At 71.9% G+C, this 45984-nt stretch carries 48 protein-coding genes, 1 tRNA gene and 2 pseudogenes (1 of these 51 cut by a window edge); 25 read left to right on the top strand and 26 right to left on the bottom strand.

Going from position 1 to position 45984, the window contains the following annotated elements:
* Positions 1 to 95 (top strand): annotated as a pseudogene (locus tag ACFYZL_RS26790) (lytic transglycosylase domain-containing protein); the annotation flags it as partial.
* A gap of 100 nt (positions 96 to 195) precedes the next feature.
* On the opposite strand, the gene ACFYZL_RS26785 reads toward ACFYZL_RS26790, so the two are convergent.
* Positions 196 to 1188, bottom strand: coding sequence for a DUF4344 domain-containing metallopeptidase (locus ACFYZL_RS26785; protein ID WP_388682424.1), 993 nt, complete (start codon positions 1186 to 1188; stop codon positions 196 to 198).
* 363 nt (positions 1189 to 1551) lie between these two features.
* Here ACFYZL_RS26785 and ACFYZL_RS26780 point away from each other — a divergent pair, with 363 nt between their 5' ends.
* Positions 1552 to 2010 (top strand): DUF3995 domain-containing protein, encoded by a 459-nt coding sequence (locus ACFYZL_RS26780; protein WP_388682422.1) that lies wholly within the window; start codon positions 1552 to 1554, stop codon positions 2008 to 2010.
* Positions 2011 to 2181: 171 nt separating this feature from the next.
* Here the strand turns inward: ACFYZL_RS26780 and ACFYZL_RS26775 are convergent, their stop codons facing one another.
* The 6 genes from ACFYZL_RS26775 to ACFYZL_RS26750 form a co-directional block, all read right to left on the bottom strand.
* Positions 2182 to 2688 carry an NUDIX domain-containing protein gene (locus ACFYZL_RS26775; protein ID WP_384758613.1) on the bottom strand — a complete coding sequence of 169 codons (507 nt, stop codon included), beginning with the start codon at positions 2686 to 2688 and terminating at the stop codon, positions 2182 to 2184.
* Positions 2685 to 4106: a phosphotransferase gene (locus tag ACFYZL_RS26770; RefSeq protein ID WP_388682420.1), complete on the bottom strand. Its 1422-nt coding sequence runs from the start codon at positions 4104 to 4106 to the stop codon at positions 2685 to 2687. Before ACFYZL_RS26770 ends, ACFYZL_RS26775 begins: the two co-directional genes overlap by 4 nt.
* Before the next feature lie 330 nt (positions 4107 to 4436).
* On the bottom strand, positions 4437 to 4859 hold the full coding sequence (locus tag ACFYZL_RS26765) for a YjbQ family protein (RefSeq protein ID WP_388682418.1): 423 nt from the start codon (positions 4857 to 4859) through the stop codon (positions 4437 to 4439).
* Positions 4860 to 4902: 43 nt separating this feature from the next.
* Positions 4903 to 5256, bottom strand: coding sequence for a UBP-type zinc finger domain-containing protein (locus ACFYZL_RS26760; RefSeq protein WP_384754668.1), 354 nt, complete (start codon positions 5254 to 5256; stop codon positions 4903 to 4905).
* Positions 5253 to 6728, bottom strand: a complete 1476-nt coding sequence (locus ACFYZL_RS26755; RefSeq protein ID WP_388682416.1) for an ATP-binding protein — start codon at positions 6726 to 6728, stop codon at positions 5253 to 5255. The genes ACFYZL_RS26760 and ACFYZL_RS26755 overlap by 4 nt, the downstream gene beginning before the upstream one ends.
* Entirely contained in the window at positions 6725 to 8401 is a 1677-nt protein-coding gene (locus tag ACFYZL_RS26750; RefSeq protein WP_388682414.1) for an FAD-dependent oxidoreductase, read from the bottom strand. The genes ACFYZL_RS26755 and ACFYZL_RS26750 overlap by 4 nt, the downstream gene beginning before the upstream one ends.
* Before the next feature lie 329 nt (positions 8402 to 8730).
* Here ACFYZL_RS26750 and ACFYZL_RS26745 point away from each other — a divergent pair, with 329 nt between their 5' ends.
* From ACFYZL_RS26745 to ACFYZL_RS26730, 4 genes are all read left to right on the top strand, one after another.
* Positions 8731 to 9015 (top strand): hypothetical protein, encoded by a 285-nt coding sequence (locus ACFYZL_RS26745; RefSeq protein WP_384754677.1) that lies wholly within the window; start codon positions 8731 to 8733, stop codon positions 9013 to 9015.
* Between the two features lie 65 nt (positions 9016 to 9080).
* A complete protein-coding gene (locus tag ACFYZL_RS26740) occupies positions 9081 to 9341 on the top strand; it encodes a GNAT family N-acetyltransferase (RefSeq protein WP_388682411.1) in 261 nt (86 codons plus the stop codon).
* Between the two features lie 193 nt (positions 9342 to 9534).
* Positions 9535 to 10602, top strand: a complete 1068-nt coding sequence (locus ACFYZL_RS26735; RefSeq protein ID WP_384754682.1) for a M4 family metallopeptidase — start codon at positions 9535 to 9537, stop codon at positions 10600 to 10602.
* Positions 10603 to 10761: 159 nt separating this feature from the next.
* Positions 10762 to 10923, top strand: a complete 162-nt coding sequence (locus ACFYZL_RS26730; protein ID WP_384754713.1) for a hypothetical protein — start codon at positions 10762 to 10764, stop codon at positions 10921 to 10923.
* 101 nt (positions 10924 to 11024) lie between these two features.
* On the opposite strand, the gene ACFYZL_RS26725 is transcribed toward ACFYZL_RS26730, so the two are convergent.
* Entirely contained in the window at positions 11025 to 11429 is a 405-nt protein-coding gene (locus tag ACFYZL_RS26725) for a PPOX class F420-dependent oxidoreductase (protein ID WP_384754685.1), read from the bottom strand.
* 109 nt (positions 11430 to 11538) lie between these two features.
* Entirely contained in the window at positions 11539 to 12399 is an 861-nt protein-coding gene (locus ACFYZL_RS26720) for an MBL fold metallo-hydrolase (protein ID WP_384754688.1), read from the bottom strand.
* Between the two features lie 212 nt (positions 12400 to 12611).
* Between ACFYZL_RS26720 and ACFYZL_RS26715 the strand changes: the two genes are divergently transcribed.
* The gene (locus ACFYZL_RS26715) at positions 12612 to 14204 is read left to right on the top strand and encodes an alpha/beta hydrolase (protein WP_384754691.1); all 1593 of its coding nucleotides are present in this window, start codon (positions 12612 to 12614) and stop codon (positions 14202 to 14204) included.
* On the opposite strand, the gene ACFYZL_RS26710 is transcribed toward ACFYZL_RS26715, so the two are convergent.
* Entirely contained in the window at positions 14116 to 14580 is a 465-nt protein-coding gene (locus ACFYZL_RS26710) for a serine hydrolase (RefSeq protein ID WP_388682437.1), read from the bottom strand. The two genes, ACFYZL_RS26715 and ACFYZL_RS26710, sit on opposite strands and share 89 nt — an antisense overlap.
* On the opposite strand from ACFYZL_RS26710, the gene ACFYZL_RS26705 reads away from it, so the two are divergent.
* From ACFYZL_RS26705 to ACFYZL_RS26695, 3 genes are all read left to right on the top strand, one after another.
* The gene (locus tag ACFYZL_RS26705; RefSeq protein ID WP_388682441.1) at positions 14539 to 14724 is read left to right on the top strand and encodes a hypothetical protein; all 186 of its coding nucleotides are present in this window, start codon (positions 14539 to 14541) and stop codon (positions 14722 to 14724) included. The two genes, ACFYZL_RS26710 and ACFYZL_RS26705, sit on opposite strands and share 42 nt — an antisense overlap.
* Before the next feature lie 120 nt (positions 14725 to 14844).
* Positions 14845 to 16119 carry an MFS transporter gene (locus ACFYZL_RS26700; RefSeq protein WP_388682407.1) on the top strand — a complete coding sequence of 425 codons (1275 nt, stop codon included), beginning with the start codon at positions 14845 to 14847 and terminating at the stop codon, positions 16117 to 16119.
* An 89-nt stretch (positions 16120 to 16208) separates the two neighbouring features.
* On the top strand, positions 16209 to 16976 hold the full coding sequence (locus tag ACFYZL_RS26695) for an IclR family transcriptional regulator (RefSeq protein WP_384754699.1): 768 nt from the start codon (positions 16209 to 16211) through the stop codon (positions 16974 to 16976).
* A 99-nt stretch (positions 16977 to 17075) separates the two neighbouring features.
* On the opposite strand, the gene ACFYZL_RS26690 is transcribed toward ACFYZL_RS26695, so the two are convergent.
* Together ACFYZL_RS26690 and ACFYZL_RS26685 are read right to left on the bottom strand one after the other, a co-directional pair.
* The gene (locus ACFYZL_RS26690; protein WP_388682405.1) at positions 17076 to 18335 is read right to left on the bottom strand and encodes a serine hydrolase domain-containing protein; all 1260 of its coding nucleotides are present in this window, start codon (positions 18333 to 18335) and stop codon (positions 17076 to 17078) included.
* 20 nt (positions 18336 to 18355) lie between these two features.
* Entirely contained in the window at positions 18356 to 19306 is a 951-nt protein-coding gene (locus ACFYZL_RS26685; RefSeq protein ID WP_388682403.1) for an alpha/beta hydrolase, read from the bottom strand.
* A 53-nt stretch (positions 19307 to 19359) separates the two neighbouring features.
* Between ACFYZL_RS26685 and ACFYZL_RS26680 the strand changes: the two genes are divergently transcribed.
* Complete coding sequence (locus tag ACFYZL_RS26680) at positions 19360 to 20412, top strand: helix-turn-helix domain-containing protein (RefSeq protein WP_388682401.1); 1053 nt, start codon at positions 19360 to 19362, stop codon at positions 20410 to 20412.
* A gap of 80 nt (positions 20413 to 20492) precedes the next feature.
* Complete coding sequence (locus ACFYZL_RS26675) at positions 20493 to 20846, top strand: PRC-barrel domain-containing protein (protein WP_388682399.1); 354 nt, start codon at positions 20493 to 20495, stop codon at positions 20844 to 20846.
* 40 nt (positions 20847 to 20886) lie between these two features.
* On the opposite strand, the gene lysA is transcribed toward ACFYZL_RS26675, so the two are convergent.
* The 3 genes from lysA to ACFYZL_RS26660 all read right to left on the bottom strand — a co-directional run bounded on the left by lysA (position 20887) and on the right by ACFYZL_RS26660 (position 24037).
* Positions 20887 to 22221: a diaminopimelate decarboxylase gene (lysA, locus tag ACFYZL_RS26670; RefSeq protein ID WP_388682397.1), complete on the bottom strand. Its 1335-nt coding sequence runs from the start codon at positions 22219 to 22221 to the stop codon at positions 20887 to 20889.
* Between the two features lie 18 nt (positions 22222 to 22239).
* Positions 22240 to 22614: an SAV_915 family protein gene (locus ACFYZL_RS26665; RefSeq protein WP_388682395.1), complete on the bottom strand. Its 375-nt coding sequence runs from the start codon at positions 22612 to 22614 to the stop codon at positions 22240 to 22242.
* A gap of 292 nt (positions 22615 to 22906) precedes the next feature.
* Positions 22907 to 24037 carry an NADH:flavin oxidoreductase gene (locus tag ACFYZL_RS26660; RefSeq protein WP_384754789.1) on the bottom strand — a complete coding sequence of 377 codons (1131 nt, stop codon included), beginning with the start codon at positions 24035 to 24037 and terminating at the stop codon, positions 22907 to 22909.
* A 146-nt stretch (positions 24038 to 24183) separates the two neighbouring features.
* Here ACFYZL_RS26660 and ACFYZL_RS26655 point away from each other — a divergent pair, with 146 nt between their 5' ends.
* Positions 24184 to 24687, top strand: coding sequence for a MarR family winged helix-turn-helix transcriptional regulator (locus ACFYZL_RS26655; RefSeq protein ID WP_388682435.1), 504 nt, complete (start codon positions 24184 to 24186; stop codon positions 24685 to 24687).
* A gap of 29 nt (positions 24688 to 24716) precedes the next feature.
* Here ACFYZL_RS26655 and ACFYZL_RS26650 read toward each other — a convergent pair whose 3' ends face one another.
* The gene (locus ACFYZL_RS26650; RefSeq protein WP_388682393.1) at positions 24717 to 25262 is read right to left on the bottom strand and encodes an adenylate kinase; all 546 of its coding nucleotides are present in this window, start codon (positions 25260 to 25262) and stop codon (positions 24717 to 24719) included.
* Between the two features lie 155 nt (positions 25263 to 25417).
* On the opposite strand from ACFYZL_RS26650, the gene ACFYZL_RS26645 reads away from it, so the two are divergent.
* Positions 25418 to 26326, top strand: a complete 909-nt coding sequence (locus ACFYZL_RS26645; protein ID WP_388682391.1) for an aminoglycoside phosphotransferase family protein — start codon at positions 25418 to 25420, stop codon at positions 26324 to 26326.
* 33 nt (positions 26327 to 26359) lie between these two features.
* Here the strand turns inward: ACFYZL_RS26645 and ACFYZL_RS26640 are convergent.
* A tRNA-Trp gene (locus tag ACFYZL_RS26640) sits at positions 26360 to 26434 on the bottom strand.
* A gap of 91 nt (positions 26435 to 26525) precedes the next feature.
* On the opposite strand from ACFYZL_RS26640, the gene ACFYZL_RS26635 reads away from it, so the two are divergent.
* From ACFYZL_RS26635 to ACFYZL_RS26620, 4 genes are all read left to right on the top strand, one after another.
* Positions 26526 to 28049, top strand: coding sequence for a GMC family oxidoreductase (locus tag ACFYZL_RS26635; protein WP_388682389.1), 1524 nt, complete (start codon positions 26526 to 26528; stop codon positions 28047 to 28049).
* A gap of 234 nt (positions 28050 to 28283) precedes the next feature.
* Positions 28284 to 28790: an ATP-binding protein gene (locus ACFYZL_RS26630; protein ID WP_388682388.1), complete on the top strand. Its 507-nt coding sequence runs from the start codon at positions 28284 to 28286 to the stop codon at positions 28788 to 28790.
* Positions 28791 to 28983: 193 nt separating this feature from the next.
* Positions 28984 to 29154 (top strand): hypothetical protein, encoded by a 171-nt coding sequence (locus ACFYZL_RS26625; protein ID WP_388682387.1) that lies wholly within the window; start codon positions 28984 to 28986, stop codon positions 29152 to 29154.
* Between the two features lie 4 nt (positions 29155 to 29158).
* A complete protein-coding gene (locus ACFYZL_RS26620) occupies positions 29159 to 30304 on the top strand; it encodes an isocitrate/isopropylmalate family dehydrogenase (RefSeq protein ID WP_388682386.1) in 1146 nt (381 codons plus the stop codon).
* Between the two features lie 24 nt (positions 30305 to 30328).
* Here ACFYZL_RS26620 and ACFYZL_RS26615 read toward each other — a convergent pair whose 3' ends face one another.
* Complete coding sequence (locus ACFYZL_RS26615) at positions 30329 to 31972, bottom strand: carboxylesterase/lipase family protein (RefSeq protein WP_388682384.1); 1644 nt, start codon at positions 31970 to 31972, stop codon at positions 30329 to 30331.
* Between the two features lie 293 nt (positions 31973 to 32265).
* Here ACFYZL_RS26615 and ACFYZL_RS26610 point away from each other — a divergent pair, with 293 nt between their 5' ends.
* Genes ACFYZL_RS26610 through ACFYZL_RS26590 form a run of 5 tightly spaced genes read left to right on the top strand, consistent with a single transcriptional unit; the run spans position 32266 to position 36760 of the window.
* Entirely contained in the window at positions 32266 to 33444 is a 1179-nt protein-coding gene (locus ACFYZL_RS26610; protein ID WP_388682382.1) for an ABC transporter substrate-binding protein, read from the top strand.
* Between the two features lies 1 nt (position 33445).
* On the top strand, positions 33446 to 34324 hold the full coding sequence (locus ACFYZL_RS26605; RefSeq protein ID WP_388682381.1) for a branched-chain amino acid ABC transporter permease: 879 nt from the start codon (positions 33446 to 33448) through the stop codon (positions 34322 to 34324).
* Positions 34321 to 35298: a branched-chain amino acid ABC transporter permease gene (locus ACFYZL_RS26600; protein ID WP_388682379.1), complete on the top strand. Its 978-nt coding sequence runs from the start codon at positions 34321 to 34323 to the stop codon at positions 35296 to 35298. The genes ACFYZL_RS26605 and ACFYZL_RS26600 overlap by 4 nt, the downstream gene beginning before the upstream one ends.
* Positions 35295 to 36056 (top strand): ABC transporter ATP-binding protein, encoded by a 762-nt coding sequence (locus ACFYZL_RS26595; RefSeq protein WP_388682377.1) that lies wholly within the window; start codon positions 35295 to 35297, stop codon positions 36054 to 36056. Before ACFYZL_RS26600 ends, ACFYZL_RS26595 begins: the two co-directional genes overlap by 4 nt.
* Positions 36057 to 36070: 14 nt before the next feature.
* The gene (locus tag ACFYZL_RS26590) at positions 36071 to 36760 is read left to right on the top strand and encodes an ABC transporter ATP-binding protein (RefSeq protein WP_388682433.1); all 690 of its coding nucleotides are present in this window, start codon (positions 36071 to 36073) and stop codon (positions 36758 to 36760) included.
* 136 nt (positions 36761 to 36896) lie between these two features.
* Here the strand turns inward: ACFYZL_RS26590 and ACFYZL_RS26585 are convergent.
* From ACFYZL_RS26585 to ACFYZL_RS26565, 5 genes and pseudogenes are all read right to left on the bottom strand, one after another.
* Positions 36897 to 37627, bottom strand: a pseudogene (locus ACFYZL_RS26585) (phytanoyl-CoA dioxygenase family protein).
* A 38-nt stretch (positions 37628 to 37665) separates the two neighbouring features.
* A complete protein-coding gene (locus ACFYZL_RS26580; protein ID WP_384745056.1) occupies positions 37666 to 38073 on the bottom strand; it encodes an ectoine synthase in 408 nt (135 codons plus the stop codon).
* 35 nt (positions 38074 to 38108) lie between these two features.
* Complete coding sequence (gene ectB, locus ACFYZL_RS26575) at positions 38109 to 39377, bottom strand: diaminobutyrate--2-oxoglutarate transaminase (protein WP_388682375.1); 1269 nt, start codon at positions 39375 to 39377, stop codon at positions 38109 to 38111.
* A complete protein-coding gene (ectA, locus tag ACFYZL_RS26570; RefSeq protein ID WP_388682373.1) occupies positions 39374 to 39997 on the bottom strand; it encodes a diaminobutyrate acetyltransferase in 624 nt (207 codons plus the stop codon). Before ectA ends, ectB begins: the two co-directional genes overlap by 4 nt.
* A gap of 229 nt (positions 39998 to 40226) precedes the next feature.
* Positions 40227 to 41153 carry a GyrI-like domain-containing protein gene (locus ACFYZL_RS26565; protein WP_384745061.1) on the bottom strand — a complete coding sequence of 309 codons (927 nt, stop codon included), beginning with the start codon at positions 41151 to 41153 and terminating at the stop codon, positions 40227 to 40229.
* Between the two features lie 94 nt (positions 41154 to 41247).
* On the opposite strand from ACFYZL_RS26565, the gene ACFYZL_RS26560 reads away from it, so the two are divergent.
* On the top strand, positions 41248 to 42405 hold the full coding sequence (locus ACFYZL_RS26560; protein ID WP_388682371.1) for a serine hydrolase domain-containing protein: 1158 nt from the start codon (positions 41248 to 41250) through the stop codon (positions 42403 to 42405).
* Here ACFYZL_RS26560 and ACFYZL_RS26555 read toward each other — a convergent pair.
* Both ACFYZL_RS26555 and ACFYZL_RS26550 read right to left on the bottom strand, forming a co-directional pair.
* Positions 42374 to 43099: a hypothetical protein gene (locus ACFYZL_RS26555; protein ID WP_388682369.1), complete on the bottom strand. Its 726-nt coding sequence runs from the start codon at positions 43097 to 43099 to the stop codon at positions 42374 to 42376. The genes ACFYZL_RS26560 and ACFYZL_RS26555 overlap by 32 nt on opposite strands.
* 16 nt (positions 43100 to 43115) lie before the next feature.
* The gene (locus tag ACFYZL_RS26550) at positions 43116 to 44360 is read right to left on the bottom strand and encodes a hypothetical protein (protein WP_388682367.1); all 1245 of its coding nucleotides are present in this window, start codon (positions 44358 to 44360) and stop codon (positions 43116 to 43118) included.
* 486 nt (positions 44361 to 44846) lie between these two features.
* On the opposite strand from ACFYZL_RS26550, the gene ACFYZL_RS26545 reads away from it, so the two are divergent.
* Positions 44847 to 45329: a DedA family protein gene (locus ACFYZL_RS26545; protein ID WP_388682365.1), complete on the top strand. Its 483-nt coding sequence runs from the start codon at positions 44847 to 44849 to the stop codon at positions 45327 to 45329.
* A gap of 39 nt (positions 45330 to 45368) precedes the next feature.
* Here the strand turns inward: ACFYZL_RS26545 and ACFYZL_RS26540 are convergent, their stop codons facing one another.
* Positions 45369 to 45984, bottom strand: the end of a protein-coding gene (locus ACFYZL_RS26540; protein WP_388682363.1) for a sensor histidine kinase. 872 nt of this gene lie beyond the right edge of the window; only the last 616 of its 1488 coding nucleotides appear in the window; the start codon falls outside the window, past its right edge — the gene reads right to left on this strand; its stop codon occupies positions 45369 to 45371.

The raw sequence follows: 45984 nt of genomic DNA, 5'->3' as shown, positions 1-45984 counted from the left end.
CCACCCAGATCAAGTGGGGCCTGGACTACATGAACTCCCGCTACGGCAGCCCCGTCGAGGCCTGGAACTTCTGGTCCGCCAACCACTGGTACTAAACCGGCGGCAGCACGCGCAGCACACGCACGAAGACGCTCGGCAGGGAACCCCTGCCGAGCGTCTTCTGCGTACGCGACCGCCGACTCGCGGCGGGACGGGTCATTGGCTCTGGCGGAGCTCGTCGAGCACCTTCGTGAATGCCTTCGTCTCCGCGACCAACCGCGCCCGCGCCCGCTTCTGGTCCTGGTCTCCCTGGGGCTTGAACGCGGTGCCGAAGTGCGGTTGGAGCTGCGTCCACCAGCCGTAGTCCAACATCGCCCACGCCTGCGGGCAGAGGGGCGCGCGGGTCTTCGGGAGGTAGCCGCCGTCGACCAGGGGCTGCTTGTACTTCTTCGGGTCGCTGCCTTCCAGGTAGCAGAGGAAGTTGAAGACCCTCGCCTGCGTGACGGGGTGGTCACTGGCCAGGTTCTCCAGGGTCAGCCGGCCTTCCTTGCGGGCGATCTCGTCGAAGAGGATCGCGGCGGCCAGCGACGGGCCCGGCCCGACCTCGTTGACGGTGTGGAAGGACGCGAAGCCGTCCGCCGCGTCCTCTTCGAGGCCGAGATTGGCCAGGAGGAGCTGCCTCTGCAGGGCGTGGCCCATTTCGTGGCCGAAGATGAACTCGGTGGCCAGTACCGTCAGGTCGTCGGTGTTGTACTCGGACGCGGGAAACGGGGCGGGCCGTTTGACGGTCTTCACGACGTCGGCGAAGGAGTCCTCGATCTGGGCCAGGAACGACGGCGGGATGTAGATCGTCCGGCCGTCCGGCTGAGTGACGGCGTCGGTGACGCCGGGCGGCACTTCGGCGGTGACCTTCACGACCATGTCGTACGGGAGCGTGAGCGTCCTGTTGACCCAGTCGGCCGTGCGCTCCAGCACACGGGAGTCGCGGATCAGCGCCACGACCTGCCGGTCCGCCGGAGGGACCGTCCGGTCCTCGTAGACGACGGTGACCTTCCCGGAGCGCGCCGCCTGGGGGCGAGGCCCCGCTCCGGCCGCCTGTCCGGCGTCGCGGTGCGCGCTCCCACAGCCGGTGACGGTGACCCCGGCGAGGACCAATACGCCGGCCAGGGCGCTGCGCACCCGGTGCGACTGCCTGGCGGTGTGCGGCATGTCCGTCGGCTCCCGTCGCGCGTTCCCGTTCCCGCCCTCATCGTCCGGCCGGCCGTAGGCCGCTGCCCGTCGAGTCGTCCGTTCGAGGGACCGTTCGCCGCCCGGCACCGGCACTCGGCATGGGGTGCGCAGTCGGAGGAGGGGGAGGAGCAGGGGCAGCTCACCGAGTAGGAGAGGGCCTCCCCCGTGCGGGGGAGGCGGGTTGGTCCCGGTGACCGAGGCGCCCGCGCGACCGTTCCGACAGAGTCTTCTTAGGCAGCGCACGGTGCGCCGCACGAGACCTCGGGGGACGACACGACGACCGTTACGGCCACGGCGGAACCGGTACGGCGGCGCGGGTGGCGGCAGACCTGGCCGGGCCATGTGGCGGCCGGGGCGGCACTCGCCTACGCGGCGCCGCACTTCTGGTGGGGCGCCGGGATCGGCGCGACCTTCCCCGGAGACTTCGCCTCCGCGCCGCACGGCACCTGGGAAGCCGCGATCGGCTACTGGGTGATGGGCGCGGTCGCCGTGTCCGGTGCCGTCGTCGCGCTCGCCCTGGTGCGGCCCTGGGGCCGCCGGCTGCCGCGCCGTACGCTCTGCGCCCTGTCCCTGACCGCCTCGGTCGGCATGACCCTGTGGGGCTTCACGTACTTCGCGATGCAGGGCCTGCTCGCCGCCGGCCGCGTCGTCTCGGCGCCCGCCTTCGCGGCCAAGGACGCCCACCCGCAGGCCGCTTGGGGCCTCTTCTGGTACGGCCTCTTCGTCCTGTGGGGCCTGATGCTCGGCCTGGCCGCCCGGAACCGGCTGCGCAGGGACGACGACGCCGTCGCGTCCGGATGACCTCGTACGAGGAGAACCGGGCGTACGGCGGCCCGTTCCGGTCTCTCTACGGCCCGGCGTTGCCCGTGGGCCGGGGCGTGTGGTGCGCGGCGACGATCGCGACACCCTCCATCGCGGCCGGCTTCGGAGTCCGTTTCTCGCTCCAGGCGACCGGGTCCGGCCTCGGGCCGGTCACCACGCCTCCCAGTCCCACGTGTCGAAATACGCGGGCCGGCCGGTCCGGCGGGCCGTCATGACGGCCTCCAGGCGGGCGTGGTCGCGGGCCGGCATGAGGTCCCGCCACTCCGGCACGGTCAGGGCGCGGACGTCGTCGTGTTCGTCGGAGTCCAGGACGATCGTGGCGAGTTGGGCGGACGAGAGGCGGCCGCCGTCGAAGACGACGCCGACCGTGCTCAGCGGCCAGTCCTTGCCCGGCAGCCCGAACACCGTAGCCAACAGCAGTGGCGGTCCCGGTACGTGGAGCCCCGTTTCCTCCCGGCACTCGCGTACGGCCGTGTCCCACGGGCGCTCGCCGGCTTCCGCGACGCCACCCGGCCACTGCCAGGGGTGGGCGCTGGAGTAGGTGGCCCGCAGCTGGACGGGACGGTCGTCCTCGTCGGTGAAGAACACGGCCCCGAACACCGTGGCCTTGGGGAGGGTCGCCGCGAACTCCTCCGGGGGCAGCAGCTGCTTGCTCACGACGGGTACCCCTCGGTGGGAGTGGCGGGATCGGCAGGGCGGGGATCTGACACGGGAGTCCTTCCCGACAGGACGGTGTGGAGGCGGCGCAGGGTGCGCCGGCCGCGTTCCGTGACCTCGGGGTCGTCGTGACCGGTGCCGTAGGCGATGCCGGAGACGGCGTCGAAGGCGGCCTCGCAGTCCAGGCGGAGTTCCTCGTCGGGAGTGAGCGGTCTGCCGTAGCCGGCGAGGAACGCGGCACGCAGGTCGGGGCGGCCGGTCCAGGTGTCGCCGATGCGGACCATGTCCCGGGTCGCGGTGGCGTACTCCGCCCGCTCGAAGTCGAACAGCAGGGGTTCGCCGCCTTCGGTGAGCAGGACGTTGCGGTACTGGAGGTCCCCGTGGGTGGGTACGAGGGCGGGCCGCGGGAGCTCCGCGTAGGTGCCGGCCAGGGCGAGGACCAGGTGCTCGTCCCCGTCGGCGAGGTGCGGCCGGGCTTCCTCCAGGTGACGCTCCACCTCGTCCGCGGCTGCCGAGGTGCCGCCGTTGCGCTCGGGCGCGCTGCGGTGCAGGGCGCGGGCCAGCCGGCCCAGCGAGTGCTGGACGCGTGCCTCGGCGGCCGCGTCGAGGACCATGCCGTGCAGGGGGTGCCCGGCCAGGGCGGTGACGACGACGGCCCGCGCCGCCGTGTCGGCCGCGACGAGCCGGGGAGCCCGTGGCCCGAGCGCCGGCACCCACGTCCGGTACGCGGCCACCTCCCGGGCGTGGAACTTCGGCCCGCGGTGCCGCTTCAGGTACCAGGTCCCGCCCCCGGGCCCGCTCAGACGCCACACCCGGCTGCCGGTGCGCACCCGGGACACCTCCGTCGCCCGCGTGATCCGCCCCACGGCCCGCTCGGCGAACACCCGCAGCCGGTAGGGCATCTCGGACCGATCGGCGGTCGGGCCGATGAGCAGGCGGGTGCGGTCCGGGCCGCCGGGTGCGTGTGCGACGGGGTCGTCCGGCCGCTGGAAGTGCACCGCGGCGGGGACTCCGGCCCGGTAGGCGTCCAGCCCGGCCCGGCAGTACGCCACCATCGGCCCCGGGAGCTCGTCCATCGGGTACCAGCCCAGGGCGTCGCAACGGTCCGGTTCCATGATCCGGGGCCGTCCGGACCACCGGCGGACCTCGAAGAAGACGCCCAGACGGGAGCGGGAACCCGTGGGGGGACGGTGGTGCACGGTGACGGCGGCGGTCACGTCCTCGTCGTCGATGAGCACGCCGGTCTCCTCGCGAGCCTCCCGGATCACCGCCTCCACCATGTCCTCGTCCGGGTCGAGGTGCCCGGACGGCAGGTGCCACAGTCCCGTCGCGTAGACCGGCCCGGCCCGCCGGGACAGCAGTACCTCCGGGCCGGCCACGCCGTCGCGACGCAGGACGAGATGGACGTCGATCGGCACCGTGTGCCGGGGTCCGCCGCTCACCTCGCGGGGCCGGGACGACGGGAGTCGGGAACCTGGGGCAGCCAGGCCACGGCGGTCTCGCGTTCGATTGCCACGGGGGGTGAGAGATCGGGCTGCGGCGGGTGCACGGGGTCCTCCGGATGGGCGCACGACCGGTACTGGTGCTCCGGGAACGACTCCCGATCGGGGCACGTCACGGCCGGATCCGCGGAGAACCGCGAACGAACGTTCCGGCGGGTCGTGGTGGCCTTGGAGGGCCTGCGGTGGTGGTGCTGAAACTCGCTCGAACAGGGTCGGGTCACCCGGTCGGCGGATTGCCGATGGGTCTCAGGCGAGGAAGGACAGCCGTACCGTGCGCCGTGGGTTGTCCACGTTGGTGTCCACCAGGACGACCGACTGCCAGGTCCCCAGGTCGAGTTCACCGCCCACGACCGGAAGGGTCGCGTGCGGCGGCACGAGCGCCGGGAGCACGTGGTCCCGGCCGTGACCGGGGGAGCCGTGCCGGTGGCGCCAGCGGTCGTCGGCGGGCAGCAGCGTACGAAGGGCGTCCAGCAGGTCGTCGTCGCTGCCCGCGCCCGTCTCGATGACGGCCAGCCCGGCCGTCGCGTGCGGGGTGAACACGTTGAGCAGCCCGTCGCGGCCCCGGGCGACCTCGCCGAGGAAACGGGCGCAGGCGGCGGTCAGATCGTGGACGGTCTCGGTGGTGCCGGTGGTGACGTCGATCGTCCGGGTGGTGAAGGTGTCCGTCATCCCTCCATCCTCGCGTCCCTCCACGCGACGGGCCACGCGTGCGTCAGCGGTGCAGCCGGGTCGTCCAGTCCTGGGGGACACGGTCGGCCGGTCCCGGTGCCGACTGGTCCGCCGGGTGGCCGTGCGGCGGTGTCAGCTCGGGCCCGGACTCGTACAGGGCGTTGGTGTCGAAGTTCCAGAACCACTCCTCGCCCGGCTCGAAGCTCTGCACCAGCGGGTGGCCGGTGGACTTCCAGTGGGCCGTGGCGTGTTGCGCGGGTGAGGAGTCGCAGCAGCCGATGTGGCCGCACTGGGCGCAGCGTCGCAGGTGGAACCACCAGCCGCCCACCGCGTCGCACTCCGCGCAGCCGGTGCCGCTGGGCGGGACGCTCGGGTCGATTCCTTCGACGTCGGTCATGCGGGCTCCTCGGTGCTCTGGGTGACGGTGGCGGATTCCTCGGGCGGGGCGGTCAGCGGCAGCAGCACCCGGAAGCGGGTGTCGCCCGGGGCGGATTCGACTTCGAGGCTCCCGTGGTGCTTGTTGACGACGATGCGCCAGGAGATGTCGAGGCCGAGGCCGGTGCCCTCGCCGACCGGCTTGGTGGTGAAGAAGGGATCGAAGATGCGGCTGCGGATGTCCGCCGGGACGCCGGGACCGGTGTCGCGGAACTCCACCAGCAGACGGTCCCCCTCGCGCGCCGTGCGGACCGTCAGCGTGCCGTCGCCGCCGGTGCTGCCGATCGCGAAGACGGCGTTGTCGATGAGGTTCGTCCACACCTGGTTCAGCTCGGCCGGGTAGGCGGGCACGTCGGGCACGGAACGGTCGTACGCCTTGACCACCCGCACCTGGGGGCCGATCTTGCCGGACAGCATCAGGAGGGTGCTGTCGAGGAGTTCGTGGACGTCGACGACGCGGTGCGGGGCGCGGTCGAGCTGAGAGTACTGCTTGGCCGCGTCCACGAGGTGGGAGATGCGGGCGGTGGAGTCGTCGATCTCGTCCATCAACAACTCGGTCTCGACCGTGTAGTTGAGCCAGCCGATGGCCGCCGGCAGGATCTCCTCGGCCACGGTGGCCGCGACGTGCTCCAACCAATCCGTGTCCAGACCGGCCTGTACGAAGGTCGGCGCGATCCGCCAGCCCTCCGGGATGCCGTGGTCGTCGAGCCAGTCGGCGAGCTCGTCCTCCCGGTCGGACGCCTCCAGGGGGCTGAGCGCCGTCGCCTTCGCCACGCGCTCGACGGTCCGCTCCTGGATCTCGATCAGGTCGGCGATGGCCTCGCGCGAGTACTGCCCCTGGGAGATGTGGGCCAGCTTGTGCCGCATCTTGCCGACCCGTTCCCGCAGTGTCGCGGTGGCCCTGACGGCCGCCGCGGCCGGGTTGTTGAGCTCGTGGGTGAGACCGGCCGACAACGACCCGAGCGCCAGCAGCCGTTCACGCTGCCCGATGGCCCGCTGCGTCTGCTTCGAACCGAAGAAGAGCCCCTCCAGCAGGTGCGCGGCCATCGGGAACCACTCCCGCATGATGTCCGCGAAGGACTGCGCGGGCAGGACGAAGAACCGCGTCGGCTCCGTCACCCGCATCGTGTTGTTGTACGTCTGCGGCACGCGGTCGCCGAGGTAGGCCTGCATGGCACCCGCGTACACGCCGCGCTGCGAGGTGCGGCTCACCTCGACGTCGTCGCCGCCGACCCGGCGGTAGAGGACGACGGTGCCCTCGATCATCACGTAGAAGCAGGTGGCCGGGTCCCCCTCGGTGTAGACCGGTCCGGCCTCGAACCGCTCCACCCGCCCCTCGCGGCACAGCCACCCGAGCTGCTCCGGGGAGAGCTTCTCGAACAGGAACAGCGAGGTGATCTCCTGCGGGCTGCACGGCATGACCTCGCCGCTCATGACTGTTCCAGGTAACGGTGGACGAGCATCACGGCCATGGCTCCCTCTCCGACGGCGGACGCGACGCGTTTCGCGGACCGGGCGCGCGCGTCGCCCGCCACGAACACGCCGGGAACGTTGGTCTCCAAGTGGTAGGGCGGCCGGTCCAGTTCCCAGTCGGCCGGCGGTCGCCCGTCCGGCGTGAGGTCCGGCCCGGCCAGGATGAAACCGTGCTCGTCTCGGAGCACCGTACCGTCCAGCCAGTCGGTGCGCGGGGCCGCGCCGATGAACACGAACATCCACTGGGCGTCGACGAGTTCGGTCGCGCCGCTGTCCACGTCCCGGAGCGTCAGCCGCTCCAGGTGCCCGTCCCCGCTCGCCGCCTCGACGACCGTGCGGGTCCGCACCGTGATGTTCGGCGCCTCATCGATCTGCTGGATCAGGTAGTACGACATCGACGCCGTCAGGGACTCCCCGCGCACCAACAGCGTGACCGACTTCGCGCCCCGCGCCAGGTACATCGCGGCCTGACCCGCGGAGTTGGCCCCGCCCACGATGTACACGTCATGGCCCTGGCAGGAGGACGCCTCCGTGAGGGAGGAGCCGTAGTACACCCCGCAGCCGGTCAGGTCCTCGCAGCCCGGCGCCTGGAGCTGCCGGTACGACACGCCCGTCGCCAGGATGACGCTCTGCGCGGCGATCGCCGACCCGTCGGAGAAGCGGACGACCCGCGCCGCGCCGTTGACCTCCAGCCCCGTGACCTCGCGCGCGGTGAGGATCTCGGCGCCGAACCGGCCGGCCTGGCGGCGGGCACGGTCCGTGAGCTGCGCCCCCGACACGCCGTCGGGGAAGCCGAGGTAGTTCTCGATGCGCGAGCTCTGCCCGGCCTGCCCGCCGGTCGCCGACCGCTCGACCAGAACGGTCCGCAGCCCCTCGGAGGCCCCGTACACGGCCGCGCCGAGCCCGGCCGGGCCGCCGCCGATCACGACGAGGTCGTAGAAATCGGCGGTCGGCGTCGTCGCGAGTCCGACGTGGGCGGCCAGTTCGGGCGCGTCCGGCTCGATCAGCACGGTGCCGTCCGGAGTGACCACCACGGGCAGTCGCTGTCCGTCGGCCCCGGCGGCCTCCAGGAGCCGCCGGCCCTCGGGCTCGTCGGACGAGTACCAGCGGTACGGCACCTGGTTGCGGGCCAGGAACTCCCGTACGTACGAGGAACGCGCCGACCACCGGTGCCCGACCACCTTGGTGGCGGGCACGGGCCGGTGGTCACTGGAGCGCCAGGCCGCGAGCAGGTCGTCCACGACGGGGTAGAGCTTCTCCTCCGGCGGGTCCCAGGGCTTGAGGAGGTAGTGGTCGAGGTCGACGACGTTGATCGCGTCGATGGCCGCGTTGGTGTCGGCGTACGCGGTCAGCAGCACGCGCCGCGCGCCCGGGAACACCTGGAGGGCCTGTTCGAGGAACTCGATGCCGTTCATCTGCGGCATCCGGTAGTCGGCCAGGATCACCGCGACCAGGTCGCCCCGCAGCTTCAGCTCGCGCAGCGCCTCCAGCGCGGACTCACCGGACTCGGCGCGCACGATCCGGTACCCGGCGCCGTAACGACGCCGCAGGTCACGCGCGACGGCGCGGGAAACCCCCGGATCGTCGTCCACCGTCAGGATGACGGTCCGCCCTGCATCGGCAGCCTGTGCCATACGTCTCCACCCCACGTGCTCTGGGCGGCCGGCAGCGGGAGCCGTCCGCGCCGGTTCCCGCCCATCGTATGTTCGATGGCCCGGCGACGCTCCGGGACGCAGCGGACCGTGCACCGCTGGTACATACGCGGTCGCTGCCGGTCAAGCCTTCCTCCTCCGCCCCGTGCGGATGCCGCCTGCCGATACCCGGTGTGGATCACCGGTGCATCCCCGGTGCATCCCCGGTGCGCCTATCCGAGTGCCTTCCGGACGCCCCGCGAGCGGGAAACGGGCAGCGGGGGTATGTCGTTCCGCGCGAGCCGACTTTGGGACGAATGAGGAGATCAGCCGTGTACGCAGTGGTTCGACGGTACGAAGGCGTGACCGATCCCGCCGAGGCGGGACGCCGGGTGGACGAGGGCTTCGTCCCTCTCCTGCGCCGAGTCCCCGGTTTCGTGGCCTACTACTGGATCGACGCGGGGGATGGAGTGATGGTCTCCACCAGCGTCTACGAGGACCGGGCCGGGGCCGAGGAGTCGGTCAGGAGGGCGGCCGAATTCGTCCGGGACAATCTCGCCTCGCTGCTGCCCAACCCTCCCCAGGTCACGGCCGGCGAGGTCATGGCGGCCGGGTAGCGACCCCGGGAGGGCCGCCTCACCCATTTGCCACGCCAGGGGGATCGACCCCTGTCGGCGCCTACGTGCACTTCGTCGGCGTCGATCCGGCCCTGCACGGCCAGGGCGTGGGGCGTTCCCTCTACCGGGCCTTCTTCGCGCTCGCCCGGTCGCACGGGCGCCGTTACGTGCACTGCATCACCAGCCCGGAGAACACCGCGTCACGCGCGTTCCACACCCGGCTCGGCTTCGTTCCCTCGGCCGTGAAGCCGGACTACGACGGCCCGGGACTCGACCGGGTCGCCTTCACCATCGACCTTTCCGCGGCTCCGGGAGCCGCCCTCTAGAGCAGCGCCGCCGCGCAGCCCCCCGCCGGGGCCGCGGTACGGCCATCCGGCCGTCGGAGCGGCAGGACTTCACCCTCCGGATTCCTTGGTCGCCCCCGGGCGGCATGTTTGCATCGTCCACGCGGTCGCTGCGCACGGGAGTCCGGTCGACGGGGCCGCCCTCGTGCCCGAGGACCCACCCAGGAGGATGTCGATGGCTCGCCGTACCACCATCCGCGGCCTCGTCGCCGCGGCCACCGCCGGCGCCGCGCTGCTCGTGCCGGCCGGACCGGTCGGCGCCGCCCCCGCCGCCGGTACCGTACCGCCCGCCGGTGCCGCAGCCCTGCCCCAGGCGCGGATCTTCATGGTCAACCCCGTCCAGTCCACGGGCGACCAGAGCCTCACCGACCAGCGGGACTCCCCTTCGGCCGTGCCGAACTCCGCTTACACCCTGGCCGAGTTGCGCAACCTGGACACGAGTGGGCGCCTCTCCGGGCGGTGGGCGTACGTCCGCTCCGAGACCGGCGCCCCCGCCTCGGTTTCCGCGGCCGCCACGTACAACCGCGGCAACGACCAGTTCGAGCAGGTGATGGCGTACTTCTGGGTCAACGAGGCCCAGGAGTACCTGCAGGGCCTGGGCTTCGGCAGCGAGCTCCCCGGCGTGAACAACCGTCCGCAGGCGGTGCGGATCAACCAGTACGGCCTCGACAACTCCTTCTTCGCGGGCAGGAGGGGCGAGATCCGCTTCGGCAAGGGCGGTGTCGACGACGCAGAGGACGCCGAGGTGATCGTCCACGAGTACGGGCACGCCGTGCACCAGGCGCAGGTTCCCGGCTTCGGCCGGTCGCCCGAAGCGGGGGCGATCGGCGAGGCGTTCGCGGACTACCTGGCCGTCGAGGTGGGGGAGAACGCGGTACAGGCGAACGGCTGGCCGCGCCGGGCGGACCTGGCGTGCGTGGCGGACTGGGACTCGGTCCCGTACACCACCGCCCCGCACTGCCTGCGCCGGGTGGACGGCAACAAGGTGTACGGGGACATCGAGGGCGAGGTGCACGCCGACGGCGAGATCTGGTCGCGGGCGCTGTTCGACATCCGGAACGCGCTGGGCGCCCGCACCGCCGACCGGATCATCGTCAACGCGCAGTTCGGCTTCGCACCCGACACCGACTTCCAGGACGCGGCGCTGACGACCATCGAGACGGCGCGTCAGATGTACGGCGCCACGGCGGCGGACGCGGTGCGGGCCGCCTTCGCGGCCCGGCAGATCCCCGGCGTCGTGTAGCCCCCCACACCCTGCGGGACCGGTCCGCCCACTCCGATCGACCGATGCCCCGGCCGTCGACGACCCGACGGCCGGGGCATCTTCACGTCTCCGTCACCGCCCCTTCGGGCGTCCTCGCCGCGATGTGTGACGCGAAGTGATCCTCTGGCAAGGTCTCCGATGTACTACGTCGTGACGCTGATGGAGAAGGCCACCGGTCACTTCCTGGACGTGAAGGACGCCCGACTCACCCTCCACGACATGCGGTTCCCGCTGATGTGCTGGGCCTGGAACCAGGAGTTCGTGGAGAAGGGCCACCCCTGGAACCGCGGAGTCCAGTAGCGCGGCCGACGGCCGGAGCACCACGTCACGGGAGTGGGGCCGCACCCGTGCCCCGTGGCCGATCCGGGGCACGGGGCACGGGGTTCCGCGGTCGTCGGGGCTCAGAGTGCCCCGACGATCTTTCGTGCGGCGATCCGGACGACCACGCGTGGGGCGTCGTCGACGGACGCCGGGTTGAAGTCGCGGTACTTCTTGCCCGTGTACTTCACCGAGAGCTCGTCGATCAGCTCCTGGCCGCCCTCGGTGCTGAGCTCGGCGGTGCCACGGATCTCCGCGTACTCGTACGGGGAATCGAAGGGCTGGAGCAGTACGGTGACGCGCGGGTCGCGGCGCATGTTCTTCTCCTTGCGCCGGCCGACCGTCGTCGAGATCAGCACGTCGTCGCCTTCGCGCTTCACCCAGACCGGTGACACCTGGGGGCTTCCGTCGGGCTGGATGGTGGCGATGGTGACGAAGACGGGGCTGTCGAGCAGTTCCTTGAGCCTGTGGCTGAGCTCGGCGGACATGGTGGGTCCCTTCGGACGGGGTGTGGATGTCGCCCCACCTACTACCGCAGCCCACCGCGTTTTCGCGGGAACCCGCCGATCACCGCCGTGGCGCCCCCGCCCTTCTCCGTCAGTCCCGGTACACGAGGATGAACTCCGGGTAGGGGTGCGTGCCCTGGCGGTCCGCCGTCTCGTCGAGGGCCCTGCGCAGGGTCCGCAGGTGGGCCGCGGTGAGCTGGAGCGGCGGCTCGTCCGGCTGGTGCGTGGTGCCGCGGGGGTAGTCCTCGCCCGGCGTGGTCGTCATCTCGATGTGGCATCCGAGGACGTGGCGGATCGGGTGGGTGGCGCAGAAGTCCAGCAGCCGGTCGACGGTGGCCGAGTACGCCGTGCGGTCCTCGATGTAGAGCCGCCCCGGGTAGAGGGAGTCGCCGGTCAGCAGGAGGCCGGTGTGGCGGTCGTGGAAGACCACCGCGGCCGGCTGGTGGCCGGGGCCGGGGATCAGGTCGAGGATCCGGCCGCCCAGGTCCAGCGTGCCGGTGCGGTGCGGCCAGTCGGTGAGGCCGAAAGCGGCCGTGACCTCGTCGGGGCCGGGCCCCACGACCGTGGTGAGGGGCCGGTCCGTGAACTGCGAGTCCGCCGCGATGTGGTCGCCGTGTCCGTGCGTGTGGGCGACCAGCAGCGCGTACGAGGGCCTCGGGTGGCGTTCCAGCCAGTCCGCGACGAGCCGGTCGACCGTCTCCCGCAGCGGGAAATGGGCCGGGTCGGCGGACGCGCCCGTGTCGAGGAGCAGCGCCCGCTCATTGCCGAAGAGGAGGAAGAGGAACGGGGCTTCGTAGTGCACGGATTTGTTCTGGCGCAGGATCACCGTGTGCTCGGAGTAGGCGTGGACCTGGATCTCCGGAGCCGGGTCGTGCTTCGGGGAGGGCCAGCCGGCGTGCCAGACGACATCGAGACTGCCTGCGACCGGGGCGCCCCGGAGAAAGTCGATCACGTGTCCAACCTACCCGCGCAGCCGGGCGCGGGGGAGTCCGCCGCCGGTCGGCCTGCCCCGCGCCCGCCCCGCCCCGCGCCCGACCGGCCCGCCCGCCCGCCCGGCTCGCGCGCGCCGCAGAATCGCGGTTTCGTGGTGGCATGGGCGTGCGTACCGATACGGCGGCATCGAGCGCCGGACCGGTCCCTCGCCGTGACCGAGGAGGGCGGAACATGTCCGCACCGGGTCCCACGGCCGGCCGCCGACTCCGGGCGGCGGTCCTCATCGCGGCGCTGGCCTGCTCGGCGCTGCTCACGGGCACCGGTCCCGGACTCGGGCCCGGGCCCGCCGCCGCGCAGAGCACGCCCCCGTCACCCTCGGCGACCGTACCGAGGCTGGACTGGAGCCCGTGCAAGCCCGGCAGCCCCTGGGAGTGCGCCACGGCGAAGGTGCCGCTCGACCACGCCGCCCCCGCGGGCCGCACCATCGACCTCGCGGTCGTCCGCCGCCGGGCCACCGATCCCGGCCGGCGCATCGGCACCCTCTTCGTGAACCCCGGCGGTCCCGGCGGCCCCGGCACCGTGCAGGTTCCGCAGAACTACGACGCCTTCCCGAAGGAACTGCGGGAACGGTTCGACATCGTCAGCTGGGACCCCCGCGGGATCGGCAACAGCACGGCCGTGAACTGCTTCGACACCCCCGCGGAGGCCAAGAGCTGGGCGGCCCGCCCACCCGGGGGCTTCCCGGTGGGCGAACAGGAGCGCAAGGCGTGGATCGACGCCTACGCGGACCTCGGCCGGCTCTGCGAGAAACGCGACCCGGACCTGCTGCGCCACGTGTCGACCGCCGACACCGCCCGGGACCTCGATCTGCTCCGGCGGTCGGTGGGCGAACCGAAGCTGAACTACCTCGGCGTCTCCTACGGCACGATCCTCGGCGCCACGTACGCCAACCTCTTCCCCGGCAGCGTCCGCGCCATGGCCCTCGACAGCAACATCGCCCCCCGGGCCTGGATCGACGGCGGCCCGCAGGCCGATCCCCGCACCACGACCCTCCTGCGCATGGGCTCGGACCGCACCGCCGCCGCCACCCTGGACCGGTTCCTCACCCTGTGCGGATCGGCGCCCGCGGCGCGCTGCGCCTTCTCGGCGGGCAGCCCCGAGGCCACCCGGAAGAAGTTCGACGTACTGATGCAGCGGCTGCGGGAGCGTCCGATCGGCCCCTGGACGTACGCCAAGACGGTCGCCGACACGGTGAACAGCCTCTACATCGTCGACCCCGGCTGGACGGCCCTCGCGGGCAGGCTCCAGGAGCTGTCGCAGGGCCGTGTCCCCACGCCCGCGGCGTACCCGCCGCCACCTCCCGTGGACCGACCGAACCCGTACCTCGGGGACGAGCAGGCGTCCGCCGTGTGGTGCGGCGACAGCCCCAACCCACGTGACCCCGCCGCCTACCACGGACTGGAGGAGGACAGTGCCCGGCGGGCCGGCGACGTCGGACGCTACTGGACGTGGGCGGCGGAGCCCTGCGCCGACTGGCCGGCCCGGCCCGCCGCCGGGTACGAAGGCCCGTGGAACAAGCCCACCGCCCACCCCGTCCTGGTGATCGGGACCCGGTACGACCCCTCCACGCCGTACACGGGCGCCCAGGCCATGGCCCGTGAGCTGGCCGACGCCCGACTCCTCACGAACGACGGGCACGGGCACACCGCGCTGTTCAACAACGGCAGCAGCTGCATCAGCGCGTACGAGAGCCGCTACTTCGTCGACGGGACGCTCCCGCCCCCCGGCACGGTCTGCCGCCCGGACCGGATCCCCTTCTCCTGACGGATGGGGCGTCGGCCCAGCGCGGCGACGACGGCTTCGGCGGCTCGCGCGATGAGGCGGTCGTCGTGCCCGGCGTCCGGAGCGGTGCGGCTGGACAGGACGGCGACGACGATCGGCGCGCGACGCGGCGGCCACAGGACGGCGATGTCGTTGCGGGTGCCGTACTCGGCGGTGCCGGTCTTGCGTGCCGCTCGGTGACGGGCGAGTGGGTGACCAGGTCGTCCCGGGTGTAGTGGACGACCCGGTCCAGGCCCGCGGGGGAGTTCTTCCTCACCACCGCCGCCGCGGCCAGGGCCTTGTACGTGGAGGCGAAGGCGAACCGCTCGTCCGCGCGGTGCTCGGCGACGCGCCCGCTGCCGGTGTCGAGTGCGTACACACCCAGCCGGGCGTCGAACTCCCGCTCCAGGCCGGCGAAGGCGTCGTCCGCCGGAGCGACGGACGGTCCGGCCGTGGCGTCGGCCTCGGCGGGGACGCCGCCGAGCAGCGGCGCGAGCGCGACGGTGGACAGCGCGGCGAGTGAGGCGCGTCGGGTCAGGACCACGGGAAAGTCCTTCTCCTCCGGATTTGACGGACTTTAACGAGGCTATCGGCATCGGGCACCCCGGCCGGGCGTCGTAAGGGCCGCTGTTAGTCTGCGCCCATGACCAAGGGGAGAGCGTCAGGTCGGATGGCCACCATGGCGGGGAGCAACAGGGCAGAGCGCGTACTGATCCTGGCCAGTTTCGTGAACCGGGTCGGCAACGGGCTCTTCAACACGGCGTCCGCGCTCTACTTCACCTTGGTCGTGGGACTCCCGGCGGCGCAGGTGGGCGCCGCCCTCACCGTCGCCGGCCTGGTCGGCCTGCTCGCGGGGATACCGGGTGGCCACCTGGCCGATCGACGCGGGCCGCGCACCGTCATGATGCTCGCCCTGGCGGTCCAGGCGCTGGCGATGTCCGCCCTCGTACTGGTCGAGAGCTGGTCCGCCCTCACGGTCATCGCCACCGTCGACCAGCTGGCGGCGGCGGTCGGCGGTGCGGCCTGGGGAGCCCTCGTGAGGCGGGTCGGCACCGACCGCCCGGCCCTGTTCAGGGCGAAGCTCCGGACGTACGTCAACCTGGGCGTCGTCCTGGGAACCGCGGGTGCCGGATTCGCGGTCGCGGCGAACAGCCGTTCCGCCTACTTGGTGTTGATCGTCGGCAACGCCGTCAGCTTCGCGCTCTGCGCCCTCCTGCTGCTCCTGCTGCCCCACTACGAGCCGTTGCCGCGGCCGCCGCAGCAGGGCCGTTGGGCGGCCCTCGCCGACCGGCCGTTCGTGACCTTCACGGTCCTGTACGGCGCGATGGGGCTGCAGTACGCGACGGTGTCCCTGCTCCTGCCCATCTGGATCTCGGAGCACACGGAAGCACCACGCTGGACCGTGGTGGCGGTGTCCGCGATCAGTGCCGGGGTCTGCGTCCTCCTGCAGACCAGGATCGGCTCGCGCATCGAAACCCCTCGCGACGGCGGCCGGGCCTTCCGCACGGCGGGACTGCTCTTCCTCATCAGCTGCCCGATGATGGCCCTGACCGCGCACACCCCCGGGTGGGCGGCGGCCCTCCTCGTCGTCGCGGCGATCTTCGTCCACAGCCTCGGGGAGATCTGGGAGTCATCGGCCTGCTTCGCCCTCGGCTTCGGCCTGGCACCGGAGCACGCCCAGGGCCAGTACCAGGGACTCCTCGGGCTCGGCTTCAACGCGGGCCAGGCACTCGCCCCCGCCATCCTCACCACCGTCGTCCTGGGAGCCGGCACGACCGGATGGCTGCTCCTCGGCGTGTTCTTCGCCGCCGTCGGCGCCGCCGGACCCCCGCTCGAACGCTGGGGCACGCGCACCCGACCCGGCCGGGGGACCGCGGACGCGGAACCCGGCAGGGAACCGGAGGAGGCGCGCGCCTAGCCGAGCACCCGCTCGCGGTCTCCTTGGTGCGCGGCGGAGCGCACGGCGTGCGACGCGGGCCCTCGACGGCGGTCTGCGAGACTGACCGCGTGAGCACAACCCGCAGCACCGCAGCTGGAAAAGTCCTCGAGGTCCTCTCGGCCTTCGACCGCGAACACCCGTCGCAGACCCTGTCGGAGATCGCCCAGCGCACCGGTCTGGCCCTGAGCACGACGCACCGGGTGGTCGCGGAACTGGCCGACTGGGGGGCGCTGGAGCGCGCGGAGGACGGGTCGTGGCACGTCGGGCTGAGGCTCTGGGAGATCGCCTCGGGATGCCCGCGCACCCAGATCCTGCGCGATGTGGCGCTGCCCTTCATGCAGGACCTCTACGAGGCGACCCACGAGAACATCCAGCTCGCGGTGCGCGAGGGCACGGAGCTCGTCTTCGTCGAGCGGATCGCCGGGCACCGGTCGGTGGAGCTGCTGACGATGGTGGGGAGCCGGTTCCCCATCGGCTCCACCGGGATGGGGCGCGTCCTGCTCGCGCACGCGCCGCTCGACATCCAGCACGAGGTACTCGAATCCCCGCTGCGGGCCTGGACCCCGCACACCGTCACCGATCCGAAGACGCTCCGTGCGCAACTGGACCGCATCCGCCGCGAGCAGGTCTTCGTCAGTGACCGGCAGCTCTCGCAGAGCACGGTCGCGGTCGCCGCGCCGGTGAGGATCGGTCGGAGCGGGCCGGTCAGCGCCGCCTTGGGGGTCGTGATCGCGAGGCACAGCGCGGATCGGGCGCGCGGGCTGCGCGAACCGCTGTTGAGGGCCGTCCACGGCATCTCCGACGAGCTCGGGCGACGCACCCGCCCGACCGCCTGAGACCCGATCGGACGTCCGCCCGACGGAAACGCCGCGGACCGAACCGGCGCTCCCGGCCACCGCCGGGCTCCGGGCACGGTCCGTGACGAAAGCGACGACCTAACCGGCCGGCGCCGGGCGGGTCCCGGGGGCGCCGCACATCGCCCGGTCGTACAGGGACGACAGCGCCGCGTCGATGGGGTGGGGCTGCGGGGTGCCCGAGGCGTCGATGACGTTCCAGCGCTGGAGGTTGACGGCGACGGACATCTGGCGCACGCCGTCGGCCCGGGTCAGCGAGATCGTCCCGGCGCCCCACACCGTGCCGTCGTGACCCCAGAAGGTGCCGCAGCGGGTCTCGACCCGGTGCAGTCCGAGGCCGTACCGGATGGGGGAGCCGTCCAGCGCCCGCACCGGGACCGTCCGCTGCATCTCTGCCAGCGACGACCGGCTGACGATCCTGCCGTCGAGCAGGGCGGCGTAGAAGCGGTTCAGGTCGTCCATGGTCGACACGAGCGCGGCGCCGGTGCCCGTCCAGGACATGTTGTAGACGCTGTAGTCGCGCGGCGGGTCGAGGAGGCCGTAGAACGCCTCGTACATCCGCGCGTGCGGTCCCTCGATCCACGGCCCGGTCGGGAAGGACGTCTCGCGCAGACCCGCCCGCTCGATGACGTCGTGCGTGATGTACGCCTCGGCCGTGGTGCCCGTCACCCGTTCCAGGAGCCGCCCCAGCAGCAGGTAGTTGGTGTTGGAGTAGACGCCGGGCGTGGCCCCGGGCTCACCGGCGGGCGGAGCGGACAGCCCCAGCTCGATCAGCTCCTCCGGGCTGAACTGCCGGAAGCGGTTGTCGTCCAGGCTCCGGGAGGACATGTCGGGCAGGGACGGGAAGCCCTGGAGCGACGGGAAGGCGTACGGGATGTAGTCGGGGATGCCGCTGGTGTGGTTCAGCAGCATGCGTACGGTGATCCCCCTGCCGCGTTCGCCCGGCACCAGCTCCGGCAGGTAGTCCCCGATCGGTGCGTCGAGGCGGATCCGTCCCCGCTCGACCTGCTGGAGGACGGCCGCGGCGGTGAACGTCTTGGTGACGCTGCCGACGCGCTGGCGCATGCCCGGTGTGACGGGGCGCCCGGTCGCGATGTCGGCGACCCCGGAAGCTCCGCGCCACGTGCGGCCGCCGTCGCGGACCTGCGCGAACACGCCCGGGACACCTGCCCGGTGGACGCCCTCCAGGGCGGTGCCGAGCGCCGTCGCCCCGTCCACGCCGGGCTCGGGGGCCGCCGTCGCGCTCGTGCCCGTGCTCACGCACACGCACACGCCCAGCGCGACCGTCGCCGCGCACACCACCAGCCGGATCCTCTTGGCCTTCGTGCTGGTCTTCGTCATGGTCTTCTTCCCTTCCCCGGTCACGGGGCCAGGGCGCGCCGCAGGGCCGCGCCGACATCGGTGATCTGACGCTGCGACACCTCGGCGGACAGGATCGCCTGCGAGCCGTGGAACGTGCCGGGCCACTGGTGGAGCTCGACCGATACGCCCGCGCGCAGCAGACGCAGCGCGTACTCGATCCCTTCGTCGCGGTTCGGGTCGAGCTCGGCGGTGGCGATGTAGGCCGGCGGCAGTCCGGACAGGTCGGCGGCCCTCGCGGGAGCGGCGTACGCGGTCGCGGGCCGTGCGCCCAGGTAGTGCCGCCACGAGGCGCGGAGCTTGTCCCGCGTCAGCCAGGGGGTGTCGGTGAACTGCCGCTGTGACCAGGTTTCCTGGCGGTCGTCGAGCCCGGGTTCGTTCAGCAGCTGGAAGTGGATCGCCGGGCCCTGTTCGTCGCGTGCCCGCAGGGCCACGGCGGCCGCGAGGTTCGCGCCGGCGCTGTGGCCGCCGACCGCGATCCGCGCCGGGTCGACGCCGAGTTCGGCCGCGTGGTCCGCGGTCCAGCCCAGGGCCGCCCACACGTCGTCCAGTGCGGCCGGGTGGGGGTGTTCGGGGGAGAGCCGGTAGCCCACCGAGACCACCACCGCGCCGGTGGCCACGGCGATCCGGGCGGCCCATCCGTCCTCGGTGTCCAGGTCGCCGACGACGTGCCCGCCGCCGTGCATCCAGACGACGGCGCCCTGCGGCCGGTGCGGTCGGTAGAGGCGGACCGGCACGGGCGGTTCGGCGGGCAACAGCCGGTCCTCGACGAGCAGGTCCGACGATTCGTGGGCCGGCCGTGCCGTGGCGAGTTCCGCGTAGACCTTGCGGTCGGCGACCGGGTCGGTCCAGTCGCAGAGCGGGAACAGCGGTACGAATGCTTCGAGTTCGGGGTCCATGGCGACCATCCTGTCGGCCGCCGCCCGCAGCGTCGCCCGCCATCCGTCGCGCATCGCACGCCCGACACGCACCGAACGGCGCGGCCCCTGCCTCCTATCCTTCGGGCATGGAGGCATTGGCCGTACGGCTCTCGGGACTGGATCCATACGTCGACGGCGCGATGCGCATCGTCGCCTTCTACGACACGCTCATGCGCCGCAGGGTGGACCTGCCGGCCCTCGGTCGGGCCTCGGCCGCCCTCGCCGAATGCGTCGTGGGGATCCGGCTCCACGGCACGGGGCGCGTCGTACGCGTGACTCCGGACGGGCGGCCCGCCCCCGCCCTCCCCGCGCCCGCGTCCACCACCGTCCCGATCACGCTCGACGAGGAGGAGATCGGCACGGTGTGGCTGGAGCGGCCCGGCCCGGCCGGCCCGCTCGACGAACTGCTCCTCGACCGGCTGGCGCTCGCCGCCGCCGGGGTCGTCGAGCGGTACGGTCCGGCCCGGACCACCATGGCCGACCCCGCCCTCGTCGAGCTGGCCATCAGCGCCGACACCGACGAGGCCGACCGGGCCCGGGCGTTGCGGCTGCTGGGCTTCGCCGCCGGGGTGCCGGTCCGCGTCCTCGCCGTCCGCTCGCCGCTGCCGCTCGACCGGGTCGGAGCCCTGGTCTGCCCGGCGGGGCCCGTCAAGGCGGCGCTCGTCGGCGACGTGGGCGTCGTCCTGGCGACCGCGGTCGACCCGGGCCGCCTCCCGGCGGACGCCCGCGCGGGCATCGGCGCCGACGGCGGCCCCGACCGCTCCTGGCGCCAGGCCCGCGCGGCCCTCCGGTTCACCGGCCCGCGCGAACCCGTCGTCCACTACGCGGACCTGGGCGCGCTGGCCCTGCTCGCGGAGATCCCGGAGGAAGCCGTACGGGACAACCCGGACGTGGCCGCCATCGCCCGGCTCGCGGCCGACCCGCACGACCTCGAAACCCTGGACGCCTACTGCGCCACGGGCTCCCTGCGGCGCGCCGCCGAGATGCTCCACCTCCACCACAGCAGCGTCTCCCGCCGCCTCGAACACATCGGCCGGAGCCTCGACATGGACCTCACCGCGCCCGCCGGCCCGCTCCGGGCCAGGCTCGCCCTCACGGCATGGCGCCTCCTCGCCGACGGGCCGCCGGCCACCGCGTGAAACCACCGCACGTGTACATCCGGCGAGCCCGGGCAGGCGGGCCATGAACGCACACGGAACGACGAAGGGAGCTGTTCTCCATGACCGAGAACGTCTGGACCTACCGCGCGACCGTCGCCCGCATCGAGGGTGCGGACCTGGCCGGCTACAAGGTGGAGGCGACCGACGGCAGCATCGGGAAGGTCGACAAGCACTCCGACGAGGCCGGATCCGCCTACCTGGTCGTGGACACCGGACCGTGGATCTTCGGCAAGGAGGTCCTCCTCCCGGCGCGCACCGTCATCGGCATCGACCTCGAGGACGAGAAGGTCCACGTCGGGCTGACCAAGGAACAGATCAAGAACGCCCCCGAGTTCGTCCGGGACAAGCACCTTCAGGACGAGGGGTACCGCCACCAGATCGGCGGCTACTACGGCGGCATGCCGCACATGTGAGCGCAAGGCCGCAGGCCGGCGGCCCGCCCGGCCCCGGACGCTACGCGCCGATGTCACGCCGTCGCAGGTCCTCCAGGGTCTCGCGCCGGACCAGGAGCCGGGCGGCGCCCTCGTGGACCGCGACCACCGGCGGCCGGCCCACCATGTTGTAGCCGGAGGCCATGGACAGCTGGTACGCCCCGGCCACCGGTACGGCGATCAGGTCGCCGGGTCGGACGTCGCCGGGCAGTTCCACCCCGGCCGCGAGGACGTCCCCGGCCTCGCAGTGCCGGCCGACGACCGTGGCGGTACGGGTCGCGGCGGCCGAGGCGCGGCCGATCAGCCGGGGCGCGTACCGGGCTCCGTACAGGGCGGGCCGGGGGTTGTCGCTCATGCCGCCGTCGACGGCGACGAACACCGTGTCGCCGGTGTGCTTGACGGCCAGGACCCGGTACAGGGCGATCCCGGCCGGCCCCACGACGGCCCGGCCGGGCTCGACGGCCAGTCGCGGGACCGGCATCCCGGCGGCGGAGCAGCTCGCGACCAGCTCGCTCCGCAGCCGCCGCGCCAGCGTGGTGACGTCCAGCGCCGCTTCGCCCGGCCGGTACGCGATGCCGTGCCCGCCGCCCAGGTCGAGCTCGGGCAGCGCGATGCCGTGCGCGTCGCGGATCCGGGCCATCAGCCCGACCATGCGGCGCAGCGCGGTGAGGTAGGGCTTCACCTCGGTGATCTGGGAGCCGATGTGGCAGTGCAGCCCGGTCAGCTCCAGCCGGGGCTGGGCCAGGATCCGGGCCACGGCGTGCTGCGCGGACCCGTCACTGACGGACAGCCCGAACTTCTGCCCCTCCGTACCCGTGCGGATCTTGTCGTGGCCACCGGCGGAGACACCCGGCACCACCCGCACCAGCACCTTCTGACGCCGCTCGGGCCCGATCGCGGCGGCGATGCGGGCGATCTCCGACGGGCTGTCGATGACGATCCGCCCGACGCCCAGCCGCAGCGCACTGGTGATGTCGTACGGCGATTTGGCGTTGCCGTGCAGCACGATCCGCTCGGGCGGGAACCCCGCCGCCACGGCCTGCTCCAGTTCTCCCGCCGAGCAGACGTCCAGGCCGAGCCCCTCCTCGTGGACCCAGCGCACCATCGCACGGGAGAGGAACGCCTTGGCCGCGTAGACGACCTCGGCCTCGGGGAAGGCGGTCCGGTACGTCCGGCAGCGCTCGCGCACCTCGCCCTCGTCCAGGACGTAGACGGGGGTGCCGAACCGCCGTGCCACGTCCGTGAGCTCCACCCCGCCGACGGTCAGGCCGCCGTGCGCGTGCCGGGCCGTGGACCTCGGCCAGACGGAGAGGTCGTCCGTGCCCGGTTCCGACGTGCCCATGACCGCAGTGGTCATCGTGTGCCCTCCCTTCGCTCAGGCGGCCGAGGCCGGGGAGACGGGCCCTGCGGCGGGCACCGGGGCACGACCGGTGCCGGCGGTGTCCGCGGTGACGGACCCGGTGACCGCGGGGGCGGTGAGGGTCGGGTCGACGGTGAGCAGTTCCGCGCCGAGCGGCTCGGACATGCCCCTCAGTGCCGCCTCGGAGAGCCGGATCCACGGCTGCTCGGCCCCGAGGGCGGCGGCCAGCCTGCCGGGATCGGTGAAACCGACGGCGGTACGCGCGCCCAGCGGGGTGCGGAACATGCGCACCACCACCCGCTCCGTTCCCGGCCGGACCGGGACGTAGAGGAGTCCGGCCGGGACGCGTTCCTCGGGCTCGGGGTCGTCGTCGTACTGGAACAGGCACATGGGGTCCTCCAGGAGGAGCCGTGAACGTCGGACGGTGCCCCGGGTGCGGGGAGGCGTTCCGGGGCGGTACTCGGAAGCTATCCCCGTACCGACGCCCGGGTGGACCGTCCTTGACGGAGCCTTGACGACGACCCCCGGAGTCCATACGCCTCGCTGACGCCCCGACGCGCTCCGCTCGCCCTCCGCCGCTCGGGGGCGGCCGACACCGGCGAGGCACGGCCCTCCTCGACCGGAACGCGAACGCCCCGTGACATCGGCGAACCGATGTCACGGGGCGTCCCGGGGCCGGCGGCTACCGGCTGAGCGACCCGAGGGCGGCCGGGTCGTACGGCTTCAGCTCGTCGAAGCGGTTGCCGAGGACCTTCGCCGCCCACTGCGGGTCCTGCAGCAGTGCCCGGCCGACGGCGACCATGTCGAACTCGTCGCGTTCCATGCGGTCCAGCAGGTTGTCGATGTCGCCCAGCGCCGCCCCCTCGCCGGCGAAGGCGCGGATGAAGTCGCCGTCCAGGCCGACCGAGCCGACGGTGATGGTCGGTCGGCCGGTGAGCTTCTTGGTCCAGCCCGCGAGGTTCAGGTCCGAGCCGTCGAATTCGGGGAGCCAGTAGCGCCGGGTCGAGGCGTGGAAGACGTCGACGCCCGCCGCCGCCAGCGGGGCCAGGATCGCCTCCAGCTCCTGCGGGGTCTGCGCGAGCCGTCCGTCGTAGGCCTCCTGCTTCCACTGCGAGTAGCGGAAGATCACCGGGAACTCGGCCGAGACGCGCTCGCGGACCGCGGCCACGACCTCCGCGGCGAACTTCGTACGGGCCACCGCGTCGCCGCCGTAGGCGTCGGTGCGGCGGTTGGTCCGCTCCCACAGGAACTGGTCGAGCAGGTAGCCGTGGGCGCCGTGCAGTTCGACGCCGTCGAAGCCGATCCGCTCGGCGTCCGCGGCGGCGTCGGCGAACGCGCCGATGACGTCGTCGAGGTCGGCGCGGGTCATCGCCTTGCCGGCGCCCTCGGTCCCGTCGACGCGGATGCCGGAGGGGCCGACGGCGGGCGCGTCGGGGTACGGCGCCTCGCCCTGCTTGCGCACCATGCCTATGTGCCACAGCTGCGGCACGATCGTGCCGCCCGCCTCGTGCACGGCCGCGGCGACCTTCGCCCACCCCGCCAGCTGGTCCTCGCCGTGGAACCGCGGCACCCGGTCGCTCTGCCCGGCGGACTCGTGACCGACGTAGGTGCCCTCGGTGACGATCAGGCCCACACCGGCGGCGGCGCGGTTGGCGTAGTACGCCCGCACGTCCTCGCCGGGCACGCCGCCGGGGGAGAACATCCGCGTCATCGGGGCCATCGCGATGCGGTTGGGGACGGTCAGGCCGTTGAGCGTGACGGGCCGGGAGAGGATCTCGGCCGCGCGGGAGGCGGTGGACGTGGTGAGGGTCATGCGGGTCCTCCGGGTTGAGGCTGTGGCTCGTCGGGTGACAACGAGAAGTGCATCCTACACACGATATGTATCATGCATATTGCGGCGCTCCCGGCGGCCCACGGGTCGGCGATAATGGATCGCCGGAAGGATCGGGAGGCGCAGTGCTGGAGAAACTGGAGCGGGAGCTGATGCTGCTCTCGCGGCACCAGGTGCTCGCGCGGCGCGAGCGCGACCCCGAACGCCTGGACCGGTCGGCGTACCTGCTGCTCAGCCGGATCGACACGCAAGGCCCCATGTCCATCGGACAGTTGGCGGAGGCCTTCGGGCTCGACACCTCGACCGTGAACCGTCAGACGGCCGCACTGTTGCGCTGCGGACTGGCCGAGCGCGTCGCGGACCCGGACGGCGGCATGGCCCGCAAGCTGCGCATCACCGACGAAGGCGGGCGCCGGCTCGCCGCGGACCGCGAGGCCAACCGGTCCTGCCTGGCCCAGGTGGTCGCCGGCTGGTCCCCGGAGGAGGTACGGGAGCTGGAGGACGTCCTGGTCCGGCTCAACCGCAGCGCCGAAGCCCTCGAAGGGCGGTTCTGGCCGCGCACGGAGGAAGGCGACACCCACGCCGCGTGCCACCCGCAGACTCCGCGGGAAACCTCGTCCCCCGCCCCCTAGCGGCCCCCGCGACCGACCCCAGGCGCGGCCTACGTCGGCGGCTGCCGCCCGGCCGGGCGCTGCGCCCGCAACCAGGCGTCGGCGGCCCGTGGCGAGCGCAGGCGTACCACTCTCAGCGGGGCGAACCGCGTGTCGCCGGCGAGCCGGCCGATCTCCGCGCGCCGTGACGCGTACCTCGACCAGGCCCACCAGGCCGGGTGGTCGGAGCGCAGCCACTCCCGCCACCGCTCCCGGTTGCCGCCGAAGAGCCGTTCCCGCACCAGGCTCCGGCGCAGGGACCGCAGAAGGACCCGGCGCATCACGACACGGCGCGGATGGTCGAGCCACACCACGGTGTCGGCCCGCCGCCACAGGAACTCCCGCGCGGCTTCGGGCCCGTGGGAGTCCAGGACCCACCGCTCGCCCGCCCCGATCGAGGCGACGTCCGCGGCGTACGACGGATTGACGGCCCACCGCGGCCCCGAGAAGTGGAGGGCGTCCATTTCGTGGTACGGAAGCCCGAGTTGCCGTTCCAGCCCTCGGGCCAGGGTCGACTTGCCGGCGCCACTGATGCCGACCACGAGTACACGGTGCATCGGTGGAGCCTACCGACGGGCCGGTTCGAGGAGGACGCGGCACCGGCCGGGGCGGGGCGCGGGGCACGCCGTGAGCCCGTTTTCGCGCAGGCCGCCGTGTACGGGGCCGGCGAAATTCGCCGGCCCCGCTTCCGGCCGGCGGTGACACTTCCGGTGTGACGCTTCACGAGGACGAGATCCCGGTCGACGAGACGCTGGTTCGGGCACTGCTGAAGGCGCAGTGCCCGGAGTGGGCCGATCGGCCGCTGGCGCCCGCGGGCGCGGGTACCGACAACACCATGTACCGACTGGGCGACGACCTGCTCGTGCGACTCCCGCGAACCGCGGGCAACGCACGGTCCGTGCGGAAGGAACAGGAATGGCTGCCGCGCCTGGCGCCCCACCTTTCGCGTCCGATTCCCCGGCCCCTCCACGCCGGTACGCCCACCGCCGCCTTCCCGCTGGCCTGGTCGGTCTACCGCTGGATCGACGGGGACGAAGCCGGCCCGCACACCGTCCGAGACTGGGCCGCCTTCGGATCCGACCTGGCGGAAGTCGTGGGGGAACTCCACGGCGTCGACCTCATGGGAGCGACGCGCGCGGACGACCTCAGCTGGTACCGCGGAGGCACCCTGGAGCCGTGCGACCAAGGGGTCACCGGGTTTCTCGACGACTGCCGGTCCTTCGTGGGCTCCGAGCTCGACGTCGACACCCTGGAGCGGTTGTGGCGGGCCGCACTGGCACTGCCCGAGCCCTCCGGCCCCCACGTCTGGCTCCACGGGGACCTCAAGCCGACCAACCTCCTGGTCAAGGACGGCAGGCTCCACGCGGTGATCGACTTCGGCGGACTGTCGGTCGGCTTTCCCGATGCCGAGCACTCCACGGTCTGGGACCTGCCGGCGCCCGCACGCCAGGCCTACCGGCACGCCCTGGACCTCGACGACGCGACCTGGACCCGCGCCCGTGCCTGGGCCGTCGCGGTGGGCGTCAGCGGAATCGCCTACTACTGGCGGACCTTCCCCGCCTTCGTCGCCGAATGCCGAGCGCGCCTCCAGGCCGTCCTCGCCGACGCCGCGGCCCGCTGAAGGGAGACGTACACGGCATGGCGGGCAGGCGGGCGGGTCCGGCCGGATTCGAACCGGCGTCCTCGCGATTTTGGAGACCGCGCGCGTCGACCTCTGCGCTACGGCCCCGCCCGCCGGGAATCCTACGCATCACCCGCGCCCCGGGCAGAGAACCGGGCCCGCACTTTCCGCCCACCTCCCCCGGGCGTACCGTCGAGGCATGGTCGACGGGTACGACCTGGTGATCGTGGGCGGCGGGGCCGCCGGATGCGTCCTCGCGGCGCGGCTGAGCGAGGACTCCTCGACGCGGGTGCTGCTGCTGGAGGCCGGGCCGGACTACGTGGAGCTGCCGCCGGCCCTGCGGGACGGCTCCGGACCGCACACGGCCACGCACGACTGGGGATTTTCGAGCGAACCGGGCAGGGTCGGCAGGGCGCTCGCCCTGCCGCGCGGGAAGGTGATCGGCGGCTCGTCGACCACCAATGCCGCCTTCGCGCTGCGCGGTTCGCCGTACGACTACGACGCCTGGGCGGCACGGGGGAACCCCGGTTGGGGCTGGGACGACGTACTGCCCTGGTTCGTCGCGATCGAGAACGACCTGGACTTCGGCCACGAGCCGTATCACGGCGGCCACGGGCCGATTCCCGTCCGCCGGTACACGGGCGGGGACCGCAGCGACATCGCCTCCGCCGGGCAGGCGGCGATCGCCTCGACCGGGGTACCGGAGATCGCCGATCACAACGCCCCGGGTGCCGTGGGGGTGGGGCCGCTCCCCGTCAACGAGGTCGCGGGGGAACGTCTGGGCGCGGCATCGACGTACCTGGCGGTCGCCCGGGCCAGGCCCAACCTGACCGTACGGGGCGAGGCGCCGGTCGACCGCGTGATCCTCGACCGCGGGCGCGCGGCCGGAGTGCGCCTGGCGGACGGCGAGAACGTGTTCGGCGAGCGCGTGGTCGTCTCGGCCGGCACCTACTGCACCCCGCCGGTCCTGTTGCGCTCGGGGCTCGGCCCGGCCGACGAACTCCGTGCGCTGGGCATCGAGCCGGTGCTCGATCTGCCGGGCGTGGGACGCGATCTCGCCGATCACCCGGCGGTTTCCGTCGACGTCGCCCACGCGGGGGCGGGGCGCCCGCCGCGTCCCTTCCAACTCGTCGCCACCCTGCACAGCGCGCGCGCCGACGCACACCGAGAGCCCCCGGACCTGCAACTGATCGTCGGCGGCCCGTTCGACAACACGGGCGCCGCGACCGGCGCCACGTACTTCGTCGGCGGTGCGCTGCTCACACCGCGATCGCGGGGCCGGGTGTGGCTGCGCTCACCGGACCCCCTCGCGGCGCCACGCGTCGACCTCGGCTACTTCTCGCACCCCGCCGACCTGCCCCGGCTGGTGGAGGCGGCACGTCGCGCGTGGCGCGCGGCACGTGCGAAGCCGCTCGACCCCCTCTCCGCCGGCATGGTGAGCGCGCCGGACGAGGACGGTGACGCGGTCGTCGAACGATTCGTCCGCGACCACGTGTGGACCTACCACCATCCGGTCGGCACCTGCGCGATGGGCCCCGACCCGGAGGCCGGCGCGGTCGTCGATCCGACCGGCCGGGTGCACGGAGTGGACGGCCTGTGGGTGGTCGACGCCTCGATCATGCCGGACGTGCCGTCGGCGAACACCCACCTGCCGACGCTCATGCTCGCCGAGCGCATCGCGGCACTGCTCCGGGGCCGGCCGGCGGCGCCGGCGAACGGCTGACGCACCGGCCCCCTGTGCCGACGCCGTTCCCCGTACACGGTGTCGGTGTCCCCGGCCTTTGTGGTTTCTGACGAATGTCCGAAATGCCTTGCGTGCTCAAGGGGCTCGCCCTAAGCTCTGTTACACGTGTAACACCATCACGCGCAACACAGTCTGTGCAAGAAGCCGGATGGTGTGGCCGTGAGGTCGCACGAGAACTCGCGGTGTGCGTCGCCTACTTGCCGGGGAGTCCTCATGCTCGTTCCCACGCCGCCCGTGACCGCTCCGTCCGCCCGTCCCGGTCGTGCGGTGCCCGCCCCTGCGGCGCCTCTCGCTCCACCTCCGGGTCGCCGCCTCGCCTGCTGGGCGATGAAGGCGGTGACTTCCGGGGTTCCCCGGGTGCGGGCCTCCATGCGCCACGCGCTCGGAGGGTGGGGCGTCGCCCCCGAGCGCATCGAGGTGCTGCTGCTCGTCGCGACGGAACTGCTGTCCAACGCCGTCCGACACGCGGGAGGTCGTGCGGCGGACCGGGTGTGCGTCACCGTCGCGCTCCACGGCGGCCGGTTGTGGCTGGAGGTCGCCGATGGCGATCCCTGTCTGCCGTGTGTCGGGCCGAACGTCGATCCGGAGGTCGGCATGGATGCGGAGAGCGGCCGCGGCCTCTTGATCGTGAACTTCCTGGTGGGTGAGGCCGGTGGTCGACTGATGGTGGTCCGGGCCGAGTTCGGCAAGGTCGTGCGGGTCCGCATTCCTTGCGCGTGACGTTCCGTCACGAGAATCCCCGGCCTCGACCGTGGTGCGAGGAGGGGTGTTCACGACGGCCGCGGTGCGGTCCTGAGTGAAACCCATCCAGTGCGTCCTTCCGGACCGGGATCTGGGCTGGGGCGGGCTCAAGCGATTGCGTAATTATGTCGATCGTCAATATTCTTCGATCGATCATCGAATGGAGGGTCGAATGACGGTGTGGCACCTCGGTACGACGGTGATGCACAAGGTGGTGGAGGCGGAAGTCGCCGTGCCCGTCGCAGGGGCCCTGCGGACGGACGGCACCGCCCTCGGCCACCCATCGGAATCCATCGACACCGTGGTCCGCACCCACCTCCACTTCGACCACGGAAGCCGCTGAAGCCGTGGACTTCCGGCACCTGACGTACTTCCTCGCCATCGTCGACCACGGAGGCTTCAACCGCGCGGCCGCGGCACTCTACGTGTCCCAGCCGTCGCTGTCGCAGGCCATCCGGGTCCTGGAACGCGATGCGGGCAGCAGCCTGTTCCACCGGATCGGCAGGAGGGCCGTCCTCACCGAGGCCGGCGCCGCACTGGTTCCGCTCGCGCGCGAAGCCCTGCGCGCCCTGGAGCTGGCCAGGGCCGGCGTCGGCGCCGTCCGGGAACTGCGCGGTGGACGCCTGGAGATCGCGGCGATGGCGTCACCCGCCGTCGAACCCCTCGGCACGATGGTCCGGCGCTTCACCGAGCGCCATCCGGCGGTGACGCTCAGCCTGCGCGTGGCCCTCACCCGTGAGGACGTGGTCGAGATGGTGCGCACGGGACGCTGCGAACTCGGACTGCTGACCACCTCGTCACCACTACCGGACTCGGACGTCGTCCGGCACCCCGCCGGATCGCAGAGGCTCGTCCTGGTGGCCCCGAAGGCGGGCCCGTTCAAGGCCGGCCGGGCAGTCCGACGCGAACAGCTCGCGGGGCAGCGGCTGATCGTCGGGCAGCGGGGGACCGGGATCCGCGCGTACGTCGACGACCTGAAGGCCCGGGGCGTCGACGTCCACATCGCGGTCGAGACCGAACACCGCATCGCCTTCCTGCCCCTGGTGCTCGGGGGCGTCGGACTGGCGGTGGTGACGGAATCCTGGGCGGACCTGTCGACACGGGCGGGAGCCCTCGTCCTCGACCCCACGCGCTTCGACGTCGTCGTCGCGTCCAACCTCTTCGGGGACATCCTCAGCGACCTGGCGGCGGCGGTGGCCGGCGGAATCGGCATCGCTCCGTCCGCCAACCTCAACCCGGAGGGCGAGTACCCGTCCATGTTCGAGCCGGTCCACGGATCGGCACCCGACATCGCCGGGCAGGGCGTCGCCAATCCGATCGGCGCGATCTGGTCCGGCGCCATGATGCTCGACCACCTCGGCCACCCGCGGGCCGCGGCCGACATCACCGACGCCATCGCACGCGTCCTGGCCACCACCCTGGTGCGCACGCGTGACCTCGGCGGCAGCGCCTCCACCGCCGAATTCACCGCCGCCGTCCTTCGAGAGTTCTGACGGGGCGCCCGCGCCGGCCGTCGGCTACGGCACCGCCGGATGGTGGAGGCGGCGCCAGTAGCCGGCGATGTCCTCGGTGGCGGTGGTCACCGAATCGAGGGTCATCGTCGTGCGGGACTCCCGGCCGTAGCGCTCCCACCGAGGCATGGGGTGCTGGTTGGGGTCGCCGGTGCGGATGAAGGAGATCCACGAGGCGTGCACGGCCGCGGCGAGACCGTCGCGGATCCTGGGGGACAGCCCCGCCAGGAAGGGTGCCCCCGACCACTTGTCGAAGTTGCCGAACACGAACGGCAGCTCCAGGCAGTGCGCGGCCGCGAGTCGACCCTCGTGGGCGGGCGTCGGGAGGTTGAACTGGTACGCCCAGACCGGCCGCCCGCGGGCAGCCCGTCGTTCGGCCAGCGCCACGCAGGGCATGCGGAACAGGTCGTCCGTGATCAGATCCATGAGCACGTCGAGCGGACGGGCGCCCGGCCGTGCCTCCTCGTAGGCGGTGTAGGCCTGCGCGGCCCGGTTCCCGAAGGTGTCCCGGGCCCTGGCGAGCACCTGTTCCCTGGTCGTCGAGGCGTACGGCTCGCTGAGCGCGAAGGCGAAGTTCGCCTCCTCCCTCGTCCAGCCGATGAGTACCTCGATGTCCGCCCCCACGCCACTGACCAGCAGGTCGGCCGGGTGGCGGTCCAGGGTGACCCCGTCGAGCACCGGCAGGAACGGGGTCGACCAGTACCCCCACTGCCCGGTTCGCCCGAACATCTCGAAGGTGGCGGCGACCAGGCGCGGCCAGGGTACGGTCCGCAGTTCCGCCAGGTCCTTCGCCCCGACGATGTCCAGGAAGGTCGCGGTGCGCCGCAGGGACTCGGCGCGGGTGGGGATCTTCAGCCCGAGCGGTGGGCTCTGCAGGATCGCGCGCCGGAACAGTGGGCGGCCCTTGGTCCGGGCGCCGGCCAATGCCGCGACCGACAGTGCGCCACCGGACTGTCCCGCGACGGTGACGTTCTCCGGGTCCCCGCCGAACGCGGCGATGTTGTCCCGTACCCATTCCAGGGCCGCGAGTTGGTCGGTGAGCCAGAAGTTCCCGTCCGCGCCGTCCTCCCCGAAGTACAGGTAACCCAGAGGACCGAGGCGGTAGTTGATCGTCACGACGACGAGGTCGCCGCCCAGCGCGAAGGTCTCGCCGGAATAGTTGGGCAGCGAGCCGGATCCGGAGATGAAGCCGCCCCCGTGGATCCACACCATCACCGGCCGCTTGTCGCCGCCGGCCCGGGGTGCCCAGACGTTGAGCGTGAGGCAGTCCTCGTCGAAGGGGGGTGAGCCGTGCGTGCCGAGCACCTGGTCCCCGCCCTCCCGGTAGGGCTGCGGTGCGCTCGGCCCGAAGGCGGTGGCATCACGCGTCCCCTGCCAGCCGGGATGGGGTTGGGCCGGCCGCCATCGAAGGGCGCCGACGGGCGGCGCGGCGTAGGGCACGCCCTTGAAGACGTAGAGTCCCCCTTCGACGCTGCCGCGCAGGCGGCCCGCGGGCGCCTCCACCACGGGCCCTTCCGCCGCGGGCGAGGACGCGGCCGCGCCCGTGGCTGCCTGGGCCGTGCCCCCGCCCGGCGCACCGGAGAGCAGAGCGGCGCCGGCCAGCATCCCGCCCGTCCTGAGGATTTTGCGTCGCGTTGGATCGTCGGTCATGGTGATTCACTCCCTGACTGATCAAGAGCCGTCACTCGGCATAGCGGCATTGCGTACTTTTGACGAGGGTCAGTGTTACGACATGCCCGCGCTCGCGGTCAAGAGGCGCGACTCCCTCGACTCCTGTCATATAGAGAACTCTTGACGGTCGTCGCAACTGCACGATAGACACGTGTCACCTCCGTTTCCCTGTCGGGCGGCCGGCGTGTTCGCCCGGGCAGCGGTTCTCGCTTCGGCGGCCCCATCAGCAACATCCGGCCCTCCGAGGCCGGTTGACAACGTTCGGAGTTTCCATGGCAGGTCGAAATCGTCCCGTTGGTCTGATCGCCGTGACGACGGCAGCCCTCTTCCTGGCCACGGCATGTGGTGGTGCCAGCCTCGGGAAGGACGACGGCGACAAGCGGAGCGGACCCGTGAAGATCGGGCTCCTCGTCCCGCAGTCGGGCACCTACAAGGCGCTGGGTGACGACATGAAGCAGGGCTTCGAGCTGTACGTCGAACAGCACGGCGGCAAGCTCGGAGGCCGCAAGGTGGAGATCGTCGTCGCGGACGAGGGCGAGACGGCCGACTCGGGCAAGGCGGCGGCGGAGAAACTGGTCAAGCAGGACCGGGTGCTGGCGGTCAGCGGCGTGGTCAGCTCGGCCACCATCAACGGGGTCAAGGACCTCTTCGAGAGCAGCAAGGTGCCGCTCGTCGGCTCGAACGCCTCGCCCACGACCCTGACCGGGACCACGTACGTCTGGCGCACCTCGTACGTCAACGACGAACCCGGCAAGGCGCTCGGCAAGCACGTCGCGGACAAGGCCGGCGGCCCCGTCTTCCTGATCGCCGCGGGATACCAGGCGGGCAAGGACGAGGTGGAGGGCTTCAAATCCACCTTCCTCCCGGCGGGCGGCAAGATCGCCGGCGAGGAGGTCTACACACCGTTCCCAGGGACCAAGAACTTCCAGCCGTACCTCGCGCAGATCGAGCGCTCCGGAGCGAAGGCCGTCTTCTGCTTCTACGCCGGAGGCGCGGCCGTCGACTTCGTCAAGCAGTACCGGGACTTCGGCCTGGCGGGCAAGATCCCGCTCTACGCGCCCGGCTTCCTCACCGAGGGCGGCGTGCTCAAGGGGCAGGGCGAGGCCGCCGACGGCATCCTCACCGCACTCAACTACAGCGCGGACCTGGACAACGCGGCCAACAAGCAGTTCGCCCCGGCCTACACGTCCGCCTACGGCGCCACCCCGACCACGTACGCGATGGCGTCATGGGACGCGGCGCAGGTGCTCGACCGGGCGATCGAGGCGGCCGGTGACACGGTGACCTCGGAGACGGTCAACGCCGCCATCCGCGGGGTGGGCGACATCGACAGCCCGCGCGGCACCTGGCGGTTCAACACCGGCGGCACGCCCGTACAGCCCTGGTACCTGCGCGAGGTCAGGCAGGGGACCAACACCGTCGACTCCGAACTCGTCCGGCTGGGCGGCTGACATGTACGGATGGTTGGACGGCAACTTCGTCAGCGTCGTCGACGGGGTCGCCTTCGGTCTGCTGCTGTTCACGATCGCGGTCGGCCTCTCCCTGGTCTTCGGCATGATGGACGTGCTCAACCTGGCCCACGGCACGCTCTACCTGGCCGGGGCCTACCTCGCCTACGCCCTGTCCGACGGGAGCATCGGCGGCCTGCTCCTCGCGCTGGCCGCCGGCGCCCTGGTCGGCACCCTGGGCGGAGCGACGCTCACGTTCCTGACCGCGCCACTGGCCCGGCGCGGGCATCTCGACCAGGCCGTGCTGACGCTCGGCATCACCTTCATCGTCGCCGACCTCCTCGCCGCCGCCTTCGGCGGCGAGGTGCTGCCCACCGACCCGCCGACGTCGCTCCGAGGGACGGTGGAACTCCTCGGCCACGCCTACCCGGTCTACCGGCTCGTGTTCATCGGCGTCGCGGCCGCCCTCGCCGCCCTCGTCCACCTCCTGTTCGAGCGCAGCTCGCTCGGAGCGCTCGTACGGGCCACCGTCGCGGACCGGGACATGGTCCGTGCGCTGGGCGTGGACGTCCGCAAGGTGCTCTACGGGGTCTTCGCTCTCGGCGCGGCCCTGGCCGTGGTCGGCGGTGTCCTGGGGGCGCCGATCCTGGGTCCGGGCCCCGGTGTCGACGAGACCGTCCTCGTACTCTCCCTCGTCGTCGTGGTCGTGGGCGGTCTCGGATCCGTGCGCGGCGCGCTCGCCGGCGCGCTCCTCATCGGCCAGGTGCAGACGCTCGGGGTGGCGCTGCTCCCCGAGTACGCCCCCTTCCTGCTCTTCGGCACCATGCTGGTCGTGCTCGTCGTCCGCCCGCACGGCCTCGTCCCGTCGGGGGTGCGCGCATGAGCCGGACCCGATCCGACGGAACCACCGCACGGCGGATCTCCATGACCGCCGTCGTCCTCGGGCTCGTGGCGGCCCCCTTCGTCCTCGGCCCGTACGCCATCGGCACCCTTTCGCGCGTCCTGGTGTTCGCGCTCCTCGCGATCAGCGTGAACCTGCTCACCGGCCTGACGGGTCTGCCGACGCTGGGCCAGACGGCCTACTTCGGCGTCGGTGCCTACACGGCGGCCATCGTCGCCACACGGCTCACCGATGTCGGGCCACTCCAACTGCTCATCGCGGCCGTGGTCGCCGCGCTGGTGGCCGTGCCCACCGGATGGTTGGCGGTGCGGGCCAGGGGAGTGGCGTTCCTGATGCTGACGCTCGCCATGGGGGAGATCGGCCACAGCGCCGCCGTCAACTGGAAGTCGCTGACGAACGGCACCGACGGGCTGTCCGGCATCCCGCCCGTCGTACCGCTGCCGGGCATGGCCGCGCTCGAACTCGACGGGCTGGTCTACTTCTACGTCCTGGGCGCGTTCGTCGTGCTGTTCGCGGCCGTCTCCCTCCTGGGCTCCACACCGTTCGCCCTCGCCCTGCGCGGAATCCGCGACAACGAGCGCCGCATGAGCGCGATCGGCTACCCCACCCGGCGGTACGCCCTCGCCGTCTACTGCGGGGCCGGAGCGCTGGCCGGGGTCGCCGGCGGCCTGTGGGTGTCGGTGCAGAGGTTCGTCTCGCCCGGCGACGCGGGGTTCGAGATCGCCGCCCTGGCCCTCCTCGCCGTCGTCACGGGCGGCTCCGGCTCGATGTGGGGGGCCTGCGCGGGAGCCGCGCTCGTCTGGCTCACCCGCGACTGGCTCGGAAACCTCGGGGCCGTGGCCGGACGTGGTCCTCTGCTGCTCGGACTGTTCTTCGTCGTCGCCGTCTACGCGCTGCCCCGAGGGCTGGCCGGCGTACGGCTCCCGCCCCAGCTGACCCGGAAGAGGACGGCGTGACAGCACACGACCTACTGGAACTGCGCCGGGTGTCCCGGCACTTCGGCTCCTTCCGGGCCCTGGACGAGGTCGATCTCACCGTCCGCCGGAGCGCCCGGCACGCGATCATCGGCCCGAACGGCGCGGGCAAGTCGACGCTGTTCGGCCTGATTTCGGGAACACTCGCCACGACGGGCGGGACCATCCTCGTCGACGGGCAGGACGTGACCCGGCTGTCCGTGGAGCGCCGGGTCGGGCTCGGCGTCGCAACGACGTTCCAGCACTCCAGCCTCTTCATGCGGGAGACCGTGCTGGAGAACGTCCTGCTCGCCGTGTTGCGAAGGGCCGGTCGTGGTTTCGGCGGATGGCGGAGCGTGAGGGGCAGGACGGCGGCGATCGAGCAGGCGCGGACACTGCTCGAACGGGTGGGTCTGCCCACCCGGCACGACGTCAGGGCAGCCGCCCTGTCCCACGGCGAACGGCGCCAGCTGGAGGTCGCGGTCGCCCTGGCCACCGAACCCCGGCTGCTGCTGCTGGACGAGCCGGCCGCCGGGATGTCCCCGGCGGAGACGGCACGACTGACCGAGCTCATCGCCGCCCTTCCCGATGAAGTGACGGTCCTGCTGATCGAACACGACCTCGACATGGTCTTCGGGCTCGCCGACACGGTGACGGTCATGCACCTCGGCAGACACCTGAAAACCGGCTCCCCGGACGAAGTACGGTCCTCCGGCGAGGTCCAGGACGCGTACCTCGGCACGACGGGGGTCACCTCGTGAACCCGTTCTTCGGCATGCGCGGTCTGAGCTCCGGGTACGCCGGCGGCGTGGTCCTGGGCGGTGTCGACCTCAACGTCGGCGAAGGAGAGGTCCTCGCGCTCCTCGGCCGCAACGGGGTCGGGAAGACCACCCTGATCTCGACGGTCATGGGTTTCGTCAGGCCGTACGCAGGCAGCGTCACCCTCGGCGGACGGGAGATCGCCGGATCCCGCGTCGACGTGATCGCCCGGGCCGGGGTCGGTGTCGTCCCGCAGGGGCGTCGGGTCTTCGCGCCGCTGACCGTGGCCGACCACTTGGCGATCGCCGCCAGGCGTCCGGCCCGGGGCCCGTGGACACGGGCCCGCGTCCTCGACCTGCTCCCGAGGCTGGGGGAGCGGCTCGGGCACCGGGGCGACCAGCTCTCCGGCGGAGAGCAGCAGATGCTGGCGATCGCCCGCGCCCTGCTGGGCAATCCCCGCCTCCTGCTCCTGGACGAACCGTCCGACGGCCTCGCCCCCGTCATCGTCGACCAGGTGGGCGACGTCATCCGCGAGGTGAGCGCGCAGGGCATGTCGGTGGTCCTCGTCGAACAGAACCTCGGGCTCGCCTTCTCCGTCGCCCGGAACGTGGCGGTCATGCAGAAGGGCCGCATCGTCCACGAGGCGGCCTGTGCGGAGTTCCGCGCCAGTCCCGAAGACCGGAGGCGTCTGCTGGGCGTCGACTGACGGATGCGGCGGAGGCACCCGGGCGGCAGGATCGCGCCGGGTGCCTTCGCGCTCGAACCCGCCCGCCGGCCCCTGCGCCCCGGCCTGTCCGGAGCCCCGGCCGCCAGGAGCCTGGCGGCCGGGCCGGTCGGTCGCTTCAGCCCACGGGAGTGAAGTCCCGCGAGGCGATGTATCCGGGCCGGCGCACCGGTGCGGCGAAGGGCTTCGCCGGGCGGTTCTCGACGCTGTTGAAGACGAGGAACACGTTGCTGCGCGGGTACGGCGTGATGTTGTCGCCCGATCCGTGCATCGCGTTGCAGTCGAACCAGGTGGCCGAGCCCGCCCTGCCGGTGAACAGCTTGATGCCGCAGGCCGAGGCGAACTTGGTCAGCGCCTCGTCCGACGGGGTGCCGGCGTCCTGCATCCGGAGGGACTTGCCAGTAGAAACCCGCTCGCCCCGAAACCGGGCTTCACGTTGATCCGGGACTGGTGCACGTACACCTCGGAGCCCAGGATCTGTCGCGCGCGTCCCACGACGCGCGGATCGGCGGCGAGGCCCGCGAACACCTCGCTGATCCGATGGACCTCGAAGACGGAGCGGACTTCCCGGGATTTCGGCTCCACGATCGACCGGTCGTCCGCCAGCGTCGAGGGATCACGCAGCAGCCGGTCCATCTCGGTCCGGTAGACCTCCACCTCGTCGGGCGTGAGCAGTTCGTCGACGGGCAGGAAGCCGTCGCGCTCGTAACTCTGCAGCTCGTGCGCCCACATCGGGCCGGGTGTGCCGGGCTCGGACCAGACGACGGGGTCCGAGCGGCCGGTGAGCACCTCCTGGGAGCCCCGGGTCGGATAGAGGTCGTTCACCGTGCGGGTGGATGCGTGGGCCATGGTGGTGCCTGCCTCTCCTCTCAGTGCGATCGGGTACGTCAGCAGCCGTGGTCGGACTCGGTGAGCAGGGGGTACACGCCGTTCTCGTCGTGGTCCTCCCGGCCGGTCACGGGCGGGTTGAAGACGCACAGGCAGCGGAAGTCCCGCTGCACGCGCAGGGTGTGCCGCTCGTGACCGTCCAGGAGGTACATGGTTCCCGGCGTGATCGTGTACGTCCGGCCCGTCTCCTCGTCCGTGAGTTCGGCCTCGCCCTCCGTGCACACCACGGCCTCCACGTGGTTCGCGTACCACATGGACGTCTCGGTGCCGGCGTACAGGACGGTCTCGTGCAGGGAGAATCCGACGCGTTCCCTGGCCAGGACGATGCGCTTGCTCTCCCAGGTGCCGGACGCCGCCTTGACGTGGCGTTCGGTTCCCTCGATGTCCCGGAACGATCGGACGATCATGGTGGTGCCCTTCGTGGTGTCTGGTGGTGTGCCGGTCAGGCGGTCGCGCGGATGGAGCGGGCCAGGATGGCGAGGCCCTCCTCGAGTTCGTCGCCGGTGACGGTGAGCGGCGGGAGCAGCTTCACGACCTCGCCCTCCGGGCCCGAGGTCTCCAGGAGGAGCCCCTGCTCGAAGGCCCTGGCGCACACGTCCGCGGCACGCGCCTTGTCGGTGAACTCGATGCCCCAGACCAGTCCACGGCCCCGGTACGTCGCGCCCAGCCCGGCGTGTTCGTCGCACAGCTCGCGCAGCACGCTCTCGACGCGCCTGCCCAGGATGAGGGTCCGCTCGCGCAGGACGCCGTCGCCCCAGTACGTCTCCAGGGCCGCGGTCGCGGTGACGAAGGCCGGGTTGTTGCCGCGGAAGGTGCCGTTGTGCTCGCCCGGCTCCCACAGGTCCAGTTCGGGCTTGAACAGGCACAGGGACATGGGCAGTCCGTATCCGCTGATCGACTTGGACAGCGTGACGATGTCGGGCGTGACGCCAGCCTCTTCGAAGGAGAAGAACTCGCCGGTTCGGCCGCAGCCCATCTGGATGTCGTCGACGATCAGCAGCATGTCGCGGCGCCGGCACAGGTCGGCGAGGGCGCGGAGCCATTCCGCGCGCGCCACGTTGATCCCGCCCTCGCCCTGGATCGTCTCGACGATGACCGCCGCCGGGTGGTTGAGGCCGGAGCCCTGGTCCTCCAGCAGGCGCTCGAACCAGAGGAAGTCGGGAGTCCTGCCGCCGAGGTAGTTGTCGAAGGGCATCGGGGTGCCGTGCACCAGGGGGATGCCGGCGCCGGCCCGTTTGAAGGCGTTGCCCGTGACGGCGAGGGAGCCGAGCGACATGCCGTGGAAGGCGTTGGTGAAGGCGACGACCGCCTCGCGGCCCTTGGCCTTGCGCGCGAGCTTCAGTGCCGCTTCGACGGCGTTGGTGCCGGTCGGTCCCGGGAACATCACCTTGTAGGGCAGCGCGCGGGGTTCGAGGACGTGGGACCGGAACGTCTCCAGGAAGGCCCTCTTGGCGGTCGTCGACATGTCGAGCCCGTGCGTGATGCCGTCCCGCTCCAGGTAGTCGAGCAGGGCCCGCTTGAGGACGGGGTTGTTGTGGCCGTAGTTCAAGGACCCGGCGCCCGCGAAGAAGTCCAGGTAGCCGCGCCCGTGTTCGTCGTACAGCCGGCTGCCCGTGGCGCGTTCGAAGACGACGGGCCAGGCCCGGCAGTAGCTGCGGACCTCGGACTCCACGGTCTCGAAGACGGACAGGGCCGGCTCGGTGATGGTCAAGACAGTTCTCCAGTGGGGGTGGGGGTGGGGGTGTACGGGGCGCGGGGTCGGAAGTCGAGCGGCGCGATCCGGTGCAGGACCTCCGGGGCGTGCCCGCCGTCGGGGAACTCCTCGGTCGCGAAGAGCACTTCACGTGTGACCGTGGCGCCGTGCCGGCCGGCGTACGAGGTGAAGAGTCGCTCCGACGCGAGGTTTCCGGGAGAGATGGTGGTCTCCAGGGACTTCAGACCGTGTTCGGCCGCCACACGGATGGAGAGGCCGTCGAGCAAGGCGCTGGCGATCCCCAGGCCGCGGACGGATTCGTCGACGGCGATCTGCCAGACGAACAGGGTCCCGGGGCTCTCGGGCCGTACGTATCCGCTGACGAATCCGACGACCTGCCCGGACGGGTCACGGGCGACGGCCGAAGTGCCGGCGAAGTCACGGCACCAGAGGAGATAGCTGTAGGACGAGTTGAGGTCCAGAGCCCCGGAGTCGCGCGCCAGGCGCCACAGGAGTGGGCCGTCATCCGGTCGAGGGCGGTCGATGTGGGTGGCGGTGGCGGTGGCGGTGGTGGGCGTGGTGGGTGTGCTGGTCGGGGGGTTCTTCCTGTAATGGGACAGTTCTGCATGAGCAGTCATGCAGGCCGAAGCTACCCAGCTCGGGAGGGAAATGCATGGCCCCAAGGGGTTACGCGGCAGGGTCGCATCGTGATAGGTGCAGCTGCCCTGGCGGGGGTGGCGAAGCGCGGGAGATGAGGCCGGGTAACCATGAAAAATGCCGACATATGCACCCCGCTCTCGCTAATGTAACGAACGGGTAACGTCTTTGCCTTGTCTCACTTTTGCCCCTTGAAATGTGATGCCTTCCTCAGCCGCTCGGGGTTTCGTTCGCGCTGGTGTGGGTTCGCACCGGCCCCGAACCTCGGCGGCCGGCCCGCTCGACCGGGATCCACAGTTGGGAGCGGGTGTCCGCGCCGACCTCCACCGGCCGGGTCCGCAAGAGCTCCGGACCCGGCCGGCTCGTGTACGGGTTGGAGGGGAACCACTGCGTGAACACGTCCCGCCACAGTTCCTGGAGCGCGGTCGGATAGGGGCCGTGGTTGTCGAAGACCGCCCAGGTGCCGGCCGACACGTCGAGGGCGTCGAGTCCCTCGGCGGCCGTCCCGGGACCGGTCGCCACGCCGACCCAGTAGTCCGCCTCGGCGCCCTCCTCCCGACTGTCGGTCAGGTACACGGCCGCCGACAGGATCCCCTCCGGCTCCGGGCCGCGGGACAGCTCCTTCATCCGTACGATCGCCTGCTCGTCCAGGCTCTCCACGTGCGCCGCGGCGGCCGCGTTGACCCCCTCGTGCGCGAGCGGCACCCGGGCCTTCCTGCCGAGGAACCGGAACGACTCCTTCTCCACGATCCGGTACCGCATGGCCGTGCTTCCCTCGACGACGACGCGGAAGGACATGCGCGGCTGCGCCGTGAGCACGGCGCCCGTGCGCCGGGCCTCGCCGGGCCCGATGCCGTGCACCGACCGGAAGGCCCGGGCGAACGCCTCGCCCGAGCCGTACCCGTACCGCGTCGCGACATCGAGCAGCGTCGGCTGCCCGGCCAGCACGTCGGCCCCGGCGAGCGTCATCCGGCGGCGCCGCACGTAGACGGGGAGCGGCATGCCGGCGAGCGCGGAGAACAGCCGCCGGAAGTGGTACTCCGACACGGCGGCGATCCGGGCCACCTCGGCCACGTCGACCTCCCGATCGAGGCAGGTCTCCAGGTGGTCCAGCGCCTGATTCAGCCGCTCCAACACGTGATTCCGTCCTTCCTTCGTGCATGCCCGCCCGACAAAACCGGTGTGCGAATTGTCGGGCGGGAGGCCCCGGAACCGCCGGAGGCTTTCACCCATGATTGATGTCAGCGGAGTGTGCGAGCCGCGGTTCGTGGCAGTACGCGAAGCCCTTGCGGCTTCGCTCGATGAACATGACGTCGGCGCTTCGGTCGCCGTGTACCTCGATGGCGAGCCGGTGGTCGACATCTGGGGCGGGTACGCCGATGCGGACCGGTCCACCGGTTGGGAGCGCGACACCCTCACCGGGGTGAACTCGACGACCAAGAACATGACCGCCCTCTGCGCGCTCATCCTGGCCGACCGGGGTCTGCTCGACCTGTCCGCCCCGGTCGCCGCCTACTGGCCCGAGTTCGCCGCGGCCGGCAAGGAGCACGTGCTGGTACGGCATGTGCTGTCCCATACGGCGGGGCTTCCGCAGCTGCCCGGGCCGACCGTGGTCGAGGACCTCTACGACTGGGAGAACGTCACTGCGGGGTTGGCCGCCCAGGCAGCCGAATGGGAACCTGGGACGGCCGCCGGCTATCACGCGCTCACCTTCGGGTTCCTCGTCGGTGAGATCGTCCGCCGCGTCACCGGACGCAGCCTCGGCGAGTTCTTCGCGGAGGAGGTGGCCAAGCCGCTGGGCGCCGACTTCCACATCGGGCTCGCCGCCGAGCACGACCACCGCGTCGCCCCGCTCATCGCACCGCCGTCGCTGGGCGACGAGTACGCCGCCGGCCCACCGCCCGGACCGGACGGGGTGCGCCGGGAGATCGTCGGCGCCGCGATCCGGGTCAAGGACGTCAACTCGCCGGCCTGGCGCCGCGCGCACGTCCCTGCCGTGAACGGCTTCGGCAACGCCCGCTCCGTCGCCCTCGTCCACTCGGTACTGGCGAACCGGGGGACCGCCGGCGGCGTGCGGCTGCTGTCCCCCCAGGGCTGCGAACCCGCGTGGCAGGTGCTGTTCAGGGGTGAGGACCGCATCCTGGGGACGCAGATGTCCTGGACGGCGGGCTTCGGCAGGTTCGGCAACACCTTCGGGTGGGGCGGCTGGGGCGGTTCGCTGGTCGCGAGCGACCCCGATGCGCGCATGACGGTGGCGTACGTGATGAACCAGATGATCGACCGGGACCGGCAGGAGGACGACCGCGGCATGGAGATCATCATGGCCGCCTACGGCGGACTGCGCCGCCCCGCGGCGGTCAGACCGGCGGCATCAGATCGCTCTCGCTGATGGTGTACGTCAGCGGGGGGTAGCTGAAGTCGGTTTCGGTGTTCTCGAGGCGCCGCAGTCGGTAGAACTCCTTCGCCTGCTCGTCGTCGGCCGCCGCGAGGCGCGGACCCTGGGGGAGGTACGCGTGTCCCTCGTGAAACCGCACGAGGGTCTTCGACGTTCGAAACGTCACACCCAGCCATGGGTTGTCCGGCGTCCCGGTGGGCTCGTCCAGGACGATCTTGTGCCTGAGCCGCCGATTCGATGCGATGGAGAACGCGACGATGCCGTGGTGGGCGAGGGGGATCTCGAACCTCTCGCCACCGGTCTCCTTCGATTCGAAGATAAGTTTCCTCCGCGGGCCCGCTTCGGGATTCCGATAGCAGGAGAAGACGGCGATGAACGAATCGTCGGCCAGATCAAGCGCCTGGTCGCAATGGCCGCCCATGGTCCTGTAGGCGTTCGTGTAGCTCTCGACGAGAGCGTTGTTGAAACCGACCGGAAGCGCCGCACGTTCCTGAACCTGGCGCGCCAGTCGTTCGTGCACCGCCCGGAAACGCTGGGCCGGGCCGGCGTATCGACTGGTCGTGCGTACGAGGGGCACACCACCCGCCTCGTCGACCCTGGTGAGTACGGCACCCCGCCGGCCCTTTCCCACGTCTTCCCAACGAGTCGACGCGGACAGCTCCTCGAAGAGGTTCTCCTCGGCGGGCACATCGCACCAGATGATCTCAGCCGAGATCGTGGACCCGTGGGGCAACGTAGTCTCCCGTGTTCATGCTGAAGAGGAACTCCTCGCCGTAGTCGACGAAGGACGAGGACCTGTTCTCCTCGGCGTACAGCCTGCGCAGCTCGTCCATGCCGGCCGATGTGGGCGGCCCCAGTCTCACCGGATCACCGGCCGCCTTGAGGAACGTGTGGCCGTCCTTGTGAACGGCCTCGGCGCTCGAACAGCGCACCACGTATCCCAGGCGCGTCGGCAGCAACTCTGCGTCCAGCGACGAGGGCCGGATCTCGTGCGTGTAGAGCCGGTTCGTCGACAGCGGCACGAAGAAGACGGAGCCGGGGTGGAGCGTCACGGTGAACTGCGGAGGGAACGCGACCTCGTCGTGTTCGCCCGCCGACTCCTTGAGACGGAAGTGGAGTCTGGTCAGCCCGCTGACACCCTTCACGCCGTGATCGAAGGGGTCTTCGTCCAGGGGCCGGAGCTTGTCGAGCCGGTCGTAGAAGGTGCAGAAGGCCATGATGCCGTTGACGGGCATGTCCTTGGTCTTGTCGGCGTGGGCCGAGATCTTGGCCTTGGATTGCCTGCGCTCCGCCGTGGCAGGCGTGTTGTGGTAGATCTGGGCGAGGACGTGATTGAGCGGTGCCTGGTTCCGGAAGACGGCGGCGGCCTCGCGGTTCAGGGCCCCGACGATGTCCGTGTCGGTCGGACGGAAGTCCTCGGTCGGCCCCGAGAGGTTCGTGGAGCACCGGAGCAGCCGGAAATGCAGTTCGTCGCCGTCCCGTGTCACCGGCGTCAGATAGATCCCGCTGCGGTGGGCCGTACCGGGCTTCGTGGACTCCGTCAGGGACTGGAATTCGTGCTCCGCGCGGATCCGTCCGAAATGATCGTCGCCGAGCCCGAAGAAGCGGGGGTAGTACACGCCGACGCCGCCCACGCGGAGGGGAACCCGTCCGAGGTCGACGGGGGTCCACGCCCCGTCGACGTCCTCGTGGTGTCCGTGTGACAACTCCCGGACGACGAACACCCGCGCGGCCGGGTCCAGTCGGCGTCGGTCGATCGCCGAAAGGTCGCCGCACAGGTAGACGGTCTTCTGCGTGAGGTCGGACGAACCGGAAGCGAGGTCCTCCGGCGTGATCGTCGACCCGAAGAAGTCCCGGATCGTTGCATCGCCATGCGACGTCGAGGGCGCGACCAGGATGTTGTCCGCATCCTCGATGTGGGCTTCTGTCGTCTCTGTCGTGTGCGTCAAGGGGTACCCGAAAGGAGTCGGACCATGGAACCTTGATCCTCTCACGGGGCCCGACAGCGGGCAACGGGTCCTGATGTGAGGGAGGTTGGGCGCCGCTCCGCCGGCACACCGGGGTCGAAGCCCAGCACCGTACGGAGGGCCCGGACGCCCATGCCGAACCCGCTCGACGCTCCGGACGCGGTGGCGGCCGCGGCCGAACCGCTCGAGGAGCTGCTCGACGACGGCGCGCTCGGGCTCCCGGCGGACGGGCGCCCTGTACCCCGTATGTCCGTTCGGTTAGGCTTGCCTTGCCTGGCGTGCATGCAGGCGCGCAGGTTCGGGGGTCCGGTGCCGTAGGCGGCGACCCGTGGGACGAAACAGGCAGAGGCAGGATGCAGGTGAGAGACGGTGACCGGGCTCGTGCGTGCCGCGCGCTCGCCGGGGCGGGACGCCCGTGCGGGCGGACCGGCCTCCCGGCTTCCGGCCCCGAGCCCGGGATGAGGTGTCGTGGATAAGATCGCGCTCACGGCCGGCGCCCTGTACGCCATCGTCCTGCTCCGTGCCGGAGGGACGTTCGCCGTCGGGTGGCTCGCCGGCGCCGGTGCCCGCCGCAGCAGGTTCGCCGAGCGGATTTCGTCGGCGAAGTTCCAGCGTGCCGAGCGGGCGATCCAGCGGTGGGGCGCGCCCGTGGTGGCCGTCTCCTTCCTGACCGTCGGTTTCCAGACCGCCGCCAATTTCCTCGCGGGCAGCATGCGCCTGCCGCTGCCGCGCTACCTCCCCGCCCTGTTCGTCGGCGGAGCGGCCTGGGCGCTGATCTACGCGACCGCGGGGCTCGGCGTGCTCGAAGTGCTGGGACGGCTCTTCGCCGAGCGGACGGCCTTCGGGGTGTCCGCCGTGGTCGTCCTCCTCCTCGTGGCGTGCGGGGTGGTGGTGTACCGCAGGAGAAGGGCGGCCCTGCGCCCGGGCGAGGCCGTGACCGAGGAAGCGTGAGCCGTCCCGCGGAAGTGGGTGCGGCCGCGGGCTTCGCGCTCAGTGCCCGGCGGACCGCAGACGGACCCGGAACACGGCTCCGGCTCCCGGCGTCGTCTCCAGTTCCAAGTCGCCCCCGTGTGCGGTGACGAGGGCTGAGGCGATCGCCAGCCCGAGCCCGGCCCCACCGCCCGTCTGCCGGCTCCGCGAGGCGTCCACCCGGTAGAACCGCTCGAAGACCCGGACCGCCTGCTCCGCCGTGAGACCCGGCCCCGAGTCGGCCACCTCGATCACCTCATGGCCTCCCGCGCTCCCCACCCCGACGCGCACCGGCGAACCCGCGGGCGTGTGGGCGACCGCGTTGCCGACCAGGTTGGCGACCACCTGACGCAGTCGCGCCTCGTCGCCGTACACCGGCGCCGGGCCGGGCGGCCCGACACCGCCGGGTCCGCTCAGCGACACCTCGCGGTTCGGGTCGAGAGCCCGGATGTCGTGCAGGGCGTCCACCGCGAGGGTGCGCAGGTCCATCGGCGCCATCTCCAGCGGGCGCTGCTCGTCCATGCGCACCAGCGTGAGCAGATCCTCCACCAGCCCGCCGAGCCGTACCGCCTCGTTCTCGATGCGGGCCATGGTCCGTTTGACGTCCGCCTCGTCGGGGAGGGCTCCCATCCGGTAC

This window comes from Streptomyces sp. NPDC001717, from assembly GCF_042892775.1.
Taxonomy (GTDB): Bacteria; Actinomycetota; Actinomycetes; order Streptomycetales; family Streptomycetaceae; genus Streptomyces.
The sequence above is the reverse complement of the archived record's forward strand: the minus strand, read 5'-3'. Positions and strand labels throughout refer to the sequence as shown.

Coding starts and splice junctions, on each gene's coding strand:
- ACFYZL_RS26605 (WP_388682381.1), top strand. CDS start 33,446: ATGTACGGATGGTTGGACGGCAACTTCGTCAGCGTCGTCGACGGGGTC.
- ACFYZL_RS26765 (WP_388682418.1), bottom strand. CDS start 4,859: ATGACGGACACCTTCACCACCCGGACGATCGACGTCACCACCGGCACC.
- ACFYZL_RS26760 (WP_384754668.1), bottom strand. CDS start 5,256: ATGACCGACGTCGAAGGAATCGACCCGAGCGTCCCGCCCAGCGGCACC.
- ACFYZL_RS26735 (WP_384754682.1), top strand. CDS start 9,535: ATGGCTCGCCGTACCACCATCCGCGGCCTCGTCGCCGCGGCCACCGCC.
- ACFYZL_RS26600 (WP_388682379.1), top strand. CDS start 34,321: ATGAGCCGGACCCGATCCGACGGAACCACCGCACGGCGGATCTCCATG.
- ACFYZL_RS26580 (WP_384745056.1), bottom strand. CDS start 38,073: ATGATCGTCCGATCGTTCCGGGACATCGAGGGAACCGAACGCCACGTC.
- ACFYZL_RS26700 (WP_388682407.1), top strand. CDS start 14,845: ATGACCAAGGGGAGAGCGTCAGGTCGGATGGCCACCATGGCGGGGAGC.
- ACFYZL_RS26685 (WP_388682403.1), bottom strand. CDS start 19,306: ATGCGCGACGGATGGCGGGCGACGCTGCGGGCGGCGGCCGACAGGATG.
- ACFYZL_RS26725 (WP_384754685.1), bottom strand. CDS start 11,429: ATGTCCGCCGAGCTCAGCCACAGGCTCAAGGAACTGCTCGACAGCCCC.
- ACFYZL_RS26650 (WP_388682393.1), bottom strand. CDS start 25,262: ATGCACCGTGTACTCGTGGTCGGCATCAGTGGCGCCGGCAAGTCGACC.
- ACFYZL_RS26630 (WP_388682388.1), top strand. CDS start 28,284: ATGCTCGTTCCCACGCCGCCCGTGACCGCTCCGTCCGCCCGTCCCGGT.
- ACFYZL_RS26610 (WP_388682382.1), top strand. CDS start 32,266: ATGGCAGGTCGAAATCGTCCCGTTGGTCTGATCGCCGTGACGACGGCA.
- ACFYZL_RS26750 (WP_388682414.1), bottom strand. CDS start 8,401: ATGGCACAGGCTGCCGATGCAGGGCGGACCGTCATCCTGACGGTGGAC.
- ACFYZL_RS26715 (WP_384754691.1), top strand. CDS start 12,612: ATGTCCGCACCGGGTCCCACGGCCGGCCGCCGACTCCGGGCGGCGGTC.
- ACFYZL_RS26590 (WP_388682433.1), top strand. CDS start 36,071: ATGCGCGGTCTGAGCTCCGGGTACGCCGGCGGCGTGGTCCTGGGCGGT.
- ACFYZL_RS26665 (WP_388682395.1), bottom strand. CDS start 22,614: ATGTGCCTGTTCCAGTACGACGACGACCCCGAGCCCGAGGAACGCGTC.
- ACFYZL_RS26755 (WP_388682416.1), bottom strand. CDS start 6,728: ATGAGCGGCGAGGTCATGCCGTGCAGCCCGCAGGAGATCACCTCGCTG.
- ectA (WP_388682373.1), bottom strand. CDS start 39,997: ATGACTGCTCATGCAGAACTGTCCCATTACAGGAAGAACCCCCCGACC.
- lysA (WP_388682397.1), bottom strand. CDS start 22,221: ATGACCACTGCGGTCATGGGCACGTCGGAACCGGGCACGGACGACCTC.
- ACFYZL_RS26690 (WP_388682405.1), bottom strand. CDS start 18,335: ATGACGAAGACCAGCACGAAGGCCAAGAGGATCCGGCTGGTGGTGTGC.
- ACFYZL_RS26660 (WP_384754789.1), bottom strand. CDS start 24,037: ATGACCCTCACCACGTCCACCGCCTCCCGCGCGGCCGAGATCCTCTCC.
- ACFYZL_RS26615 (WP_388682384.1), bottom strand. CDS start 31,972: ATGACCGACGATCCAACGCGACGCAAAATCCTCAGGACGGGCGGGATG.
- ACFYZL_RS26560 (WP_388682371.1), top strand. CDS start 41,248: ATGATTGATGTCAGCGGAGTGTGCGAGCCGCGGTTCGTGGCAGTACGC.
- ACFYZL_RS26785 (WP_388682424.1), bottom strand. CDS start 1,188: ATGCCGCACACCGCCAGGCAGTCGCACCGGGTGCGCAGCGCCCTGGCC.
- ACFYZL_RS26635 (WP_388682389.1), top strand. CDS start 26,526: ATGGTCGACGGGTACGACCTGGTGATCGTGGGCGGCGGGGCCGCCGGA.
- ACFYZL_RS26730 (WP_384754713.1), top strand. CDS start 10,762: ATGTACTACGTCGTGACGCTGATGGAGAAGGCCACCGGTCACTTCCTG.
- ACFYZL_RS26625 (WP_388682387.1), top strand. CDS start 28,984: ATGACGGTGTGGCACCTCGGTACGACGGTGATGCACAAGGTGGTGGAG.
- ACFYZL_RS26680 (WP_388682401.1), top strand. CDS start 19,360: ATGGAGGCATTGGCCGTACGGCTCTCGGGACTGGATCCATACGTCGAC.
- ACFYZL_RS26675 (WP_388682399.1), top strand. CDS start 20,493: ATGACCGAGAACGTCTGGACCTACCGCGCGACCGTCGCCCGCATCGAG.